Genomic DNA, 57,671 nt, shown 5'->3' with positions numbered 1-57,671 from the left:
AAAACATGTAAAACCTTAAACAGTAATATATTCTAATGGTGATTTACCCATTATTTTACGAAAGGCGGCGATAAAAGCACTCGGTGTGCTATATCCTAATTCGAGTGCGATATATGTTACCGATTTTCCAGCATGTAATTGCTCAATGGCATAAAATAGTCTTATTCGCATTCGCCATTCAGTGAATGTCATCCCCAGCTCTTTTTGAAACATTCTGGCCAATGTTCTTGGACTAACATGTATCGATTCGGCCCACTGGTCAATCGTGTCAATATTACAGGGTTCTTTAACCAACAGACATAGAATAGCATTCAGCTTATCTCTGTTTGACCATGGTAATGCCAATAACGATTTGTCTAGTACTGAGATTTCATCAAGAAGAACAAGCATCAAACGATACTCTTTTCCATTAGGCTTATAATCACAACCCATTTGCATTGATCGCTTAACAAGATAATTAACTAAAGCGGAAACATTAAAAATCTGTGGATGCAGTGGTAAGGAATAAACCCATGCAGGGTCAATAAATAAATTAGCAATGTCCACTGCACCTGAAAACACCAATTCATGAGTCACATTCGGTGGACACCAAAATGCTTGTGAGGGCGGGATCAAAAAGATGCCGTCATCAGTAACAACACGTGTAATTCCCCTGACCGAAAAAATAAACTGCCCGCGAGGATGGCAATGTGGCGTTGAACACATGGCATTCGTCACTTGTTTCCAATACGGCAGTACAGGCTTATCAGAATCAATAATGTAACCTAAATCAATCGGTTCTATCTTTGTCAGTAAATCACTATATGTTGTCATAATATCGAAAGTAAGTCAGTTTCATCCGATTATAATAACAGTTCATTATTTATTCAAGGCGTTATAGAAATGGAACAAAGTACGAAACACAATAACGAGGTCATATCACAATTTACCCAACAAGCTGTCCCCTTCACTAAATTATCAGGTCATTTAGATTCAGTAGATTTACTGATTAAAATGTCAGCCGTAAATGAAAAAGATACGGTGCTTGATGTCGCGTCGGGACCAGGTCTTGTCGCTACTGCTTTTGCCAAAGTGGCTAATCATGTTGAATGTTTAGATTTGACACCCGCAATGCTTGATCAAGCCAAACAACAAGCCCTAGCCCATAACGTAGCTAATATGTCGTTTCGTGAAGGGGACGCAATGACGTTACCCTACGAGGATGATAGTTTTGATACAGTGATCACCCGTTATAGCTTTCATCATTTCCTGAAACCAGAGCAAGTTTTGTCAGAGATGATCCGAGTGTGTAAACCCAAAGGATGTGTGTTGGTTGCCGATGTAGCTATTCAATCAAAATACTCAGTAACATTTAATCATATTGAACGATTAAGAGACTCTTCCCACGTTCACGCACTATCAATAGATGAGTTCAATCGATTATTTACACAAAGTAACCTTAAGGATTGTCGTAAATCAGAATACACAGTTAATGTCGAACTTGAGCAACAATTACAAGCGTCATTCCCTACCCCTGATGGCAAAATTAGCATCAGGAAACTGATTACCGATGATGTGGATATTAATAACACAGGCTTTAACCCCGAACTGATTAAAGGCAATGTCCATTACAACTACCCCATTTCAATTTACGTCGGCATCAAATAGAGAATAAATTTGCAACTAGCATCAAAACAGGCCTAAGTAATGTTAATTCTGCGTATTAAAGGCTTACACCCCCGACATGAATGACGGGGTTTTACGTCAAAGATGATAAAAAATAGCGCCTAATCACCTTTGGGCATATCAAAATTAATGCCCTGTGCTAAAGGTAATTCACTGCCGTAGTTAATCGTATTAGTCATACGACGCATATAACTTTTCCATGCATCGGAGCCACTTTCGCGGCCACCACCAGTGTCTTTTTCGCCGCCAAACGCACCACCTATTTCCGCACCCGACGTACCCATATTGACATTGACTAACCCACAGTCAGAGCCTTTGGCACTGACAAATATCTCGGCTTCGGCCATATCTTTAGTAAAGATAGCGGAAGACAATCCCTGACAGACACTATTTTGGATGGCGATAGCTTGATCAAGTGAATCGTAACTGTGTACATACAGTAACGGCGCAAACGTTTCTTGCTGGACGATATCAGCTTGAGGGTCAATATCCACAATGGCTGGCGTAATATAGAATCCGTGCTCTTCTTTGCCTTTATTGCTTAAGTTCGAGACTCGTTCACCACCCGTGATCAACTTGCCCCCCTGAGAAATAGCCGTATTGATACTCACTTTCATGCTATCAATGGCCTGCTGATTAATAAGTGGTCCCATTAAATTCAGGCCATCAAAGGGATCACCAATACTCACAGTGTTATAAATTGCTTCTAGTTTGGTGAGCACTTGATATTTTAAGCTACTATGCACAATCAATCTACGCAGCGTCGTACAGCGTTGTCCGCTTGTCCCCAATGCTGAGAAGGTAATAGCACGAATTGCTAATTCAAGATCGGCACTCGGGCAAACAATCATGGCATTGTTACCACCAAGCTCTAGCAGTGTACGCCCCAATCTCGCTGCGACACGGCAATTCACCGCTCGGCCCATGGCACATGAGCCCGTCGCTGATACCAATGCAATATCCTTATGATCGACCAATTGTTCAACCTGCGTTTTCTCACCAAACACGATACTACTGAGTTCCGCATTACCCCCAAATTTTTTAATCGCTGACAATAATAATCGATGGCAAGCCAATGCGCTGAGTGGCGTTTGACTTGATGGTTTCCAAATGATGCTGTTACCGCAAATCAAACTCAGTGTGGCATTCCAAGCCCATACCGCCATGGGAAAATTAAATGCTGTAATGATCACAACAGGGCCAATAGGATGCCACTGCTCCATCATTCTGTGATTTGGTCTTTCGGTGGCAATAGTTAACCCGTAAAGTTGTCGCGATAAGCCAACTGCAAAATCACATACGTCAATTAGTTCTTGCACTTCACCTAAGCTTTCTTGAAATGGCTTACCCGACTCAAGGCTAATAATGGTCGCTAATTGATGTTTCGCTGCACGGGCTTTTTCGGCAAACAGTCTGACTAACTCACCACGTTGCGGCGCAGGCACACTACGCCAATGATAAAACTCAGTTTTTGCACTGTTGATCACGTTTTCAATCACATCGGGTTGTGCATGACTGATGGAAACAAATTTTTGACCTGTGTTCGGGCTTATCACATCTACTTTAGTCTCACTATCAAAGCACTGGTCCCCCAGATACGCACTACCATAGTGTTTATCTTGAGCATAAAAATCGCCAAGAACGGTTTTCAAAATTGCTTCATGCATGTGATTATCCTCGTCATTACCGTTAAATACTTAATTCCGCGTCTCGATAAGATTTCGCAAACTCATTTGCCAAAAAATCTTCAATGTCTAACGTCTCTTGCTCAACAAAACCCTGCCTTTGCTCAGTACTATTTAAAATTAAATCAACCGTAGTTACTACCGCACTCGCAGTAGAGATTTGGATCGCACTTTGCTCTGCAGTATGCCGCAGTAAAAAAGTACGACTACATTGTCTTAACTTTTCGTCGACATAACCCGTTGCCACCACAGAGATCAACACCAGATCCTGCATTGTGGTCGCCACTGAACTTTCAAATATTTCCATCAACATGTCGCGACGTTTACCCTCTTCCCCTAGTCGTAAGTCATGAAACAAGAACTTCATTAGTTTGCAATGGCCTGGATAACGGATAGTTTTATAAGTCAGCTCTCGTAGTTTCCCGTCCAAGGAATAACACAGATTCGCCAGACCACCCGAGGTATTAAACGCCTCGTATTCAACGCCAGAAATAGAAAACACTTCACAACCTTCTAGTGGTTCCGTTAAGGTCTGGATATGATTTTTGATGGACTCACAAGGATTGGCATATTCATTAATTAACCCTTCGGTTGACCATGTCAGGTTGTACATCATTTGATTAGATGGATATTCTGGTAAGGCACCAACACGTAATTTAAGACTATCAAGACGGTCGAAATAAGACCGAAAGCTGTAACCTAAAATCCCGATAAAGCCAGGGGCTAAACCGCACTGCGGCATAAATACCTGCCCTGGCGCTGCAGCGAGTGCGATTTCTTTAATCGCTTGGGTACAACGTACATCTTCGGTTAAATCAAAATAACTGCAGCCATTAGCTAAGGCTGCCTGTGCAACGTAAGGATTATCATTGAATGTTAACGCCGAAATGACCGCATCCTGCCCTGCGAGTAAATCATTATAATCTCGTATATCAGGTGACGAATTAGCTAATAACTTAGTTGTAAATTGGTCACTAAAATGAGCGACTGCATTGGGGTCGATATCAGCACCCGTAACATCATAATCAGGATGACTATTGAGGATTTTGGCAATTGCGCCACCAATTCGACCAAGCCCTAAAACAACAATTCGTTTTGCCATTCATAACTCCCTAAGACTAAACTCTTATTAATGCATGAGTACAGTCTATCCCTTTCCATTGTTACGGTTGAAGTTCCCCTAGCTGAAGTAAGGGGATTCTTGTCGTCTACGGTTTAGGCATTGCAATATTAAATTGCGTTAGTCTTCTAAAACCTCTTACAAGCATTTAACGTGTCGGTACTACCTACCGCCACAAATTATTTAAGCTGCTAGTCTTAATCCCTCTTTATGGATATTGATAGCAGCATTATGATCTCTATCGTGAACAGCGCCGCATGCGCAAGTCCACGTCCTGATCGCTAATGACCACTGCCCAGCGTATAACGCTCCACACTCGCTGCACATTTTAGACGAAGGAAACCACTGGCTAATAGCTGATAATTTACGCCCGTACCAATCAGCCTTATATTCTAACTGCCTTGCTATTTCACCGAAATTAGCATCATGGAGATGCTTTGCCAACTTGCGATTTTTCACCATATTTTTGACTTTCAATGACTCGATCCCTATCACTTGGTTTTCGTTTATAAGTGTCGACGTCATTTTATGCGTAAAGTCTCTACGGGAATTCGCTAATTTTCGTGAAGCCTTAGCGAGTTTTTTAGCATATCGATTTGTTAAGCGCGGGTTGTTAAATTTAACGCCATCCGAGCAGATCGCTAAATCTTTAATGCCAACATCGACACCGACCGTTTTATTAACAATCGGCAGCTGTTTTATCGCTTCTTTCACTAATATTGAAACAAAATACTTACCTGATTTAGTCTTGGATACGGTAAGTGAACTTGGTTTTCCAGTGAAGTAGCGCGACCACTTTATTTTAAGCGGTTGCTTCATTTTAGCGAGTAATAATGATTGTTTATCTGCATCCCATTTGAACCCGTTACTCATGTAACTGGCTGGCTGATTGATAATGATGCTTTGATTTAAATTTAGGGTAACCAAACCCTGACTTAAAAAAGGACTGAAAACCTTTGTTAAGGTGTTTTAACGCCTGTTGTAAAGGCACGCTTGATACGTCTTTCAGCCACAAAAGGTCGGGGTTTTACGTCAACGATGATAAAAAGCGACTAACACCTAATTTTCGTTATCGGAGGTAGTACTCCCAAGTATGGATTTCATATTAGTCGATTCAAATATTTTATCTGCACTCATCGGTACAAAACCTTGGTATAACGCGCCATTTTCTTGGTTAAACCGCTGTGCAAATTCGTAATAACAACTGCTAATGGCTTGTTCGCCGGCATCGTTAAAATTGACAATGCAAGTATCTGCCATGGTTGATGCTTGAATTAATAAATCCGAGGGTGCGCCTTTGATCACTCCACCGGCTTCATTCAGTGGATAACCTTGTTGCTGTAATAACGCCACGACGTCTGTCAATTCAGGGGTGCTTTTTAAGTGATTTACAAAGATGGTGAAATGGTTAGCACGTAATCCCCAGACAGATAACCAAGCGGCGTATTCGGACTCTGACGCTAAGGTTTGATAGTCTGCATAGCTGGGTAATTGCCATAACCGACCGGCACTTAATAAGGGCATAAGTTCTCTGCTTGATTGCTCAAATAAGGGCGACTTTAATGTCGCTTTTGCCTGTTCGATAATATCTTGAATAATGGCCTGAGAAGCATCGGATAAAGACTGCCAGCGCAGTTCACTAATGAATATTTTGGTCGGAGAGTTGGCATGAACATAACAACGCGCATCTAACTTTTTAACATCAAACTGGTAAGAGTCAAGATGCCGATAACCGAGCGCTAATACCTCATCTTCTAATATATCAATACCGATATGTGAGTCGGCGAAGGTACGAAAAGCCACGTGATCATTGACTAACTCTTCACCACGACGTTCAAACAGCTGATGTATATCGACTGCTTGTGGGCTAATGACACTGTACTGCTGCCAAAGTTTGGTAAAAAATGCATCTAAAACAGACATAGGTTATCTCCTTAATTGCATTGCCGTTTTCAGAGATGATTAATACTAAGATAGATGATGAAGTCAGGTTTTGCTAGCAGGCGAGATCAAGTGTGAGACGTCAGAGGGTTAAGAACGGATAACTAAGTCATACTCCGGCTTAAATCGTTGATGCGGATGACTCGAATAATAAACAGGCTACAACGGAAAGTAGCCTGTTTTAACTATCAATATTTTCGGCTATCGCAACAGGTCAAGAAACTCAACTGGTGCTGGTGCCTCAAAAGTGAGTCGTTTGCCAGTATTTGGTCGCGTAATACTTAAGCTCAATGCATGCAGTCCCATGCGGGGGCCGTCAGTGCCATAACGAGGATCGCCAATCACCGAATGTCCTAACCAGGCCATATGAGCACGGATTTGATGTTGTCGACCCGTCTCGAGGTTAACTTCAAGCAATGTCCGATCCTTTACAGTGCGCAGCGTTTTAAAATGGGTGATGGCATTTTTGGCTTCCGAATGTGGACCGACAATCATCTGATACTTCTCTGGGTCCATTCTCAAGGGCTGGTCAATACGCCCTTTACTTGGTTTAGGGCTGCCTTCCACTACCGCAAGGTAGGTTTTTTCGGCCCCTGACCATCCCTCATTAACAGCGTCACGCATTTCACGAGACGTTGCAAACATCAACACACCGGATGTATCACGATCGAGGCGATGAACAGGCCATAAAGCAACAGCGTTTTTTGCATGTGAGAGTTGCTTGCGAAGAATAGCCAGCGCATGCTGCTTGTTTTCATTGGCTGATGCCACTGACAACAAGCCTGCAGGTTTGTTAATGACAACAAGATCATTGTCCGAATACAAAATTTCGAGGTGGCGAACACCCAGTTGCGTGTTCTTTCCCGCTGCTCTAACCTCTACATTGTCGCCAACGTTGAGCTCATGGTCATGCTTCATGATCTGCTGATCGTTGACCAGTACGCATCCTGTTTTCAGTCGTTGTTTTATGTTTTTTCGACTCCAGCCTTTTAGCTGAGTATTAAGGAAAATCAGTAGACCAGAGGCCTCTTTCACTCGTAATCTATCAGACATAGTAAGTTATTCTCCAACCTGCTTGTTCCAGCAATGCTTTAAACATAATGATCATCACTTAACATTTATATAGTAGACGTCTCTATTTGATAAAACGAACCGTCCTGTACATTATTTTTAATCTTGTAGTTATATATCCAAACTACTTCAAAATGCCCAATCAGCAAACCGAAAGGAGAGGATATGCAAGACTAATTATGAGCCTGAGTATATTGATATTAATTTTCAGCACAAGATAAACCTGACCGTTTGACCAGAATACTAATAACACTGTATAAAACCGACCCATTTAAATTATCGCCATCACTATAACCCAAGGAGACCTATGTTAGAGCCAGTGTTTTATCAATTATCAACAAGTACTACCCTTAACTCTTAATCGGTTTTTATGGGCTTACCTTTCTGTTCTCAACCTTAGCTTAAAAAAATAGAGCAGTGTCGATGGCTATATGGTTGCCAATGGCGCAGTAGGATTTGGCATAGCCGCCTCATGAAAGTAACCTGAACCCACAAGTTGCTTCAGCCTACCTACCACCATTTGCTATAGGTATACTGTTTATCTTAGTGATTGACTCTTTGTCATCAACAACCGATTCAGATCTATCTGCACTTTCTGCTATTGTCATGGTTGATATCTACGCTAAGAACTTAGCTAAAGATAAAATCGACAATGAAAAGCTGCTACTGGGTCGTATAACCATGATTGTCGCGACAGTCCGTGACTTAATTAGATGCTTAACTCACCCAATTTGACCATAGAGCCAACCACAATTAATCATTGTCACCGCCCCTTTATTCTATTTTTTCTGCGCACTGACTCCCATCAGATGCTCGACCTTTACTATGTTCTTAAAGCCCGCTGCTTTTAGCCGGCGGATGACGCCGTCAACAAAGCTGCTGCCCTTCTTTATTACGTGTGGATTGCCGGTGTAATGAAACAGCCGTCCGTCCCGACGCAATACACGAAAGATCTGTCGGTAGAACTCTTCGCTATAGAGCTCCCCTGCAAGGGAAAAACGCGGTGGATCGTGAATGACCGAATCGAAAGAAGCCGCATCCATGGTGCGGATCAGCTCATAGCTACTGCCCTGACGTTGCACTATCCCCTCTTTCCCCAAATCGTTTGACCAAGGGTTTTGCGCACGCAGCCCCATGACCTCTGGGCTCAACTCGATAGTGAGTACCTCGCTTGCGCCTAGTCGGTGGGCAGCAATAGCCGCATAACCTAGTCCGCTACAGCAATCCAGTACCTTATCACCCTTACGTACCGCCTGCTTAGCCATCTCGGAAGCACTAACAAAAGGGTCGGTTCCCTTGGATATGTGCATCTTGACGCCACTAATTTCTAGCAGAGGTGATCCTGCCGTGGGTGCAAGTTTATAGTAGCCACGGCTGCGGTCTTCAAGCGGAACCATATCGCCATCGCTACAGAGGTAGATCCTTTGCGTCTTCTTGACGATTTTTTTGAGCTCGTCAATGGAAAGGCGATTATCTTCGTCGAGCACAAGGCTCTGGTCACTTAAGGAGAAGTCCTGCTCAGAAATATTCAGATCAACAGAGATCCGCACGCAAGACTGTCCTTTGGCGATAGCCTCCAGCGCCTGTTTGGCATTTGTTGTATGAAGGTAGTAATTGGGCATATAGTTCGTCTATCTAGTTAAAAATACTGGCCCTACTATACACCGTCAACGTTAGAGGGCTTACTTAAATAATGATATTCCTCCGAAAAAATCAACATCATCGACTATTAATTAACTGATGATTGCTCACAGCCGAGAATAGCGAGGCTGAGATGCCTTTGGCTTATCTTGCAGCATGTGTTGACGACAGGATTACAACGATCCGCACTGATGCGCGGCAAGGCTAGGATCAACTTGTCATCCATTAATTTCACTAAACTCAGCTCGCTTTATTATTGAAGGAACTATCAATTTATGTATTGGCTCTACAACCAGCATATATGTCTTTCCAAGCGCGTTATGAACATGGACAACTGTAGATATTGTAATAAACTCACTATCATTAATATCTTTAAAAACCGATACTTTCACATCCAAGTGTTTATCTGAATCACCTAAAACAATTTCATTATCGCTCAGTGATAATATAGTAAATATCCCTACTCGATCACCAACTCGGTAATTATTAATTGGCTTTCCTTCATCCACAGCACCTAGATGCCCAAGGTTTTTTAGACCCAGTGCTGATACTAATTTGTTTCGCGCTGCCATTAAAAAGTTTACCCAAGCAGGCACAGTTGAAACATGCGCTAACCAAATTTGAAGTGATGTTCTTTCCCTATATCTTGTAGGAAAACAATAAGCATCAAAATAGTAAGCGCCACTCAAACTTTTCGATATTTGGCTACTGTTTGGAACATTACATTTCTCGATTTTAGCTTTCATAGTTGCACATTCGTCCCTTGATACCAACGCACAGCACACTGACAGTTTTCGGAGTCTGGTGCTGCTGATTGTTAGGCTGATAATACAAAGATACTTACCCAACTACTAATACCAATAAACCAAACAATAGACCTAAGTGTTGCCTTATCTGTGATATAAAAAATACCATGCAAAAGCCTACATGTAACAAAAAGTAACGCTAATGCATCCAATGTATTTTGTTCGACATTTGAAACTACACTACCAATAATTATTGCCGCTGCAAATGCAGGAAAGGCTTCAAAACTATTAGCCTGAGCCCAATTTGCTCTTTGACCCCACCCTTCTAGGTCATTAAGAAAAATCCTAGGTTTATTATTATTAAAACCTGGCTTAGAAGCTTTAGCTGTAATTGCCCAAATATATGGGATTATTGCAGCAGCTAATACACACCAATATGCAATTGTCATTAACCCTATCCTTTCAATGAAACTTATGAGGCCTAGATCGGAAAAATGCAGTTAAGCTAAACAGCACCAGCCAACTGCAACGATTTAATTTTCTTTATGAACAACACCTTATCAATTTAAGGCTGCAAGGTAAACGTTCCGAGACCATTGATGACTATTCTCGTGCGGTTCGACGCATTTCGACTTACTTTGATCGTAATAGCTCATTATGACATTTTATTGTTTCTTCAGTAGTCGTATATTGTTTGTTGACGATATAAGCTGGATATTCACTTGATGTCATTAATCAAAGTTTAATCATGATTAATCCTTTAAAAAATGAATTACAAAAAACACAATGTTTGTCGTAAAACCACATGTTGAAAATAATTTAAATCCTTGTTATACATACTAAAAACAAACCATCACACGATTTTATTTTTGAAAATTCAAGCCGCTCACCAACGGTGTCGCAAAAAGATAAGTGAATAGGCATAAAAAGCTATTCCGCCATAGCTCCTCGCTCATTAAGATAAAATATAAGCAGCCCCCCCTCAATACACCACTAGGAGTGTTAATATGAACTTATTGTCTAGCGCCCGTATTATGAAGCATATTTTTCAATACCGATTACACTGGAATGAAAGAGACACCCACTACCAGTATAAGATTCCAGGTTCACCAAAATTTATGGGCCCACGGGATGCCGTTAAATTAATTAAAGACAAAGATACCGTGATTGTTTGTGGGATCGGCGGTAATCAACGTATCTCTATTCTTTCTTGGGCGCTAAGAGAAGTTTTTGAAGAAACACAACACCCACAAAATCTGACGCTAATTACGGCAGCAGGACTTGGCGGTCGAGGTAAAGTGCCAGGCACACTTGAAGAGTGGGCTGTCGAAGGTTTAGTCAGTGAGATTATATGTTCTCATTTTGAAACCTATCGAGCGATAATGGAGATGGCTGAAGAAGGCAAGCTTGCAGTGCATTGTCTCCCGTTGGGCATTATGGCCGCGTTGGTAAAAGCAGCCGTAAACGGCAAACAAAGTGTGACCTCAACAACAGGAGTCGGCACCTTTTGCGATCCGCGTGTTGACTGCGGTTCTGAAGTATTTATTCCTAAGCGTTATTCTCCCGACATCAATAACAGATTCTCGAAAGGGCTGATCACTGTTGCAGGCGACAAATTGCGTTATCAAATGCCAAAAATTGATGTAGCCATGATTAACGCACCCGCGGCGGATGCCGAAGGCAATATCTACATTGAAAACTGTTCAACAATTTGTGAGTCGAGAGAGGCCGCGTTAGCGGCTAAGAAAAACGGCGGAATAGTGATTGTTAATATAGGTAAACTCATCGAGAAAAAACCTGATCAGATATTTCTAACTGCCGACCAAGTAGATGCCATCGTTTACTACCCTGAAACAGAGCAAACTTGCTCAAGACGTCATGACGATCCGATGTTGTGTTTGACTGATCATTATGAAGGGGACGTAGAAAGTGGTTTGGAAACGGTCCGGTTGATGAACAAGTTAGGTGGTATTACTCCTAAGCGTAGTAAAGCACAAATGTGTATTGCAGAGGAATGCGCGGACTTAATGCAGCAATATGTAGCCCCAAAAAGTTATGTCAATATTGGTATTGGCTTACCTGAGCTGATTTGCGATACCCTTCAGAAAAAAGGTCTATTATCTAACTATACATTGTTTACCGAAGGCGGCGTGATCGGGGGAGTACCCGCTCCAGGTATGTTCTTTGGTGCTGCGGTTAAACCTGATAAGATCATATCTTCACCTGAAGTATTTGAATTAGCAAATGAACGTTTGGAAGCCACTGTGTTAGGATTTTTACAAATCGATAGCGAAGGTAATGTTAACGCGTCCAAGCGTGGAGAAGGCGCCCTCAATTACATAGGACCGGGAGGATTTATTGATCTTAGCTGCGCAGCCAAAACAGTGTTCTTTGTCGGCGCGTGGATGGCAAAAGGTGAAGTGCATACCAGCCATGGCGTAACTAAAATTAAAAAACACGGGATACCAAAGTTTGTCGATAAGGTAGAGCAAATCACGTTTAGTGGTCAACAGGCATTAAAAGCAGGCCAGAATGTGTTCTACATTACAGATGTGGGTACGTTCAAACTAACCAGCGAGGGTATGACTCTAATCAAAATACGTGAAGGTATTGATTTGCAGAAAGATATTCTGGACTATTCACCGATGAAAATTATAGTGCCACATTAACCGAGTAGCGCGTCATAAATCGAGTAACACTGCATAAACCCTTTCCACTGCATAAGTAGAGTGAAAGGGTTAGCTTGATTGATTTCGATAATGTAGCGGACAACATCCAAACCAGTGCTTAAATGCGCGTGTAAAATTAGGTGGATCACTATAGCCCAGCTCTAGGGCAATCTCCACTATGGTCATCTTCGTTTGCAATAAAAGATGCTGTGATCTTTCCTTTCTAATATCTTCGATCAACTGCCGAAAACTGTAACCTTCAACTTTTAGCGCCCGCTGAAGGCTTCGAGTTGATTGATGGTAAGATGCAGCGACATCTTCCAAGCTTGGCATTTGACCCGATGCTTGCCGTAATGAATCTTTAATTCTTTCGACGGTATTAATCAACCGTTCTGCCCGAACCAGGTTTTTATTACAAATATCGATTAAGGATTCATCACAGTCGATTTCATATTCTGTAACTACGGGTCGATCTAACCAAGCCTTCGGAAAGTGTACTTCATGGTGTTCGGCGTTAAATTTGACACTGTTAGTTAGTTGGGTGAAGTAATCTTCAAAGTAGTCCGGCTTTGGTTTTGCGAGAAACAATTTCAACATTGAAGTTGGAAAGTTAAACTTAGTCAATTCAGCAATGAATCCACTAATAACCAGATCAATGATGAAACTCTCGGCTTCACCTAGATATACCAAAGGCTTAATTCGAAATACAGCAAAACCATCCTGCTCTATCAGTAAGACCTCGGTTAAATAAGCGGTCGTTTTGTAATAAAGAATAATCAGTCGTAAGCTATCGCGCAAATTAGCCTGAGAGATAGCCGCATGCCCCATGCTTTGAAATGAATTAGGTCCAAGACTTTGACCAAGTAATATACCTAAGCCATTATTTTGGGTAATGCGCAATGCATATTTAATGAGTTTAATAAACTTACTCGCAGGTATGCGTGTTGATGTGTCCATGACTTCTTGCGCGGTAAGACCGCTTTCGCAGAGAAGAATAGACAGCGGTATGGTATGTTCCTCCGTAAGGTACTCAATAAGTAATGCGGGACCGAGGACCGGAATTAATCGTACATTAAGCACTTCATCCACTTTTAACATCTTCTTATTGAGTCCTATGGTAGGTGTTCAGATCATTCGACCAAAAAAGTACAATTAAAATGAGCTAGCTTTCAATAAATTAGAGTATTTATTCAGTAGTGTCGATGATGCCGGTATAGAACTTATAGCTGAGTAACAAAAATATATTATTCATCTCATTTATCACCACCTCCCCCTTTACATTTTGGACGTTTTTCCGTTACACACTATTTTATAAATCATAGTATCTATTCTTATCTCATTAAGTGAGTACTTCAGCTATCGAGTTGAAACATCATGGGTAGAGTGTCGTAAAAAGATAAGTTTATAGGCATATAAAGCTATTCCTTCATCCCCCTCTGCTCGTTAAAGTAAAGTCATGCGTTATGGTCTTAACTCGACGTAACGTTAACATTTATAACACGGAAAATACTTTTAAAATGCTATCAGGGAGAACTCAGAATGAAATTACCAAATCTACCCAAAGACATTGTTTTCAAGAAAAAAGTCACTCCAACTCCGTCCGCAATACGACGGAATATTTTAGTAAATCCAAAGCTAGATAGCTACGATCATCTCGATGAGAAATCGAGGGAACTAGTTTTAAAAACCATCGATTTTTTTGAATCGCGCGGCAAAGCAAAAATGAAAGCAGATGAACGCGAATACAAGTGGTACGCTGATTATTTGGACTTTGTAAAAAAAGAAAAACTGTTTTCGACGTTTTTAACACCAGCCGGTTATGGCGATAAAGATTGCCGTTGGGATACTTATAGAAACTGCGCACTTAACGAAATTTTTAGTTTTTATGGACTATCGCACTGGTACTCTTGGCAGGTAACTATATTAGGTTTATTACCAATCTGGATCAGTAAAAACGAAGTCGCGAAAAAACGCGCAGCCAAGCTGCTCAAAGAAGGCGGTATCTTCGCATTTGGTCTTTCTGAAAAAGAACATGGCGCCGATATCTACTCGAGTGACATGCACTTAACCCGTCAAAAAGACGGTACTTACCTCGCCAATGGCAGTAAATACTATATTGGTAACGCCAACAAGGCAGCATTAGTATCGACCTTTGGCAAGTTAACCGACACGGATGAATACGTCTTCTTCGTCGTTGAGTCGCAGCACAAAAACTATGAACTCGTCAAAAATGTCATTAACTCGCAAAATTATGTAGCGGAATACAAACTAAACGATTATCCAATTCGTGAAGAAGATATTCTAGCTAAAGGCCGTGACGCGTGGGATATGGCGCTTAACACAATTAACGTCGGCAAGTTTAATTTAGGCTGGGGTTCAATCGGCACCAGTACACATGCCTTTTACGAAGCTATTAACCACGCGTCACATCGTCGCCTGTTTGATCACTATGTCACTGACTTTGTACATATAAAACAGCTTTTTAATGAATCGTATGCACGTTTAACTGCGATGAAATTATTTACCCAACGTGGTGTTGACTACGTACGCTGCGCGAGCGCCGATGATCGTCGTTACTTGCTGTTTACACCAATGGTTAAAATGAAAGTGACAACTCAAGGCGAAGAGGTCGTGGACTTGCTATGGAATGTGATCGCAGCCAAAGGGGTTGAGAAAGACATGTTCTTCGAAACCGCGCTGAAAGAAATTCGAACGCTGCCTAAGCTTGAAGGAACCGTGCATATCAACATGGCTCTGATTCTCAAGTTTATGGGTAATTATTTCTTCAAACCGGCGAAGTACCCTACAATACCGACGATGAGCGCGCAATCTAATGATAGCTTCTTGTTTAATCAAGGTGTGACGAAAGGGTTAGGTAAAACACGCTTCCATGATTATCGCGAGGTATATAACAAGGTAGACCTCCCGAACGTCAACATCTTTAAGAGACAGATCCGTCTATTGAAGATACTGCTCCTCGTCGCGAAACCAAACAAAGAGCAAGCCAAAGATTTTGACTTCCTATTGAGTCTCGGTGAACTGTTTACTTTGGTCGTATACGGACATCTGATCTTGGAAAATGCCGAAATCAAAGGTATCGAGAATGATCTTATTGAGCAGATATTCGATTTCATGGTCCGTGATTTTTCCAAGTTCGCACTACAGCTAAGCCATAAAAGTTGTACAACGTTGGTTCAACAAACGATTTGTGGTCGCATGATCAAACGTCCAACTGTTGACGAAGAACGCTATAATCGCGTCTGGGAAAATTATACTTATAAGATGAAAGATCAGTACGAAATGAATCCATAACACCGGGTTTATAATCCCCTGCGAATAGGCTCATGACTGAGTCTATTCGCCATCTCGCTACATAATATCAATGACATGTAGTGCTTGTTCCAATGTGTCTATGGGTTCGCTGGTCTGTAATATCCAGCGTAATGCGTCACTCTTTTCAGTGGCATTGGTTTCTTCGGCGTAAACGACAAAGCGTTCATTATGCAGTTGTTTATCTTGAAGATAACTCAGGATATCGGCTTCACGATGTTGTATCTTCGAGAGCCAGAATTTCAGGGATATCCTTAACTAAGGAAGCCGTATGTTCGAATCCTGCGACCCTAATCATCTCTGGAGAAACATTTTCATTACGTATCCATCTATAGGAACCTTCTAGTTTAGCTTCATTTCCAAGACATGATATTGATACCTGTTATTGACGTTAACAGATCATGGTTTTCCAAAAAAGTTCAATATTTGTGACTAAGAGACAGCGTCATGACCATCGTCTTTATCTATGTGGTTACACAATGAATAATTAGGCAAGAAATTGTCATCTACGAGTGAGAAACGTTATCATTAAATCAATAAACTATTGGAATATATATACTAAATAATAAAACTGCATTTACACTTCTTAGTATATAATTACCCGTGTTCCACGACACTAACGTTTTTGTTTCCTCATAACTTTAACTATCCAAATGTTGAATTTTAGTCATTAATAATTAATAGCTAAAGTACTCACCGCTTATTTATAAACACAATGACGGCAATCATTACCACAACAGCGAGCTCGTTTTAAGTGATACCACTCACTAAACACATAACGGCCATCTTCAATGGTAAAATCGATGTTTTCAACTAATTCTGTTTGATGACGATATGGTTCTGCCAGTGCAAGACGCGCTTTGGGTGAACCAGCCGCATCAAGCTGTTTATTGATTTCGACACCGATGACCTTGGCTAAACATGCTTTACACAAACAATCACTCAACGTACCTAATGGCATAATGGCGGGTAAATCTTGACACCAACAACCACCCTGCTCTATTGCCGAGGCAACGCCACAACCAAATTCCGCTTGGCATTCTGAACATTGCTTAGCCACAGGAACTAGCTCTCTAACTAAAATTGGCTCTACATTCTCTTCAATTTTCACACTTGTTTCATCAACAATTGATTTCGTCATACTTTCAATTTTCAAGTTATACATTCTCACTTTTGTTTGCGTACTGCTGTTGCCATGCTTCGATAATAGCAACTAGTTGATCTAAACCGAGCGCTGATTAAAAATATACACAGCAATATCAGCTTGAATATCAGAAAATCCCAATACTAAATCAGGTTTTAAATCGAGGAGCTTATCTATCTTTGCCGAAGTAAATGCTGATACTTTCAGATGCGCTTGTCGCGCGTGCGGAGGACGAACAGTATAGCCTGAAATACCGGCATCCGTTTCAGGTAATAGTCCTTCATTTTATTTAATCCGCAATTTGATTCTATTTGCGAAAGTATATCTTGTTTAGTCGAAACTGAATACCCAGCAATTATAAGGTTATAGCACCTTTAAAGGCCCATCACATAACCAAATGCAATAAAGCCAGCTACCACAGCCATAATCGGTAATTTCAGTGTGCGCAGTGCAAAGAAACCAACGATAACCGCGGCCATATCAACCGGACCAACAATCGCAGAGATAAATACCGGTTGGTATAACGCTGACATCAGTAGACCAACGACCGCCGCATTAATACCCCATACCGCACCCGCTACTTTCGGTTTAGCCGCGAGCGACTCCCACGCACTATGGAAACCCAGTACTAATAAGAAACCCGGTAAGAAGATAGCAACCGTGGCAATTAACGCGCCCATCAATGGTGAATTAACCAACAAATCAGCACCTAAGAATGCAGATAACGAGAACATAGGACCCGGTACAGCTTGCGCTGCGGCATAACCTAATAGGAAACGGTCCGTATCAATCGCATCACCTAACGCTTGTTGCAGCATAGGTAATACTACATGACCGCCACCAAATACTAAGCTACCCGATTGGTAGAAATCAGCAAACAGTGTTAACCATGTAGGTGAATTGGTTAATAACGGTAAACCCGCAAACAATACGGCGAAAATCACTAATGGTAAGTAATTAACCCCGCCTTTCACTGTAGACATAAGTGTGACTTCGCTTGGTTTTTTCAGCTGCATGCCAATCACTGCTGCAGCGATAAGCACCAGCATTTGCGTTAACAAACTTGGCACCATCAACAATACCGCAGCCGTTGCCACACAGATAGTGATCGTACTGCGCTCTTTACAGAAACCTTTGTACATATTTAGCGTCGCATCAGCAACAACCACAACCGCTAATAATTTTAATCCGTGGGTAATATTCACTAACCATGCCGCATCTTGTATCGCGTTGGTTGTTGCCAGGATATAAAGCAATAACACCGAAGGGAATGTAAATGCGATAAACGCGGTAAAACCACCGACAACACCGGCGCGACGTAAACCGATGGCAAAACCAATCTGGCTCGAACCCGGACCTGGTAAAAACTGACTTAATGAGATTAATCTTGCATAGCTTTCGGTATCTATCCACTTTAGTTTTTGAACGAATGTTTTCTCGAAATAACCGATATGTGCAGCGGGGCCACCAAAGCTGATCCACCCCAATGTAAAAAACTGCCAAAATACCTCTAAAACTAGCTTCATTACTTTGCCTTCTCTAGTTGTTATGCGCTGTAAATTTACGCCCTGTTATTATATTTCAGTTTTATTGCAGTTATATGACAAAAACGAAGGTTTGTAGCAGGTCTCATCAGGATGCGCTTCATAACTCAGCGCCATTCTGGCGACGATATCAGCAGGCACATTATGCATACTGGTGAACTGACCACGACAATGAATGATGTGCGGCGTTATATCATAGCTTGCAGCAATGTCTAACAATGCAGTTAACTCCCATAGACGAATACTGGTATTACTGACAATCACAGATTTGCCTTGGCTTAGTGCGTTACGCATGTTTTGCTGGCAAAACTCATGAGCACGTTTTATTTTACGTCCGTCATAGCAATACTGACCTTGCTTGTTGATGAAATAATGGTCGGCTTCACAGTGCACGGCATCCGGAATCGATTGCATATAATGCTGGGCGAGTGTCGATTTACCCGAACCCGGGATCCCGCGGATAATAAGCAAACAAGGAAAATCGGATTGTAATGAGAGTATTGGCAGAGATACTGGCATAAAGGCGGTGATAACAACGTGTAAAGTATGAAGCGTGTAAGTATAAGGCTTCATTTTCTGCATGCAATATTAATTTTCACTAGCCTATGCGGCTATTTGACGAACAACAGTGACGCTCATAACCCGTTACCTGATTAAGTCTTTAATCGAACAATAGAATTAGTATTTATGTAAAAAAACCAGAGCTTAGTGATAACCTTGGTTTTTTTGTTTAATTTTTGTTTAACTTTTTATTTAAATTGCTCGGAACTATTCCAATTATTTAATAACCAATACATAATCTATTCAGTAATGTGTATTTTTCATTACCTCTAATAAAATCAATCCAACCAATAAGTGACATCATGAATATTAAATTAATATCAGGCGTGGTAATCGCCGGACTAGCAGTAAGCTATGTTGGCGGTAAGCTTTACATGACCGACAAAGTAGAAAAACAACTTGATGCCAAGATCATCGAAATGCAGCCAATGCTTGATGTTAAATATGGCGATCTCAGTGTTGAACCTATCACCCAAAGAATCCAACTGCATAACGTAGTACTGACCCCGGCTGATGGCAGTGGTCACCCGATCACCATCAATGAAATTACAGTGAATGAACTAGATACGTCATCGGAATTCCCAACTGCATTAGATTTTGTACTAAGCGGGATCTCACTGAATATTGATGATATTGAACCACAAACAGCAGATAAGCTTAAAGCACTCGGCTACAACGATGATCTGCTTATCAGCTTATCAACAAAATATACTTACGTTGATAACGTGATGGATTGGCAGTTTGGTTTAAGCGCACAAGATATGGGTAAAATGGAATACTCGCTTAATATCGCTAACTTCGAATTTGATCCTAAACAGCCCTTAACGCTATTATTTTCTTACCCGAACTATCAACTTAATTCGGCTGAATTTACTTATACTGATCAATCACTTGTTAAGCGTATGATGAAACAAGAAGCGGAAAATTCGGCGATAAGTGTTGAAGAATTAAAACAGCGTTTATCAGATAAAATAAACGCAATGTTAGCGGCTGATCTTGAAACAAGTCATGAATTGAGTGATGCAGAAGTGAACGTTGCAAAAAATGCAGCTGCAGCGTTTATTAAATTTATTAACGATCCGCAAAGTATCACTATTTCGATTAATCCAGAACAAGCAGTGACATTAGGTGAGATCACCCAAGCTCAACATGATCCAGCTAAGTTAATCGCCTTACTTAACATGGCATTTAAAGCCTAATATTTAAAATATTAGATTGGTATATACCCAAGTTACTTCAAGATGCTATATCAGAGACGAGCAGGGATATCAGAATAAGGCGCAATATGTAGATAATGGTTATTCCATTTTCAAATATTGCAACGCAGTGCTGTTATTTCTGCTCGCCTCCCGTGGGGCAAGCCGAACGAAGGCATCTTGAAGTAGCTTGGGTATAATAATACAACTTATGTCAGCTAGTTTACATCATGCTAATCACATAGTTGTGGTAAAATAGCATCAGCTTCAAAATCAAAATCTTCTTTTACCAAGTCATTCGCACATAATTGTTCTCGAACTTGACTCAAACCATTACGAATAATTTGTCGGACTCGTTCGCGGGAAATATCCATCAATTCTGCAATTGCTTGTAAACTCATCGGATCTTGGCCTTTAAAACCAAAGCGTAAACGAATGATATTCTGGCTGCGCACCGGTAAATATTCTAATAAAGCATCCATATACTCGTAATAATCGCATTTTTCATAACGAATATCCGGCTGGCAATCAACCGCTGCAGCAACCAAGTCTTTTAACGTCGCTAATAAATTATCACCACTGCGTATCTCTTTATCCAGCGACCCTTCATTGAAATAGTGACCCAATATATTCAAAACTTTACGGGGCGAAATCTTTAACTCTTGTGCGATCTTAGTAATACCTTCGTTGGTATCAACATCGAGACCGAGCTCAGAAGACGCTTTCAGTATCTGTTTATAAACACGGGTAACATGAATGGGGATCCGGATCGTGCGAGAGTGATTCATAATATACTGTTCGATGTTATTCCTTATCCACCAAACTGCATAGGTTGAAAATCGACAGCCACGTGCGGGGTCGAATTTATCGACGGCATGCATTAAACCCGTATTACCTTCTTGAATGATCTCGTCCCAACCAAGTGAGTAATTTTGGTATTTCTTTGCCACCATCAGCACCAACCTAAGATTAGATTGGATCATCGTATCTCGTGCAGCTTTATCTCCATTGGCTGCAGCAACCGCTGTATCGTATTCTTCCTGTTTAGACAATAACTTGCTAAACCGCTGTAATTCATCGAAATACACATCAAGTGCGCTGCTATTAATATTATTCATTAATCATCCCTGTTTATGAGCTATTGCTATACTAGCACAGTAATATGACAGGTAGTCCGGTTTATTATGGTTACTATCATTAAATAAAAAATCAAAACAGAAAGTTAGCCTAGCAGGGGTACACTTAAAGAAATAATCTAAAATAAAAGCATCAAGGCGTTCTATTTAACGACATTAATTACATGAGATGGCGCGAGGGGGACGACATGGCATTTCCATCAAACGTTGCAGCTCCTCTTGAATGCACTGAAGGTTATTAGCTAACGTGAGTGACAATATTTTTTGCACCCAATCAGGGATGTCAGGATTAATGTGATAATACACCCACTGCCCCTGTCGTTGATCAATAACAAGTTTTTTTTGACGTAACAGAGCGAGATGGCGCGATATCTTTGGTTGGCTTTGTGCTAATGCGTGTGTTAACTCACACACGCATAATTCCGTTTCATGCAGGATCAACAATAGGCTTTTCAATCTAGTGTCATCCGCTAAGCACTTGTAAAATTGGAGTAAATCCATAATTAACTTCATTTAGAGGTATATTAAGCCACTCTATATAAACCTCGTTTAACTGTCAAACAGTTCTAACCTGGGCGGCCATCCACTCGTGCTTTAAACAACATTGGCGCATAATGATATGCAAACAATCCAAACGCAATTAACCAGAATACGATGCTCAAATTGATGAAAGTAATATAATACTGCATCCAAAATATCGGGCCTATCACGCGTATAATTGCCGCGATAAAAATACTCAAGAAGCCCCAAAACATCGCTTTCGGTTGTTGCAGCTTACGACCTGTATGACCCAGTGAAACTCGAGATATCATCGCTAAAATTAATCCACCCATGCCACCAACAGTAATTAAATGCCACAAATGACTAACAAATGGGACCTCAATAAAGTAACTCATGCCCACAGTGAATAGTCCCACCCAGATGAAAAATATAGCACCATGAATAGACCATAATAGGGGTACACCCAAGGTAATCCAAGGTTTCCAGCGGAACCAACGTATTGCTTGGCAACCACCAGAGAGCAGAAATAAAGACCCAAATACAAATGCTGGCACAGTAAATAAGGGCTGAAGCAATAACAATGCGGTAATGAGGGCAAGACTACCTGTCGCCAATTTTTCTAACCAAGGCAAGGGTAATACTTTTGCAGTTTTAGTGCCGTTGGCGGTAAACATAGGAACCACACGACCGGCCATCACCGACATTAAAACGGCCATCAAGGTTACCGAAGCATAAGCCGCTTGGCTAACTGTAATATTCACTAATCCTAATTTAGCCAAATGCATTTCGATGTTGGCAACCGTAAATAAAACTAATAACGGGACAAAAAATAAATTTCGATACTGTTTAATTTTAAACAAAGGTTTGCCTAAAATATAAGCAACAGCAGGAAGAAAACTTAAATCAATCAATATGATAACGTAATCATTGAGTAGTGTTGGCAACAGTAAGACAACACGTCCTGCCAGCCAAAGTAGAAATAAACCAAGTAAAGACGCCCCAGAAACACCCCGTATCCCGGTCCAATTTTGAATCGCCGTTAACAAGAAACCGGCAACGATAGCGCAACCAAAACCAAATAACATTTCATGAATATGCCACCATAGTCCACCGCCATAAGGTTGGAATGTGATATAACCCGATAACATCGCCCCCCACAATACTAACGCGACCATGCTAAACAAAGCACCAGCTAAGAAGAATGGGCGGAAGCCAAGACGTAACACAGGGAGGATTTGTTGTTCCTCAGCTAAGTCTGTAATTTGCATTGATTTAACCTTTTGAATAATGATTAGTATTCAGTATATAAGGTAAAAGATGGTCTGTAATTGACAAAAGGCAAATGGACGACCAAATTCACGTACATAAGCGCCCATAGCAGCACAAGGTGCCAATCACCGCTTCTTTGGCAAAAATACCAGTGATAATACCGACTGTTGCCTGCCAGTTATCGGCCTAGATATGAAGATACATCTTGAAGTAACTTGGATATATATATACAGCTCAGTATATTGAATAATATGCGAGCTGCATCTATTTATTGTGATGGGTATAATGACTGCTGACTAAGCATTCTCACCAATGAAACCACCGGTTTGATGGGCCCAAAGTTGGGCATAGATGCCGTTTTTCGCAAGCAGCTCTTGGTGTGAACCCTGCTCTACTACACGACCTTCATCGAGAATAATTAAACGATCCATTGCCGCTATCGTTGATAGTCGATGCGCAATCGCAATCACGGTTTTACCATCCATTAGTTCATTTAAATTCTCTTGAATGGCCGATTCAACTTCAGAATCTAACGCTGAAGTCGCTTCATCTAATACCAGAATTGGTGCATCTTTTAATAATACCCGCGAAATGGCAATACGTTGACGTTGACCACCCGACAATTTAACCCCACGTTCACCCACTTGCGCATCATAACCCTTGTTACCAAAGGTGTCCGTCAAGGTACTAATGAACTCATGGGCACAGGCTTGCTTAGTCGCTTGCAGTAACTGTGCTTCGCTAGCATCAGGATTGCCATACATAATATTTTCGCGAATGGTACGATGTAATAATGAGGTATCTTGTGTCACCATCCCAATTTGACCGCGTAAACTGTCTTGCTGGACATCACTGATATTTTGACCATCAATTTTAATTGATCCCGATTCCACATCATGAAAGCGCATCAACAAGTTAACCAAGGTCGATTTACCCGCCCCAGAGCGACCAACTAGACCGACTTTTTCACCCGGTTTAATCTTCAGATTTAACTTCTCTATCACCCCAGATGATTCGCCATAATGGAAACTGATGTTATCAAATTCGATTTCACCTGCTGATACAATCAGCCGTTTAGCATTAGGTTTATCTTCAATTTCGATCGGTTTGGCTAAGGTATTCATACCATCGATCACTGTGCCCATATTTTCAAACAGACCACCAATTTCCCACATGATCCACTTCGACATACTGTTTAGACGTAACGCCAAGCTGATCGCAACCGCAATAATACCGACACTTAAACTTGCGTCTAACCACAGCATGATCGACATCGCTGCAACACCAAATAATAATAAGTAATTTAATAACTCGACACAGAAAGTGAACCCCGTAACCAAACGCATCTGTTTATGTACCGTCACCAGGAATTCATCCATGCCTTCTTCGGCATACACCATTTCGCGAGCGTTATGCGAGAACAACTTAACCGTAGTGATGTTGGTATAACTATCCACTAACCGGCCTGTCATCATTGAACGGGCATTGGCTTGTTCTGTCGAGATCTTCTTAAGCTTCGGCACAAAGTATAACTGGATAGCAATAAAACCAATTAACCACGCTAGCATCGGCAGCATCAAGCGCATGTCTGCTTGCCCGATCATGACTAACATCGCCATAAAATACACTGCGATATAGACCAATACATCCAGTAACTTCATCACTGTTTCACGTACCGACAAGGCAGTTTGCATTACTTTGGTGGCAATACGTCCGGCAAAGTCACTTTGGAAAAAAGACACACTTTGGCGTAATAAATAGCGGTGTGCTAACCACCGAATAGACATAGGGTAATTACCCAACAATGTCTGATGCATGATCAGCGAATGCAATAGTACCAGTAATGGCATAAACACTAATACCAGTATACTAAGCCCAATCAAGTTAGTACGTTCTTCTGCCATGAAGTTTGCTGGCTCATGCGTTGATAACCAATCCACCAATTGACCCATAAAGCCAAATAACGATACTTCTAAAATGGCGATCATCGCGCTTAATATTGCCATCGCTAATAAAGGTGATTCAAAACCTCGGGTATAATAACGACAGAAAGCGACGAGATCTTGCGGCGGCTGTTCTGGCTGATGCTTGGGGAACGCCAAAGACCATTTTTCAAAAAACTTAAACATAAATAATAATTATCTGAGCAAATTAAAGACCCCGCTATGGTACTACGTAATTGATAAAGTTCGTAGTCTGCACAAGCAGATCAACCAAATTACATCGGAATTTAAATTGGTCACAACGAAAAAACACAGGTGTAAATATTTGTTTACATTATTTATCTAATATTTTACGCCAAGTCTATTGCGCGAGACCATATAAAATAAGTAAACTCGCCACATCTTAAAGATTTATGCATATTTAAGGTGAATATTGTAAACATAAGTTTACACATTTTCAATCGTGATCCGTAATGGAATGTTTTATGACTGTGAATAAAATAGTAGGTAGTACCCTTATTATTGCTGGCACCGCTCTTGGTGGTGGTATGTTAGCTTTACCCCTTGCATCCGCAGGTTTAGGTTTCTATCCCTCCGCATTTTTGATCATCACTAACTGGGCGTTAATGACGTATACCGCGTTACTTATGTTAGAGATACACCAACATGCAGAGCATGATGCAACGCTTAACTCACTGGCTAAAAATTTATTGGGTAAACCCGGTCAATATCTCGCAACGTTTGCTTCTTTTTTCTTATTCTATGCGCTTTGTGCTGCATATATCGCTGGTGGTGGTTCGCAATTAACTAACAAGATTAATGATTTCATGAGTTTAGAATTAACGCCTCAGGTCGGTGCGATATTACTGACAATCATAGTGGCGACAGTTGTATCTATTGGTACGCACTCTGTGGATATCGTAAATCGGGTATTGTTTAGCGTGAAAATTGTGGTCTTAGCACTGACACTAAGCCTGTTATTTCCACACGTTAAATCGATTAATTTATTAGAAATGCCAGTACAGCAAGGTTTACTACTCTCTGCGTTACCGGTTATTTTTACATCATTTGGTTTTCACGGCAGTATCCCCTCAATCGTCCGCTATGTGGGTATTGATATTAAAACACTGAAAAAAGTGATGGTCTGCGGTGCATCTGCGCCACTGGTTATCTACTTGTTATGGCAAGTCGCTACGCAAGGTGTATTAAGCCAGGCGGAGTTAATGGCAAATAACTCGCTCACTAGCTTTATTGCATCACTCAGCGATGTATTACAACAGCCGCACGTGAGCCAGTCTGTCTCTGTGTTTGCCGATCTTGCTTTAGCAACGTCATTCTTAGGTGTGAGCTTAGGTTTGTTTGATTTGTTATCAGGCATGATGAAACGCACTAACACTGGTCTTAATAACAGCAATGCCAGCGTCGCTAATGATAGCTCTCGCACAGACGGTAAAGCACACCGTTTAAAAACAGCGCTTGTCACATTTTTACCTCCACTGGCTTTTGCGCTGTTTTATCCGCAAGGATTTATTACGGCGTTGGGTTATGCCGCTATTGCACTGGTTATTTTAGCAATATTCTTGCCTGTTGCTATGGTTTCTAAGCAACGTAAAGCACAAGCCAGTGGTTATATAGTTAGCGGTGGTAATGTGAGTTTAGTACTTGCCAGCTTAATGGGTTGCGTGATCATCGCATCGCAGTTTTTACAAATGGCGAACGTGATCCCTGCAGTTGGTTAAAACCATTCTGAATAAGTAATATCAAACCGCCCAGCAAGATGTTTTTGTTGTGCGGTTTACGTTTAAAACTTGAAATGTAACCGTAGGCCGGTGTTATCCATGCCACTATTACGGTCGCTACAAAAGTCCCCATGTGATACGTGATCCCAAAACAGGGCAATTGCAATCTGTTTTTCCACTTTATAACCGAGCTCAAGAGACTCTCTGAATAACCACCAGCACCCTAATGTTGTCAGTCCATCACCGTCCTCTACCACGCCACTATTACCATTATGCACTGTCATGCCAAGACCCAAACTAGCAAAGATAGATGCTGTAATATCAAAGTCCCACATAAAACCAGCATAAATAAAACTGGTATCGCCAATCGTATTAATGGTGGTACCTATAAAAGGTTTAGGTTCACCGAGTGCACTCAGCAATTTTGGAGGTTGAAAATGTATTTCCATATTTACATCAGTGCCGTTTTCTTCTCTAGACGCGATTGGGCCAATATTATGCGCTAATATACCGACACGAAATTCAGCGATAAACGGTAAACGTGTTTCAGGATCATCCATTTCTGATGCCGCATTCACCGAATTAACAGTGATCAATAATATTAAACACAGTAAGCCGAACCGACAAGTCATCATCGATATATTCACCACATTGTTTAAAACAAACCATTATCACAATATTAATCATAGCTCGTTGCGTAAATTTTACTTATTTATGCCCCAGTGATATCAATGGTCACTTTATTCACACTCACCTCGAGAAAAATTTAAATTAAGGATATCTACAGACACATAAAAGCCCCACGGTCATGTCATTAATACATCACCGCAGGGCTTATGCTTTTTAAAAGTTATTGTTTTTATACACGTAATAGTATAGCTATTTCTGCTTCCACCGTCCTGGTGAAGATTCAATAAACTGACCTTTTACTGTCATCGACATGGCTTTTTTAGCCGCGCGTGCAGCAACAGATTTAACCGTAATATTATGCTTTGTAGCAAGTCCTTGATATTTAGCTTTACGCTTATTATTAACCGTTTTAACTAACGTATTCACTTCGTTACTTGGCTTTACAGCGCCAAGATAACCGTTAACTTGCTCACCGACTAATCCTGCTTGTTTCGCGTCTTGTAGGTTCATCGCCTGTACCGAAAATGACATCGCGATTAAAATAATCAAGGCTGAAAAAATTCTTCTCATTGTAATCTCCATTTCACTAGAATAACTCATCATCGCTAAATACATCATCTAGCTCTTTATCTATTTTCACTTTAATCTCGTGATCAATCTTTACATTTAAATTAATCACAATCGGTTTATCGGGAACAGCAAGCTGTATTGTTGGCGTACAACCTGCGATAAGTACAAGTAAACTTGCACTAAATAACAGTGCTTTCATCTTTATATCCTTATGGGTGATTCATTTTATCAAGCGCATCATACAGCGCATCATTAATTCTTAAACTACGAAATAGCTGCAATACATTTTCTTCATGGGAATAATTAAATTCAATTGGCCGCGCCACACTCGGGTTATGCCCTTTGATATTAATTGTTAATTTGGTGTCTCCGCTGGGCTTATAATCAATATCACTGTGTAACGAATCATAATGTAAGTTTTCTAACAGTTCCAAAGCATAGCGTAATTGTGGCTGAGTTAATTTTAACTGATCTATCGTGACATTGTTCTTTATTTGGATCACCCCACCTGCACCTTGCTGCTCTATTGACCCATCGGTTATTGATATCGCAGCACCCTGCACAATAAAAGGTAAATCAGCTTTTAATAAGCCAGTCACTTTCACACCCGGAACGTTATATAATTCAAGTACCTCAGGTAAAGATAGATTGCGAACCTGTAACTGACCAACAATATGATCAAAATCAGTAATTAACAACGGCGATACCGAAATAGTGCCAGAGAAAGCCTTTGCAGATGCATTATCAACCATCACTTGTAGCTTTTCATCCGCAAATGATACCAAACCAGAGAAATTAATGTCAGTGGCGACAGGTCCCATGTCAACGGATGAAATGTCACTATTAATATTACATTTCGCATTTAACGACGTGGCTAAATCAGGTTTATTCGCAACAATGCTACACGTCCATGCAGCAGTTATATCTGTGGCCGTGATCTTATTAAAAGTACTGTACTCGGCAGTGAGTCCACCCGACATACTTGCCGATAGATACCTTTGTGGCTCATTTAACATTACTTGGTAATCAAGTCTGTTTGTCACTCGTGCAGGCAAATTTAGTCCGACTGGTAAAGGGTATTTATCCATGATTAAAGACGGGATGCTTTGTTCTGGAAAGAGTACATAACCAAACAGCTTATTTACAGTCACTTTATTTGACGTCTTTTGATTTGACGACATTTTATGTGAAGACAAGTCGCTCGAATTTAGGTTGGCTAGCGCCATGGTATTTTCAGTTTTTAATACCACATCATCTAACTGCCAATCAGAACTTATATTTATAGCTTTAGCGCTAAAACGCCCCTGATGCTGCGCCGTTAATCTTTCTATCTTATAGTCACGTTGATAGCGGTTGTTGAACAACGCTGTTGAGAAAGTAAAGTCAAACGGTTGTACCTCGCCCTTGTCGATATTCACGGTCATCGGTGCGAGTAAAGCCATCTGAATATTCTCGCTGGATATATCCATGTAATTAAATTTCTGCGCCGTGAATGCGGCTTCATTAATAGTGACTGTAATATTCATTGCTGACTCGGTCGGATTGACGTCGATATGCCCTTGCGAGTTTAGTTGTACTGGTACATAAATATCACTGACATAATGACTGTTGGTGATCACCGCGAACGACCAATCACCCTGCCAAGATTGCGGGGTTAACTGTAATGTATGCACCTTTACAACCACACTATTTTTAGCTGTTTCATCCAGCATTTGCACTTTCATACCGAGCTGCTTTGCTTGTACTTGCCAGCGTTGAATATCACGTTCCTGTATTGAAAGCTGTAAAGATAAAGGTAACTCAGGTGTAATAACGATAGGTGCTAATGTTGGTGACGCTTCTTTGTTAAACGATTGACAAGCCGTGTTGTCTATATTGAATAGCTGAGTATAAGATGCACATGTATCTGCGGTAAGATTGATTGGGTCTATATGCGCGATGTTTAAATTAACATGCTCAGGTAACCAATCGATACCCTCAAGCACGAGTACGGTATCGACAGTAACATCTGCATTGGCAATCATGACTTGCTGGTTATGACTCATTCCAAGGTTACTGAATGACAATTTGACGGCCACATTATCTATCAACTGTGGATTGAACCTTGTTTCAAGCGTTGCAGAACCTACTATAGCGGTGCTCAGATCGGGCAACAGCTTATTCACAATGGTGCTGATGTTGGTTAAATCTGTGGTTAATTGCACTTTAATGAACGCTTGGTTATCCGCACTATCAACATTAATATCGACATTGTTGCTATCAACATTCTGATTCTCGACAATATAGTTTAACTTAGCTTCTAACAGGTTTCGTCCGGCCAGCCACACTGAAAACCCAAACTCAGGAACACCCGCCATATATTTAAAGTCGATGTCTTTGATGGCAATCGACTTCAAGTCCAAAGCCTTGAAGTCTATTACTTGAAAAACGTGGGTCTTGAAGTGAAGTTGCTCTAAATTAAACTTAGGTAAACTACTGCCCTGCACTGTTATGTTGGCAATATGAAGATCGGGTATCCAATTCGGTAATTCTGGCAAGGTAAGCGGCGTGAGGTCAGATTGCGTTGCCGCTTGATCGGTTTGGCCTTGCGTAGTTTTTTCAAACTGTAAGTAATCGACATGCAACACAAGCTGTTCAAGAGTGACATTCTTGATAAACAAAGGTTGCTGTAAGTCAAATTGAACCGCGAGTCCATTTAACGTCGCGACTTTTACACCGTAAGGGGCTGCGAAATGGTTAGTGACGCTAACGATAATACGTTCACGATATACCAAGGTGACAGCGACACTTAATAGCATCAGAATTAGCAGGCTTAAGCTCCAGGTTCTGAATTTATTCGATGATATTGTTGTTGTTTTATTGGTGTTGTTCGACGCCGACATTGAAGTGCTGACCTTTACGAGTGTAATTTCCTATCCTGAACTACAAACATTGTGAAATCAAGGGATAGAAGCGTGTAAACTGTAACACTATTTTTGATACTACTTATTATAAGAAAAGTTAATGGCAAAACCGAATAAAAAAGGTCCCACTCAAACAGTTGAGATCTCATGCAGTAAATGTAAAACACAGCTGTTTAAGTACCGTAAGGGCGGTAAAGGCAGTCTGGTTAAATGTTTTAAAGAGCGTATCGTCACAGACTACTGTGAAACGCCTTGCACTTGCCCTAAATGTGGACAAATCTTTGCAAGAGACATGCTAATCAGAGGCACGCCAGCTTACAAAATGATCGGTGGTAAAGTGACAATGAAGTAATGTGTTTATACCTGTGTTCAATGAAAATACAGGGTTATTCTATATCCATGGTTTAGTCAGTTTTCATCATGACATTCAATTTATCCAATCTGTTTTAGTCATGCCATTATCCTTATTGCGATCGTCTTTCGGCAAAACTTTGGTGAGTAAAATCGTCAAAGGAACCGTGTATATTTGTGTGCACAGTCACCCGATAAATTTGCTGGTGTGGTATCATACTATATTTGAAGCTACTGATATCTGTGGTTAATTTAGCGCTTAAAACTATTTAATAACAAATTGCTGAACCGAGTCACAGAAAAGTGAAATGGATAATCTTTCCCATCGACAGCAACTCAATACGAGTTAGCCGCAGAACCAAAAATCAAGGATTGAACAGTGAAAAAGCTTAAAAAACAGACTGTACATATTGTATCGGAAAATACTGCATGGGCAGAATTGGTCGTAGCCAGTCTTGCCACCACCTTTGAATGCTACTCATTTATTATAGAAACGTCAGTTGAAAGCCTATGGGGATTTAATCCGGACACCATTATTGTGTTCGATAAATCGACGCTTGGAAACCCGTCATCATTGTGTATTTCTCCCATTGAGCGAGGCGGAAAGTGGCTGCTCGTCAATGGAGGTCCAATTGATGAACAAAGTATTACAGGCACTATTGCGCTTGGTTTTTCTGGCTTAATCACCACCTATTACACCTTAGAAATGCTGCCAAGAGCGCTACGAGCAATTGCATCTGGGCAGTTATGGTTCAGCCGAGAAGCCATGTCAAAAACGCTACAACATTTACTAAGTTCGGCGGAGTCATCGCACCATTCTATCGATGTATTAGGGGCAAAGTACACCCTTTCTAACCGAGAACAACAAGTTTTTTTACATCTTTTGCATGGTAAAAGTAATAAAGATATTGCGATACAACTGCACCTCAGCCCCAGCACAGTCAAGTGCCATGTTTCTAGCATTTTATTAAAAACAGGTAAGCATAGCCGATGTCAAATAGGTATGCTCCTTATCGATAATGATGTTGACGAGCCCCTTACCACACCATGCATCAACTGAGGCTCACTGCGCAAGTCGCTTAACTAGGCCGAAATTAGTTATATATTAGCCGGATAATTGGCCAAGTGGGCGATACTAAACTACGCGATTAAACGTTATATTTAGCTCAGTTGTTAATAACAAGGAGCATAATATGAAACTTTTAATAAGTAGTATCGCGATCGCATTACTTTTTTCTGCAGGCGCAAGTGCAGGCAATGTATCAACCGAACCACGATTTGATGGTGAAACTCAGTTTAATATAAACCTTACCGGCGAAGTTCCCCAACGTTGCCGTATGATTACCAAACAAGATCTCTCCATTGTTCTAGATGTAAACGACGAGAAAGCAAAAGCGAGTAAATTTAAATTCAAAGCCTGGTGTAACGGTGATAACTCAACCGCAAAATTGGTTGTTGGTGCTAATTCATTTAAAAACGAAAATGGTAGCGTAATTCCACTTAAAATCTCGTTTAATGGCACAAGTAGTATCATTAATGAAATAAATAATGCATCAAGTTCATCAAACTATCATGCAATCGAAATGGACATGAAAGTTAGCAATGACACTAACGGTGACATGGGGGGCAACAACATACTGAAAATAAAACCCGTTGTGAACGGCTATGAACAAGCCGGCGATTATAGCACCAATATGTATGTGGCACTTTATCCTAGATAAGCGTAAATACGCAGTAAATACGCAGTAAATACGCAGTAAATATAGTTATATAAGCAGGGGTGTTGCGCCCCTTATGAGGGATATATGCGATTATTTGCAATCTTGTTAACAGCGCTTTTGCTGCACTCTCCCGCTAGCTATGCTTTTGAACTTTTCCCCATGGTGACGTTTTTTTCAGACCAAGGCAGCAAAAGTGAGCGTTTCTACCAAGTCAGCAATACCTCGGGTCAACCTTTACCCTTAGAAATTTTCGTTAAACAACGCTATATATCGGGCCAAGAATCAGAACAACTGATTGACTCTGATGATTTTTTTGTGTTTCCGCCTCAGGCGCTGATCCAGCCGGGAAAAACGCAAATGGTAAAAGTGAAATATATTGGTGAACCTGCCAAGATTTCAAAATCTTACCGTATCATTTTTAGCCAGTTGCCAATCAAAGATAATGCCACCAAAAACAGCATAAAAATGTTATTCCAGATTGGCGCTTTGGTGTTTGTATCACCTAATCATGTGCAAAATAGCGTCACCGCCAAAATAACCTACCAAGACGGTATACCTTCTCAAATGCAGGTAACAAATCAAGGCACAGGGGTGATCGTTATTCCTAAGCTCTCTTTTTCCGTGACAAGCGACCACGCAAGCCACACATGGAAATGGCAAGACATTAAACACTTATTCAATCGACAATTTCTTGTGCCTGGGGAAATTGCCAGTATTGCCGTGGATAGCTTATTATCTTCACAAGATAACTCAGCCTCGGTGACTATAACGGCGGAATAGATGATAACCGGTGCTTCGCGGCAGTTTACCCTTAAATTTTTATGGGTATTGAGATTGTTACTGGCGTCCTATTATGCGAGTGCCACGACCTTTTCACTGCCCCTCGATATTGACGGATTAGAAGTCGGCACCGTTCCCGTCTCCCTTGATGGATCAGACGTCAATGCAGTTTCACTGCCCGCTCTTAAAGCGCTACTCGGAACCCGGGTAGCTGATTCGGTTTGGCAAGCCTTGTTAGTGACGAATGTAGAGAATAATGTCACCGATGCCATGGTGCCACTTACGACGCTTGCCGAACAAGGGGTCAACCTAATTTTTAGCCCTGCGACGCTGACAATGACAGCAGATATATCAAGCGAGGCATTTGGACAATCTGACGTCGATTTTGGAGAAGGATTTGACCCATTTATACCCTCTGAAAGTGGCACCTTTAGCTGGTTAAACAGTATTAACGTCACTCATAGCCAGAGTTGGCAATCCAACAGCAAAGATAGTTTCTCTTCAGCCGATTGGCTTGCGCAAATGAACTTCGGCGGCGCCAGCGGGATAAACATCACGACAGCCAATTATCTCGAAGTTCCCGACAATGATGCAAATGTGTTGCGTGGTGAGTGGACCGCTTTTTACGATAACCCCAAAGCACCATTTAGATTGTCGATGGGTGATGTTGAATCCGGTTTGGGTTCTGGCTTAGCAGGCCATCTATCAAGTGTGAGCTTAGGTGGTTTGTCAATTAAAAGTGATTATGCCGAGCTACAACCCGAGCGCATAATTGGCCCTAATAACAACCAAGAACTGATCCTTAATGAAAGTGCAGAGATCGAGATCAGTGTCAATGGCCAGGTCATTTTCAGCGGCCACCAAGAGGCGGGACGCTTTAACCTAACCAATTTACCCATGACAAATGGAGCAAATGACATCATAGTGAACGTCTCTTACCTTTCCGGAAAAACAGAGCGGCTTGTTTTTAGCCAATTCTACAACAGTAACTTACTAAACGAAGATATGCTCAATTATGGCCTTACCGTCGGTGTGCCCTCTATTTTTTCCGACCAGGGTATCGAATATCTAGACACTTGGACAGTAGCAGGGTTTGCTGAGTATGGCATGTCATCCTGGTTAACGTTGGGCTGCAACAGCGCAGTAGCCAAATATGGACAGGTACTGGGTACCACAGCAACAATTGGTACGGATTGGGGTAATCTCTCCGGTCGGTTCTCTTTAAGCAACCTTGAAAATACTGACGTAGGTAATATTTTGTCCTTCACCTTTGAAAGTAGCGTATTGGGTGCTGCTGACAATCAAATGCCCAACCTCAGATTAAGCGCTGATTTCTCAAATTCATTTACTTCAACACCCTGGGATGCAGAGGCGTTAGCGACATCATACGATCGCTACTTAGCCAACTATGTCTGGATATTCAATGATCAGTGGGATGCCACGTTATCAGGATCCTATTATAAAGACAGGCAATACGCCGAACAGACTAACGCCACATTGATGTTGAACTGGAAAACGGGCAATTGGAACTTAGGTTCCGGAGTTACCTACCAAGACACCGAGGCCCATAGCGATGCGGAGATCGCATATTTTCTCACCTTTGACTGGCGCAGGACCAATATCGATAATGGGATAAACCTTAGTGCCAATTACAACAGTAATAATAACTACTCCCGCCTTGAGCTCAATCGGACCGGCAACGACAGTGTCGGCAGTGTCGGCTACCGCGCCCAAGCAGAGTATGAAGATGATCGAGAAGGCCAAAATGTCCAGCTCAACTATACCGCCAACAGAATGCGATTACAGGCGGAAGTAGAGCGTAACCAAATGCGAAATAATGACAGTGATGCTTCCTATTCCGCATCAATTCGAGGTCATACTGCCATCGGTCTTGTTGATGGCAAGTTAGGTTGGGGCCGCGCGATAGAAGGCCCTTTTATAGTAACGCATCTTCATCCATCACTGTCCGAACAGGAAGCGCAGTTAGGGACGGGTCAACAAGGTGACTACAAAGCCGCAGCCAACGCGATGATTGGGGGCCTATTGTCGCTCGAAGTGGCTTACGCCAGCAATACCATCGACCTGAACGTGCCCAATGCACCCGTTGGATATGATTGGGGAGAAAGCCGAATAACGATTTCCCCCGGCGCAGCCACAGGTCATTTCATTATGATTGGTTCAGACCGTTCATATACCGCAAAAGGGGTCTTAAAGGATGCGCTTGGTAAGCCGATCGCCTACCTGCAAGGTAAATTTATCGATGACACGTCGAAATTGTCGTTCTTCACTAATAAATCCGGGCGTTTCTACGTGCAAGGCGTAGGACCAGGGAAATACACAGTAACGGTAGCAGATGACAGATACAAGCCGCTATCCGTCGTGATTAAGCAAGTCGATGGCCATTTAATTGAACTTGGCACACTTAACATGAAATGTATCAAGGAGAATTGTGATGAAAACCTTTAACCCAATGCAAGCAAGCTTCGCATTTGTACTGCTAACCGTCGCGTTCTCAAGCGCTGCCTATACACAAGACGAAGAGAACAAGGCCACTTGCAATGGTAATTGGCATATTGAACTTAAAACTAGCTCATCCACCGAAGAACAGAAAGGACGACGAGGCGTCTGGATCCCTGGCACAATTTACCTGGACAGAGCGCTGGCGAAATGTGCCCAAAAAATCGTACTTAAACAACCTCAAGGAGGTACACCGATGCTGCATGGCGTTAGCTCACAACATAGTTACGAATTAAAAAATGGCTCTCGTCAAACACTGCTTATTATAGACAGAAGCGACTATGTGCTGCCGGTGTTCGGTAAACAACAACTGGATTTATGGCTGTATATCCCAGGCGGCAGAGACTTATCCGCAGGAACGTATCAAGGCATACTCAATGCCGAGCTAAGCAGTAATACGGCTAGCAAGGTGCTGCATAAAACTTACACCTTTGACTACCAAGTTAATCCCTATGTTCGGGCCAAGATCATAAACGTAAGCGACAGCTGGATCCAGTCCACAGGTACCTCAGTGCGACTTCACTTAGGGGATTTAACCAAAAAAAATCGCCGCGACTTACCTGTTTATATCGAGAGCAATGGTTTTGTCAGCATGACCGTGGCGTCCTTGAATCATGGAAACCTCGTTAATGTGACAAATAAGCAAAATAAGGTACCTTACCAGCTCCGCTTTCGCGGCCAGCAAGTCGACTTAGCCGATGAAGCAGTATTTGATATAAATAATCGTTCATTTAGAGGACAAAAAATGACCATGTCATTTCAAAACACGGCCAAGCCTTTTGCCCGAGCAGGCCATTATGAGGATGTAGTGACCATAACGTTGTACGCAAAGTAGCACCCTAAATCGGATAGTAGTGTGACATTTGATCGCGACCTTGATTATATTTTTCAATTTATGACTAGTAGATCTCACCGCGAAATTCGACTTGGGTTAAATACAAACGCATATCAAATTCTAGCTGATGGTAATCTGGCAACATATGCTCGCAAAGCTTATAGAAGGCTTTGTCATGGTTTTTCTCTTTTACATGTGTTAACTCGTGTACCGTTATCATTTGTAAAAATGCTTCTGGGCAACGTCTAAACATCTCGCTGATGCGGATCTCGTTTTTACTCTTTAATTTATTGCCCTGCACTCGTGATACAAAGGTATGTAAACCCAGTGCGTTATTCACCACATGAATTTTAGGATCATAAATAATCTTGCTGATCGGCGATGATTTCTTTAGATAATTGTTCTTTAAATCCATCACAAATTCACGCAATTTCTTATCATTGGTAATTGCATGCGTTGTCGGGTATTTAGTTAATAAGAATTGACTAAGCTTATCCTGCTCTAACATCAATTTGACCTGGCTTTTAACTTGATCTGAATAGGCTGACAGGTATTTAAGGGCGGTTGAATCTATTTTTGAGACTGACATAGGTAGCGAGAATACTGATAAATTGAATAGCGCGTATTTTACCTCATCCACTTTTGTTCTGATACCCATAACTGGCTTAAATAAGCTATTGATCAGTATTCGATATACTTTTACAATACCCTTTTTATTATTATGGATGAACCATCATGTCATCAGATACTTTAGGTTCCAGCGTAACGTATAAGCGTATGGAGCAAGGTTATCGCGAGAAAGCGCTTAAGTTATTCCCATGGATATGTGGCCGTTGCACACGCGAATTTGTTTATTCTAACTTAAGAGAGTTAACGGTTCACCACATGGACCATGATCACAGTAACAACCCGAATGACGGTAGTAACTGGGAATTACTCTGCTTGTATTGTCATGACAACGAGCATTCAAAATACACTGAGCACGATCAGTACGCGACAGAAATTGAAGCGGGTGATAACAATCAAGACTCGGCGACTTACAATCCTTTCGCTGATTTAAAATCAATGTTCAAGAAGTAACAATTGATTTTCACCGTAGTTCAACTTTAATTTCAAATACCAAAAAGCCGTAATTGCAACCCTTTAAAGGGATCACAATTACGGCTTGTCTGTTTCTTATCGATGTCTTTTCTATCGTTTCTTTGCCGCTAGAATGGCTGATTAATCATAAACCACATTTGTGCATCATGTTCACTTTTCGCATAATCGATACGCACCAGCACACCTTCAACATTAAAACGTAAGCCTAACCCCGCAGTCCATTTCAAGTCATCATGCAGAGCCGATAAATCAAAACTATCAGCAACCTGTCCAGTTTCTACAAAGGCTGACCATTGCCACCACGGGACATCGTAAAACGGTAAATTATGTAATGGTTGCCAATGTGGCTTCACGCGGTATTCGGCACTATAAGCGACTGCACTTCGGCTGTAAAACTGCCCTGATGAATAACCTCGTAAACGATTAAAACCACCTAATTTAATACCAGCAAAAGAGGGCGGACGATGTTTATCAGCAACGCCTGTACCACTATCCCATGTTGGCGTATCAGCAAGGTAATAGTTAAATGCTAAGACTTGTTCTTTAAACAAGCTATTTGCATCCAAAGGCACAAACGCACTTTGCTCAAGTTCCCAAGTCGTCCAGCTATTACGTTCATCGTTACCAAAATCGCGACGCACCGTAAATCGAGTTTGACTGCCCGCTTCTGTATCACCAATACTGTCTCGATTATCCCAATTCAGTTGTAGTTCTAACCCCTGTGCAACATCGGGTAAATTAACATAACCAGTCACATCACGCTTTTGCTGAAACGGGGTAACACTCACACTGGTAACGCCAGATTCGAGTGGATTAAACGCTATCTCACCACGTTGTTGCATTAGACTACGAGCAGCGCCATTGGCACCTAAGCCCCAGGGTAATACATATTTCGCCTTAATACGTAGCGACGAGTCAGTACCCTCAGCAATGATTTCGTTGGTAGACCGAGGTTCTCTTGGCGCGGGTACATAATAGGTACCATTACTAAAATAACCACGATAATATTCAGTCGAAAATAACCATTGTGTTACGCCAGGCAGCATATAATTATTGAATGAGATAAAGCCAATGTTACTGTCATTATCACTATATAGGCCAAGTCCGAATATCGATGCTTGTGGTTGTCCTGCATGCTTTATAATACCAGATACACCCACCGCAGCACCCAGTGTTTCTGTTGAAATAATAAACGGCACACCTGTAACTTCGGTATCAAATGTAGGCCTGTTAGTCGCACTATCTTTTGTAATTTCTGTTGCCATCTCTTCGGCAACCTCTTCAGCACTAAGCGGACTTGTCATCAGCAATGCAGAACATAACAGCGATACACAAACATTCTTATAAGACACTCATACTCCAAACAGTAATAAAATCGATATGAATAAAAATCCGAGCTCAGAAAGATATCCTATAACTCTTAATATGTATACGATAATACAGAAATGAGCAGGTCTGACAGCTATTTATACTAGATTACTCGACTTAAGCAGCCAAACCACTAAGTATCTTATAAACCATAATAAGTGTTCTCCATGAGCTATGATTAATACTATAAACGATGGCCAATGTTGTATAATAAGTTCAACAACTTAGTACAAGGCAGATAGACGTGAACGACAATCAAAAATCATTAATAAGTAACTCAACGATTACTCTATGGTTATTACTCATCGGATTGTTTAGTGGGCTTTATTCAAATAGTGCGATTGCCGCAACAACGTCATATTGGAACAAGAGCAATGAGTCAATGGTTGCAGATATCGACCACAGCCAGTGGCAATATATTTTAAATCGTTATTTAATAAAGGGAGAAAATAATGTTGCCATCAACTTGTTTAATTACAGCGGTGTCACCAATGCCGATAAAGCAATCCTCAAACAATACCTAACCAAAATTCAACAGATTAATCCATTACAGCATACTAAATCACAACAGCAAGCTTATTGGATTAATTTGTATAACGCGCTGACAATACAGCTGATATTGGACAACTACCCGGTAAAATCTATTACCAAATTAGGTAAGCGCTTCTTTTCATTCGGTCCTTGGGATGATGATGCTGCCACGGTCAACGACAAAACGCTGAGCTTAAACGACATTGAACATGAAATACTGCGCCCTATTTGGCTAGACCCACGTATCCATTATGCAGTGAACTGCGCTAGTTATGGTTGTCCGAATTTAGCTGCAACGGCATTTACCGGGAATAACATGGAACAGCTATTAACGGCGGGTGCTTATGCCTATATAAATCATCCACGTGGTGTTACAGTTAAAGGCGATAACTTGGAAGTATCGAGTATCTACAAATGGTATTCAGAGGATTTTGGTGATAATGATCAAGCATTAATTGAACATTTAAAGCGTTATGCAAAGCCTCAACTAAAGCAGGCTCTACAGTCATTTCAACAAAACCCTGGCGATATCGATTTTGAATATGATTGGCGATTAAATCAGTCAGAATAATCAGTTAAAAAATGCCAGAATAACGATACCCTGTCGCAGGGAATCGTTATTATTCTTTAAAATGTGTCGTCACGCTACCGTTATTACTATCATAACGAATATACAAATCTAAATTACTTGTTCTTTTGTACAAGCAAACCCCATCAGGTTCAGCTGGGTCATTAAAGTAGCCATAAACAACTGTAAAATCATCATTGTAACCGATTTCTTTATCAATTTTATTGCTACCTGTATTCAGAATCGTATTCCAGAGAGAAATACAATCGTCCCTGTTATCGGTGGTAATTATTTTATCATTACCAGCAAAACTCTGTGCTGGCCAGCCAGCGGAATTAAAGTCGATTAACCCTTCAGACCCAGAACCATATAGTTGAACATCATTATTTAAATCTAAGTCGGTGCTCGAACCCATGATCACCCATTTACTGTGCGCTAAATTAACCGCACTTTGCAAAGCGCCTCCAGTACCTTCGACAACTGCAATATCAGCATCACCCGCTAAGTTCAAAAAACGTGGTAATGCTGTAGCGGATAATACCCCGAGTACAATGATCACAATAACCAACTCGATAAGCGTAAAACCACGCTGTAATGTATTCAAAATAATAAACCTTTGATATTAAGTAAGTACCAATTATAGAGTAAACAGTCTAATTGTATATATCATAATTGACCATTGCTCTTTGTTCTTTCAAAATAATAACTAATTCGGCTTCTCGGGTTTAGATATTCTTGAAGTTCCCCTAGCTGAAGCAAGGGGATTCTTGTCGTCTACGGTTTAGGCATTGCAATATTAAATTGCGTTAGTCTTCTAAAACCTCTTACAAGCATTTAACGTGTCGGTACTACCTACCGCCACAAATTATTTAAGCTGCTAGTCCTGATCGCTAATGACCACTGCCCAGCGTATAACGCACCACATTCGCTGCACATTTTAGACGAAGGAAACCACTGGCTAATAGCTGATAATTTACGCCCGTACCAATCAGCCTTATATTCTAACTGCCTTGCTATTTCACCGAAATTAGCATCATGGAGATGCTTTGCCAACTTGCGATTTTTCACCATATTTTTGACTTTCAATGACTCGATCCCTATCACTTGGTTTTCGTTTATAAGTGTCGACGTCATTTTATGCGTAAAGTCTCTACGGGAATTCGCTAATTTTCGTGAAGCCTTAGCGAGTTTTTTAGCATATCGATTTGTTAAGCGCGACCACTTTATTTTAAGCGGTTGCTTCATTTTAGCGAGTAATAATGATTGTTTATCTGCATCCCATTTGAATCCGTTACTCATGTAACTGGCTGGCTGATTGATAATGATGCTTTGATTTAAATTTAGGGTAACCAAACCCTGACTTAAAAAAGGACTGAAAACCTTTGTTAAGGTGTTTTAACGCCTGTTGTAAAGGCACGCTTGATACGTCTTTCAGCCACAAAGTGGCATAGTGCCCGTTAGATTAATAAGTATTAATGTTGCTGATTCCAATCAATGCATTGCTGTAACGTTATACCGGAGCCACCAAATATATCCAGCGCACTGCCAATCGTTAAATCAACGTTACCATTAGATAAGCGCTCTACTAAAGCCAAATCCTCGATGCTACGAGCACCACCAGCATAAGTGACAGGAATGTTGGTATGTTGGCCCAATAGGCTAACAAGTTCTTGATCAATCCCATTTTGTAAACCTTCTACATCCGCAGCATGAATCAGAAATTCGGCACAATGTTCAGACAGTTGTTGTAATGTCTCAGCATTAATCACCGTACTTGTTACTGTTTGCCAACGATTTGTCGCAATGTTCCAACCTTGTGCTGTTTTCCTGCAACTCAGATCCAAAATTAAATGTTCTTTACCAACAGATGCTTTCAATTGCGCTAATTTATCCCAACTAAATTCATTACCATCAAACAAATATGACGTCACAATGACATGCGATGCACCTGCTTTTATATACTTAGCGGCATTGGTTAAATTTACACCACCACCAAACTGCAAACCATGCGGCCATGCTTGTAAAGCTTTTAATACTTCGGCTTCGTTATCTGGGCCTAATGCAATCACATGACCACCACGTAGATCGTGTTGACGATAAATATTGGCATAGTATGCAGCATCATATTGGCTAATAAAATTCGTCGCGGCGCCTTGGTCATTCAAACTACCGCCAACAATTTGCTTTACTTTACCCTGGTGTAAATCAATACAAGGACGAAACTGAGTCAAAACCACACTCCTCTGTTTGAAGACTAAACGATCAATTCCTGATCTTTACCCATTTTTAGATTTCCTAGTATACTCAAACTGCATGAAGATGCTATATCAGAGGCTTGTAGATTCTGGATTGTAGGCTGTTTTCTATATGCCAGAAACTAAAATGCCATCTATAAATAGATGGCATTTAATTCTGAATTCCTAGAAATTAGTAATCTAGTAACCTAAATGTCTTGGGTAAGTGAATTTTGTATTATATAAATCACCAAAAACAGGTGTTGCAGGTACTGAATTTTTCATAGAGGTCACCTTCTAAATCATTAATCAAAAATTGAACCACGTGGCTCAGTTGATCTCGGTTCCTTGGAGGCGGTTTAACGGACTCATCCTTTGAGCATTTTTCTATCTTCTTGTTCAGAAGATGTGACCAATGTAACATAAAAAATTCATTACGCAAGCTTTCATTTGAAACCGATCACATAATCAATCAAATTAACTAGACAATATATTAACCGTAAAACCATGCTAGGTTCAATTAATCAACGTAACCTACATATTACGGCGATATTTACCACCAACTACATACAACACATCCGTCAATTGGGATAGACTTGCAAATGGCGCTGCAGACATAAGCGCAGCAAAGCTATTACTTTCAACATCATGATTAGATAATAATGCCACTTTCATTGCGACTAATGCCAACTCACCCTGTTGTTTATGTTGCTGTCTAAATTGTAAAACACCGTCTATCTGCTGCTGCTTTTTATTATCACAGCAGCGTACCAACTGTTTATTGCTCAATGGTATCGAATCATTGACGCCCTCGTCCCTAGACATACAATTAACCCCGACCATATCGAGTTTTGCGCTGCCTTTTAATTTCTCGTAATACATGCTTTGCAGCTGGATCTGCGTACGTTGATAGCCGCTTTCAATCGCACCAAGTACCCCACCACGACGGGCTAAACGATTAAACTCGCCATATACGGCTTCTTCAACCCGGTCGGTCAATAGTCCAATCACATAACTCCCTTGCAACGGGTTTTGATTTTTATTCAGCCCAAACTCACGATTAATAATGGATTGAATCGAGAGTGCACGGTAGACCGAGTTTTCCGTTGGCGTAGTAATGGTTTCATCATACGCATTGGTATGCAAACTGTTACAGTTATCGCAAAGCGCATAGAAGGCCTGTAAACTGGTTCTAATATCGTTTAAATCAATCTCTTGTGATTGCAGGCTACGTCCTGATGTTTGGATGTGATATTTTAATTTTTGGCTACGCTCATTAGCGTTATATACCGACTTTAAGGTTCGCGCCCATATTCGTCGTGCAACCCGCCCAATCACGGCATACTCGGGGTCCATCCCATTGCTAAAAAAGAAACTCAGCCGTGGTGCCACATCGTTTATATCCAGACCCTGCGCCAAATAATATTCTAATAAGGTAAAACCATTAGCGAGTGTAAAGGCTAATTGAGTGACCGGATTCGCCCCTGCCTCCCCAATGTGATAACCACTCACTGATACAGGATAAAATTTCGCTATCCCGTTGCGACTAAAATAGCCTTGCATGTCGGCCATTAATTTAAGGGCAAAACCTAACGAGAAGATACATTCATTCTGAGCAATTTCTTCTTTTAAAATATCAGCCTGTAACGTCCCTCTGACCTTGTTGTAAGTCGCGGTTTTCAACGCAATGTATTCATCCTCTAACCCCAGTAAATCAATCATTAGCATCTGCCCTGAGATACCGAGTAACTTAAGCCCTAAACCATTATGGCCTTGCGGTAAATCGCCACGATAAACTGGCCGTTCGTTAGCTCTTTTACTATTGCTACTGCTACTGCCACAAGACGACAAATACACCTTAATGAGTTTGTTGGCTTTTCGCCATAGATTCGCTTGCGTTAAATACAACTCAACTTGCTGGTCAATAGCGGTATGTAAAAACCATGCCATGAGGATTGGTGCAGGTCCGTTAATCGTCATCGAAACCGACGTGCCTGAATCACACAGGTCAATGCCGGAATACAACACTTTCATATTATCCAATGTGGCGATCGATACGCCTGACATACCAATGCAGGCAAATACATCTGGACTGATCGCGGGATCGTGTCCATACAAGGTATTTGGGTCAAATGCCGTAGACAATCGAATCGATTTTTGGCCTTTAATTAAATAATGAAAGCGTTTATTGGTGTCTTCTGGCAAACCTTCTCCGGCAAACATCCGTGTCGGGTCTTCATCATTGTGTCTGGTTGGAAAAACGCCCGCGGTATAAGGATATTGCCCAGGGCAATTTTCATTCAGTAGAAAAGCGGTAATGTTATCCCAATGCCTCTCGTTTGGTTTTGCCACGTGGGGGATCACGGTACCACTTAAACTGACAAAATGATCGCGATGCTCACCATATGATTGATGGCAAGCAATGGTATCAACGCCCTCTTCAATTCGTTTAAGTGCTAATTCTTCATCGTCTCTAAACCAAGCCAGTAAGGCATGCCTAAGTGGGACAGAGATCTGAGCCAAAAGCTTGTTATAACGTGATCTTAACGGGGGGAATAACACTTTCAGTGAGGCATTTGTGACTAAGAAACTATCCGTATCTGACTCATTATCGACATCCGCTTGAGGGTAACGAGCGAGTTTAACAGGTAAACAGGGATCACCTAAGTCGCTTAACATTTGATAGCAAGTATGTAGCGTTCTAACTTGCTCTATTTGCTGGCTGTTCTGCGCTGTTATATCGACATAATGATTGTAAATTGCGGTTAAATAGTCAGCGTTTTGTAACTGCAACTGACTCGTCGTTAGGGTCCAATCATAACGAGGGTATGTCGTTAATGTTTGTTGGTAAGCATTTTTTACATCGGCCTGTGCCGTAAAAGGTAACTTGGTTATCAAAAATGCAATGAAACGACCAAAACCATGATCGTTATAATGGCTCGCTACCATAGCAAAGATGGGAAGTTCATCACTCGCAATATTGCTTTCGTGCTGATTAAAACGCCATTGCTGCTGCACATCATTAAAGGCATCTTCACTACCTTGCTGATCCGCTTTATTGAGCACCACAGCATCGGCATATTGTAACATCTCTATTTTTTCTAATTGGCTACTGGCACCATAATCCTTGGTCATTAAATAAAGGCTGAAATCAACCATATCAACAATGGCACTATCACTTTGACCGATACCCGCGGTTTCAATTAATACCAGGTCAAAGCCGTGGTTAATTAACATAGGCACACAGGTTTGTAATGATTGGCTGACTGACACATTGGCCTGTCGTGTGGCAATAGAGCGCATGAATAATCGTTCGTGCGGCAAGGTATTAATACGAATACGATCACCGAGCAAGGCGCCGCCAGTTTTTTGCCCACTGGGATCGACGGCTAAATACGCAACCTTGATATCCGGATAAAGCTGTAATAACGCCCGTAATAATTCATCACTAAATGTACTTTTACCCGCGCCTCCCGTCCCTGTTATACCCATCACCAACGATTTTTTGGCTGGCGAGCCAGAAGACAATACCGATGACACTTTATCTTTACTGGTACTAGTACTGCTATTAGGTAATCGGTTTTGCTCAATCGCCGTGATTAATTGTCCAAAATACAAATCAGTTACAGGGATTAATCCCGGTTTTGTAACCTTAAACTTCGCTTTACCTTTTGGCTTAATCGCCATTAGACGCCCGAGTAAATCACTGATCATCTCATCTAAACTCAGTACATCGGCACTGGTATATACACGGGAAACCCCTTGCTCTTCCAGCGACCTAGCTTCGTCAGATGTGATGGTTGCACCACCACCAACAAACACAGCAGGTTTAGCGCCAACATCCGCGAGACTAGATAATAAATAACCAAAATAGGCATTATGCCCGCCCTGATAAGAGCTCATCGCAATCGCGTCAACGTCTTCTTGCAATGCAGCCGTCACCACATCATGAACTGAACGATTAATACCTAAATGGATGACTTCAACTCCCCGCGCTTGTAATAACCGCCGTACAATATTAATTGCAGCATCGTGACCATCAAACAGACAGGTCGCTGTTAATATTCGCAAAGGATACTTAGTTGAAGTCGTTTTCATCACTCTTCACTCCATACTTGTTATAAAATCTTGTTGTAAAAAATTGTTATAAAAGCTCGCAATCACGAGGTGCTGGTATTAACTATCCAGCGCTAGGTCGGCCATTAACACAGCTAAGAATCGAGCGGCTTCACCACCGGTGATAGACCGATGATCAAAGGTTAATGACAAGGGTAACAAGGTGTGTTCGACAATAGTCCCTTTACCATCATCCGACGCAGTCTTGTTTAAATTAGTGTAGGCAAGTTGCTGAAATAAGCGACCGGCACCAAGGATTGCAACCGTAGGAGGCATGACTATTGGATTCGTATATTTACCCACTATACTGCCAAAGTTAGACAGGGTGATGGTATTACCGCGTAAATCGTCCGCCGCTATTTTCCGCTGTGAGACTAATTCTTTTATGGTATTAATTTTGTCACGCATCGCGCGTGCACTGTAACGTTGCGCATCGCGGATCACAGGCACAAATAAGCCATCTTGGGTATCTACCGCTAAACCTAAATGCATGGGTTTAATGATACGACGACCAATTGCATGACTGTCATACCAAGCATTCAATGTAGGTTCGGCTTCACACGCGAGTGCCATCGCTCTGATTAAGCGTACAGTGATATCACCCAGAGCAAACCACGCTGTAATATCAGCATCATCATGGAGCGTCACAGGAACAACTTCAGCATGCGCTTGGGCCATCGCTTTGGCCATACTGCGGCGAACACCTTTAAATGGTACAAGTTCACCCACATCGGCAAATATTTTAACCACACGCTCTACGTCTGCAGTTGTAATGGTACTGTGTGGACCAGAAGGGGTGACAATACTTAAATCAATATTATATCTATGTGCTAATGCCCGTACTGCTGGTGTTGCTTTTACGCCAATGCTGTTACCCGATACCGATTGCGGCGTTTCTTTTAACTTAGTTTCGGATGTATGCAACTCTCCGACAACAGATGTCGAGGTTTTTACTGGTTCGGGGGTTGCTGCGCCATTCGTTGTAGCCGCACCATTTTTGCTCGATATTGCGGCGCCCTCGTCCACGAACTCAACAAGCGGATCACCGGTATGAATAATGTCACCGCTTTCGCCATACAGTTTCACCACAATAGCGTTTTCAGGACACGGGATCTCGACAATTGCTTTTGCCGTTTCCATCGACACCATTAACTGGTCTGCCGTCACTACATCTCCAGGTTTAATAAACCATTCAACAATTTCAGCTTCGGGCAAACCTTCCCCTAAATCAGGTAATTTGAAAATATGCATCAGAACTCCATGACTTTGTTAACGGCGGTAATAATTTGCGCAACGCTTGGCATATAATATTTTTCCATTTTAGCTAAAGGCATGATGGTGTCATAACCGCTCACGCGTATTATCGGTGCCAACAACGTCATCAAGCCTTCTTCAGCAATAATGGCTGCAATTTCGGAGGCGACCCCACCACTTCTAACCGCTTCGGAGACGATCACACAGCGACCCGTTTTTGCTATCGAGCTTAATATCGTGGTTTTATCGATGGGTTTAATCGAAGCAAGATCGATAACTTCCGCCGATATATTACGTTCCGCCAACTGATCTGCTGCTTGTAAGGTTTCATATAACATTGCTCCCCAACTAATTAAGGTCACATCAGACCCTTCTCGCAGGATAAAACACACATCTAACGGTAATGCTTGGCCGTTATTATCAACAGATTCAGTTTGTAACCGGTAAATACGCTTTGGTTCTAAAAACACCACAGGATCAGGATCTCGAATAGCCGCTAGCAACAAACCGTAAGCACGTCCAGGAGAAGACGGAATAACCACACGAATACCGGGAAGATGCGCAAAAATAGCTTCGGTACTTTCACTGTGATGTTCAGGTGCATGAATACCACCACCATACGGCGCACGTAAGACCATAGGACAGGTTAAACGGCCTCGCGTACGATTACGCATGCGTCCGGCATGACATAAGAATTGATCGAATGCAGCATAGATGAACCCCATAAATTGAATTTCGACGACGGGTTTCATCCCCTGCGCTGCAAGACCAATTGCCATACCGCAAATAAGTGATTCGGCTAATGGGGTATCAATGACGCGTTCACGACCAAACTCTGCCTGTAATCCTTCTGTCGCACGGAACACACCACCATTAACACCAATGTCCTCACCCAGTAAGACGACATTTTTATCTTCTGCCATTGCATCAAACAAGGCATTATTAACTGCATCAATGAGTGTCATGTCCTTCATGTTTCACCTTCCTGTGAGACCGCGTTTCGAACTTGCTCTAACTGGTCTAAATACAGATCGGGCAAGGTTTCATACAGATATTCAAACATGGTGGTTGGTGACGCTGGTGGAATAGCAAGATAGCGCGCTACCGCGGCATCAATTTCATCACTGCACTCTTTTTCTAGCCGCGCTATAGTGGCATTATCAATGATCAATTCATCCATGAGTAAATTTCGCAGTCGAGTAATGGGCTCTTTCTGCCAAGCTTCTCCGACATCATCCTCATCACGATAACGAGAAGCATCATCGGCAGTGGTATGATCGGATAACCGATAAGAAATGGTTTCAATTAGATGCGGTCCCTGCCCTTCTCTGGCTCTGTCGATAGCCGCTTTAATTTTGATATAACAAGCAATCACATCATTGCCATCAATTTGTTCGCAACTAACCCCGCCAGCAATGGCTTTTTGCGCTAACGTTTCACAACTCGATTGCTCATCGCGCGGTAAAGAAATAGCCCATTGATTATTATTGATAATAAATACCAGTGGTAATTGCCATACCCCTGCGGCATTGACCGATTCATAAAAATCACCCTTGGATGTCGCGCCATCGCCGCAAACAACAACGGCAACACGAGGCTCTTTACGTAACTTAATGGCATAACTGATACCAACGGCATGGCAACACTGGCTAGCAATAGGGATGGTACAAGGCATATCTTCTCGCGGCCCCTTAAAATCCATCCCCCGTTCATCCCCACCCCAGTACATTAAGATCTCTTCGGGTGTTACCCCACGAATCAGTACCGCAGCGGTTTCTCGGTAAGCTTGAATAAAAACATCTTCCGCGCGCATCGCTTTACCTATCGCCGCCCCTACCGCTTCTTGACCTAGGCAAGAGGCATAAGTACCAAGACGACCGGTACGTTGCAACGCAATGGCTTTACAATCAAAAGTGCGAGTAAATAACATCCATCGATAAAACTCGACCAGTAATTCGTTACTCACACCTGCGGCAGATAAATATTTAAAAGGTTCTGACAGTCTGCCTTTTTCATCAAGATATTGGGTATAACCAACGCGGAATGTACTCTCAGTATTTTTCTTCATAATCAGCTCCGGAAAATGGTTCCGTCAATATTTTTTCAGCTAAGCTATTAGCGACATCAACTGTCGAACTGTTCTGCTGCTCTGCTTGGATAAATATAGCCAATAGCGTGTCATATAAGGCCGCCAATTTATGCTGCACAACATCCGGTTTATTTAGATAGGCGATCTGTAATACCCCCCCAGAATTAATGACATAGTCAGGCGCATATAAAATGTCTTTAGCTGCCAACGCATCCGCCATATTCGGATGTTGTAATTGATTATTAGCAGAACCAGCAATGATGGCAGTGTTTAATTGGGCAATAGTATGTGCATTAATCACTTGGCCTAATGCACACGGTGCAAAGACATCACAATGAACAGCATAAAGGTCATCACCAGTGACAATATCAGCGCCTAATTCATCAACCAGTCGTTGTGTTGCTTGCTGATTGGGGTCGGCAATCGTTAATTTGGCGCCGTCATTATGCAGTAACTTCGCCAAAGCATAACCTACATTTCCAACACCTTGAATTGCCACATGAAGCCCGGCAAGAGACTCCTGCTGCAACTTAAATTTAACCGCCGCTTTTATCCCATAATAAACGCCTTTTGCTGTATGTGGAGACGGGTCTCCCGACGCTAGCCCTGCCGTTGTCGTGCACATAACATGGTTTGTTTGACTGGCGATTACATCCATATCAGCAATCGTGGTACCGCTGTCCATCGCAGTAATGTAACGGCCACCTAAACTTTCAACAAACCGCCCAAACGAGGCAAATAGCGCCTTGCGATCCGTTAAGTTTTTGGGTTTTAAGATAACCGCTTTACCGCCACCAAAAGGGAGCCTGTTAATTGCTGTTTTATAACTCATGCCAGCCGCTAAACAGCAAGCGTCTTTAACAGCAGCATGGGCTGAAGGGTAATTAATCATTCGGCAGCCACCAATAGCAGGGCCTAACTTGGTACTGTGAATAGCGATAATGGCTTGTAACTGCGTTTCTGGATCACGCCAGAAGTGCACATCGCTGAATGGATATTGTTCAGCCATGTCAAATAGATCTGTCGATGCTCTCGATGTGCCCGGCCTTTTCGACTCTCTCGAGTCTATGAAGCTTGCCATAAACGGTTCTCCAACCTTGGGTTGTGAATACCCTGAAGACGCACAGTTAATTACATTTTAAGTCATTGGGTATAAAGGAGGTTACTCTATAGATAACTATAGACACGATACGTAACAGTGCCCATTACCAAACACGTTATCGTGAGCCACAAAGCATTCGGTTGTGAGCACCTAGAACATGATCAAACAACAGAGCCGCGAGCGTGAGTAATGAAAGTGGTCGATGATTAGTGCCAAAAGGCAACTGCGAGGTAAAAACAAAGCATAAACAGCGGCAAATGAATGCCAGAGTGTAGTGTTATGCATTAGAAGAATAGATTTAAAGTGATCAAGTAAACTGCACACCACCAGATAGCTCAAATTATACACTACTAACGTGGTGTTAATCGAAACATATGCCATCCGGCTTTTAATAATACGATAAAACTGTTCTACTTGTCACCAATCTAATTAAATCTAATTTTAACTAGGTGTACAGGTAAGTTTACAGCAGTTATAACGCTTCCATAAACTAAACAAAATCACTCACTAACTCGACCAGAAATACGTTGGAATAAATAATGGCAACAGGTTCAAGAGCACAATTTTCATCTCGATTCGGCTTCCTCATGGCCGCAGCAGGTTCTGCTGTCGGTGTCGGTAATATTTGGGGGTTCCCTACACAAGCAGCGAGTAATGGCGGCGCAGTCTTTTTACTTGTTTACTTATTCATGGTGTTTATTCTTGCCTACCCTTTATTAGTGGCTGAGCTAACCATTGGTCGTTACGGTCAAGCTAATCCAATCAAGTCAATTCAATCAATTTGGCCAAAACAAAAAATGGCGGCGGCGGGTTTAGGTATTGCAGGTATGGTTGCGGTATCAATGATCTTAAGCTTTTACGCGATTGTTGCCGGTTGGTTATTAGGTTCATTACTGTCATCATTGTTTGCACTTATCGGTCTTGATGCTGCAGCCGAATGGGTTAATACCTTTGGCACTGAGCGTAACTTAGTGATGATGGTTATCTTCATGATAATGACAGTTCGCGTTGTAAAAAGTGGCGTTACAGACGGTATCGAACGTTGGTCGTCGCGTTTAATGCCAGTGCTGTTCATCTTATTTGCTTTGCTGACCGTCTATATCCTGACCTTAGACGGTGCCAGTGAAGGGCTTGAGATGTACCTAGTACCAGACTTTTCCCATCTAAGTTCAGACTTAGTGATCAGTGCGATGGGTCAAGCATTCTTCTCACTATCATTAGGCGTATGTGCAATGATGGTATACGGTTCATACTTAAGCAAAGACACCAATATTCCTAAAACTGCCGCACAAGTAGCACTACTTGACACAGGTGTTGCATTTGGCGCTGGACTACTGATTTTACCCGCGATGTTCGTGGCACAGAAAAACGGTGTTGAAATTTACGACGCAGCTGGTGCACTACTGAGTTCAGATACGTTAGTGTTCACGGTACTACCTGCGATGTTTGATACGATGGGCACCATGGGTATTGTTATCAGCATCTTGTTCTTTGTGTTAATGCTTATTGCTGCACTTACCTCATCAATCTCGATGTTAGAAGTACCTGTATCTTGTGCCACGGAAGAATTGAATAAAGACCGTAGTACAGTGGTATGGTGGATTGGCGGTATTATTACACTAGTATCCGCCGTGATCATCTTCAACTACGCTGATTTATTCGGCTTGGTGATCACAGCAACGACGGTGTATGCACAACCAATTCTTGCACTGATATTTGCATTATTAGTGGGTTGGGTATGGCGTCGTGACCAACTTCTTACAGAGATCAAACAAGGTAACCCAGAGATTGAAGATAGTTTATTCTGGAAGATTTGGCCTTGGTATGTACGTGTTGTATGCCCTGCGTTGATCATCCTAGTTCTGATCTCTTAAGAGGTCGTAGAATAAGTACAGATAGCATAGTATCGTATCGGTATATATAATGTAGAACGGTTTTAAGATAACAACATGGCGGCTATGTCACTATTATTACAATAGAACATAACCGCCATTTCTGTATCTGTCACAAATATTAAAATAGCTTCTCTATTTATCTAACTCGTGTAAAACCAGCTCGCTATAACCAATCAAACCTAAAATATCTTCATTTTCGATCACTGGCGCATAGGACAAACCAAAGCGCTCAAATAAACGTGCACAGTAACGAATATCCATTTCTGGTGGTACCGATACGATTGGTTTTGCCATGACTTCATAGATGTTAACACGGTCAGGTGAACGATCTTTGGCTAATACTTGCTTAGCGATGTCTGATAATACCAAAATACCGTAAGCATCATGTTGGTCACGCTTATTCACAATGATCACTTTCGAAGCACTCTGTTTCATAGCATCAATCGCTTCACGAATGGTCTGCATACCGTCCATACAAATATAATTTTGCGTCATAACAGCATTAGCTTTAATTAGATTTTTGGTCACAGTTCATTCTCCACAGTTTTCGTTAATTGACTAATTTGGTGATTCACACCGACCGCATCTTCCACGTCAATTTGAACCGCAATACCAGACCCCGGCTTTTCATCAAATTGACCGACTTTATTGATTTCTTCTAAAATATGTCGGCTTAAATGTTCTTCAACAATAAATAATAAAACATCACGCTGCGTTTCTAGGGTTAAACCAAAAAAGGTTTTCGATTGCTTAAGGCCTTCACCTCTCGCATTATTAATAATAGTGGCACCAGTAGCACCCGCACTGCGAGCAGCATCCATGATACTGTCTGTAATACCAGCATCGACAAAGGCGACGATTAATTTAAAATGCATTTTATTCTCCAACAATTCATAATTTTAACTGTACTTTTTCTTGAAATAGAGACGGTTCTTGTAATAGAAACGGTAATGACTCGTGACCATTCGCTAATTAGTTTGAAGCGACATTTTTGTCACGAGCACTGATCCACTGCGATATTTGTGCATAAGCCATTACCGACATGATCGGAAACAAACTCGCAAACGCAATCAGACCAAAACCATCAATTATCGGGTTACGCCCCGGCACTGTTTCTGCTAATCCGAGTCCGAGTGCAGCAACTAACGGTACGGTTACCGTCGACGTCGTTACGCCACCTGAATCATAAGCCAATGGGATAATCAGTTTTGGTGCTACCAGTGTTTGTAACACCACAACCACATAACCCGTCATGATGTACCAATGAATCGGGTCGCCGACAACAATGCGATAGCAACCGAGCGAGATACCAATCGCCACACCCAATGCAACAGATAAACGTAAACCCCAAACACCAATGGCACCGCCGGAAACTTCATTCGCTTTGAGCGCAACCGCAATCAATGATGGTTCCGCAATCGTAGTAGCAAAACCGATTAAGAATGCAAATAGATATACCCAGTAATAATCAGTCCAAACCAGCTCACGTACGCTGCCAGTAACGGTTTCGACATTGTTGACACTCGCAAGAAAAGCCGGGTCGGTAAGTTGTTGTGCCATTAAGCGCCCAAGCGGAAATAACGCCCACTCCAATCCAATCAAAAACAGTGACAAGCCAAGTAATACCCACAAGAAACCCATTAATACTCGGCCTAAATTAGGTAACGGTTTGCGAATCACAGCAAACTGGAAACCAAATAAAATCGCGGCAATCGGCAATACATCACGAAACGTCGTCACGATTGTCGCGCCAATTTGATTTAACATATCGACAACGGTCATAGCATCACCATTCCATAAGCCATTACAAAGATAATCGGGTTAAGCGATGCTAACGCGATAAGACCAAAACCATCAATCATCGGATTTCGACCTTTAATCGAAGATGCAAGTCCCACACCTAGCGCGGTGACAAGTGGCACTGTGATTGTTGATGTCGTGACACCGCCCGAATCATAAGCAATACCAATAATCTCAGCGGGTGCAAACATCGTCATGATCACCACCAATATATAACCACCAATAATGAACCACTGCAGTGGCCAGCCTTTGATAATACGTAGCACACCAATGGCAATCGCAATCCCAACACTCAATGCCACACTCATTCTTAAGCCTTGGGCATATTCATCAATTGCCGTTTGTGTCGAGCCGATAAGATCACCACTGGCTGCAACCCTCGCAGCCTCTGCTGCAACGGCAATTAATGCCGGTTCCGCCACCGTGGTACCAAAACCAAGACAAAATGCAAAAGTTAACAGCCAACCAACACTGCCCTTACGCGCAAACGCATGAGCCATAGATTCGCCAATGGGAAATAAGCCTTGTTCAAGGCCATGAATAAAGAAGGTGAGTCCTAATAATACAAACAGTACGCCAATAAGAAGTTGGCCGACATTCGGTAGCGGTTGCTGAATAACCACTAACTGAAAGAATAAAATCACCAGAATGATAGGAGCAAGATCCCTGATACTTCCCAGCATAGATTTAAGTAGGGTTTTAAACGTGTTAACCAACATAGCCTCCTTGATTAGATTAATCACTCGGATACTAGCGCAGTGTAAATCTAAACAATTGATCTAAATCAATGGGAGCAGATATAACCCCATAGGGGTGCATTTAACGAGAGTTAAACCTTACCTTAACCTTAGATCAACCTTTCGGCAACAATAATGATGGCTAGAAGGGAATGAATATCTATGTAAGTAAGCGTAAACTTTCTATTTATGTAACCTAACCAGTCTATCCATTAAACCGTATGCTTGCATAAATTTGGTCTAATTCTGCAACACTGCATTGCTGCCAATGCTTGGGCAATTCGTTTCTTAAGCAGTGCTCTAGTTCTACTGATAAATAAACAAAAGACAATGAATCAGCATTTAAACTGTGGAAATTTTCATCGGGGGATAACTCGGCTAAATCTAACGCATCAATGAATAGGTGGCTAATACTCTCCCACTCTTTCTCATCTAATTCTAAAATACTTGAAATAGAGCATAACGTACGCTTAAAAAATCCAACCGACGGTTTTTTATAGGCATGATTTATAATCGCCTTAAAGTCATATTTTCCATTAGATAGTAAGGGTATAGCATTAACTATGTTGATGATAAATTTATCACGCGGTAATGAATAGTTGTCGCTTAATAGTGTCAATAAGTGCGTTGTATCCACATCATCATGGCTTAATTCCAAGGCGATAATAATAGCATTATCATTACCTGCTACTGCACTTTGTGGATAATGACTTTTAACAAAACTTTGCACATCATCAAGATTTATCCGCAATCCAAATAATTTAACAAACCGTTTGGTTCGGCCGACTAAGTAAAAAAGATCATGATGTGTACGACAAGCAATATCACCCGTAAGTAACATCTCAGGGGTTTCATCGTTAGCCAAACCAGTCACTGACTTGGCATAACCCATCATCACATTGTCACCGCGATAAACCAGTTCACCAGACTTATCTAACGTTTTAATCTCGTTTCCTTCGTCATCAACAATATATAATTCCCCCTGCGGAATAGCACGGCCGATGGTATTAGGGAAGTCGACAGTCAGGTGCGGCGGCAGGTAAGAGATCCTCGGCGAGGCTTCGGTCTGGCCATACATGACAAAAAAATCGACCCCGTTCGCTTGCGCTTGCAACGCATATTTTTTGACTAAAAAACCTTCGAGCTTTCCACCTGCTTGCGTGACATAACGTAAACTCGGGTATGTTTTAAAATCAAAATTGGTCTTTAACAAAGCCTCAAAAGTATACGGGACACCGGCAAAACTGGTCGCAGAATACGTCTCTAAGTCATGCCAAAATCCACTATCTAATACGCTATAAGCGGTAAATACGGTACATGCACCCGCCTGTAAGTGGGAGTGTAAAATAGATAAACCATACGCATAATGTAATTTTAGATGTGCTAAAGCAATATCATGTTCAGTCAAATTCAGGTATTCAACAATCGACTCCGTGTTTGACTGGATATTACTGGCACTGAGCTTGACAAATTTGGGGGTACCCGTAGTGCCTGATGTCGACAGCAACAAGGTTAAGTTTGGATGTAACGGGTAATTGCATTGTGCATACTGGGACACCTGACCAAGACCATCAATAAGCAAATTGGGTTGGTAATTTTTAATCAGCTGGATTGATTTATCACTGTGAAAATCATCCGCAAGATAAATGACTTTATTACTGTTTAGAC

General features: G+C 41.6%; 52 protein-coding genes (1 of these 52 cut by a window edge). 15 read left to right on the top strand and 37 right to left on the bottom strand.

What is annotated here, in order from left to right; translation table 11 throughout:
• Positions 1–15 precede the first annotated feature (15 nt).
• Positions 16–813: an AraC family transcriptional regulator gene (locus tag MORIYA_RS02610; RefSeq protein ID WP_112712463.1), complete on the bottom strand. Its 798-nt coding sequence runs from the start codon at positions 811–813 to the stop codon at positions 16–18.
• A gap of 69 nt (positions 814–882) precedes the next feature.
• Here MORIYA_RS02610 and MORIYA_RS02605 point away from each other — a divergent pair, with 69 nt between their 5' ends.
• A complete protein-coding gene (locus tag MORIYA_RS02605) occupies positions 883–1,647 on the top strand; it encodes a class I SAM-dependent methyltransferase (protein WP_112712461.1) in 765 nt (254 codons plus the stop codon).
• Between the two features lie 119 nt (positions 1,648–1,766).
• Here MORIYA_RS02605 and amaB read toward each other — a convergent pair whose 3' ends face one another.
• The 5 genes from amaB to MORIYA_RS02580 form a co-directional block, all read right to left on the bottom strand.
• Positions 1,767–3,332: an L-piperidine-6-carboxylate dehydrogenase gene (gene amaB / locus MORIYA_RS02600; protein ID WP_112712459.1), complete on the bottom strand. Its 1,566-nt coding sequence runs from the start codon at positions 3,330–3,332 to the stop codon at positions 1,767–1,769.
• Between the two features lie 22 nt (positions 3,333–3,354).
• Entirely contained in the window at positions 3,355–4,452 is a 1,098-nt protein-coding gene (locus MORIYA_RS02595) for a saccharopine dehydrogenase family protein (RefSeq protein WP_112712457.1), read from the bottom strand.
• Between the two features lie 201 nt (positions 4,453–4,653).
• Complete coding sequence (locus MORIYA_RS02590; RefSeq protein ID WP_197713346.1) at positions 4,654–5,343, bottom strand: RNA-guided endonuclease TnpB family protein; 690 nt, start codon at positions 5,341–5,343, stop codon at positions 4,654–4,656.
• Positions 5,344–5,529: 186 nt separating this feature from the next.
• Positions 5,530–6,393 (bottom strand): DUF1338 domain-containing protein, encoded by an 864-nt coding sequence (locus MORIYA_RS02585; RefSeq protein ID WP_112712455.1) that lies wholly within the window; start codon positions 6,391–6,393, stop codon positions 5,530–5,532.
• A 219-nt stretch (positions 6,394–6,612) separates the two neighbouring features.
• Positions 6,613–7,464, bottom strand: a complete 852-nt coding sequence (locus MORIYA_RS02580; RefSeq protein ID WP_112712453.1) for an RluA family pseudouridine synthase — start codon at positions 7,462–7,464, stop codon at positions 6,613–6,615.
• 501 nt (positions 7,465–7,965) lie between these two features.
• On the opposite strand from MORIYA_RS02580, the gene MORIYA_RS02575 reads away from it, so the two are divergent.
• Positions 7,966–8,217 carry a sodium:solute symporter family transporter gene (locus MORIYA_RS02575; protein ID WP_269461254.1) on the top strand — a complete coding sequence of 84 codons (252 nt, stop codon included), beginning with the start codon at positions 7,966–7,968 and terminating at the stop codon, positions 8,215–8,217.
• Positions 8,218–8,261: 44 nt separating this feature from the next.
• On the opposite strand, the gene MORIYA_RS02570 is transcribed toward MORIYA_RS02575, so the two are convergent.
• From MORIYA_RS02570 to MORIYA_RS02560, 3 genes are all read right to left on the bottom strand, one after another.
• Positions 8,262–9,104: a class I SAM-dependent methyltransferase gene (locus MORIYA_RS02570; RefSeq protein ID WP_112712451.1), complete on the bottom strand. Its 843-nt coding sequence runs from the start codon at positions 9,102–9,104 to the stop codon at positions 8,262–8,264.
• A gap of 237 nt (positions 9,105–9,341) precedes the next feature.
• Positions 9,342–9,869, bottom strand: a complete 528-nt coding sequence (locus MORIYA_RS02565) for a DUF2867 domain-containing protein (RefSeq protein ID WP_112712449.1) — start codon at positions 9,867–9,869, stop codon at positions 9,342–9,344.
• A gap of 71 nt (positions 9,870–9,940) precedes the next feature.
• Complete coding sequence (locus MORIYA_RS02560) at positions 9,941–10,318, bottom strand: MAPEG family protein (protein ID WP_112712447.1); 378 nt, start codon at positions 10,316–10,318, stop codon at positions 9,941–9,943.
• A gap of 558 nt (positions 10,319–10,876) precedes the next feature.
• On the opposite strand from MORIYA_RS02560, the gene MORIYA_RS02550 reads away from it, so the two are divergent.
• Positions 10,877–12,538, top strand: a complete 1,662-nt coding sequence (locus tag MORIYA_RS02550) for a CoA-transferase (RefSeq protein WP_112712445.1) — start codon at positions 10,877–10,879, stop codon at positions 12,536–12,538.
• Between the two features lie 69 nt (positions 12,539–12,607).
• Here MORIYA_RS02550 and MORIYA_RS02545 read toward each other — a convergent pair whose 3' ends face one another.
• Positions 12,608–13,636, bottom strand: a complete 1,029-nt coding sequence (locus tag MORIYA_RS02545) for a helix-turn-helix domain-containing protein (RefSeq protein ID WP_112712443.1) — start codon at positions 13,634–13,636, stop codon at positions 12,608–12,610.
• A 441-nt stretch (positions 13,637–14,077) separates the two neighbouring features.
• Here MORIYA_RS02545 and MORIYA_RS02540 point away from each other — a divergent pair, with 441 nt between their 5' ends.
• Positions 14,078–15,850 carry an acyl-CoA dehydrogenase family protein gene (locus MORIYA_RS02540; protein ID WP_112712441.1) on the top strand — a complete coding sequence of 591 codons (1,773 nt, stop codon included), beginning with the start codon at positions 14,078–14,080 and terminating at the stop codon, positions 15,848–15,850.
• Between the two features lie 718 nt (positions 15,851–16,568).
• Here the strand turns inward: MORIYA_RS02540 and MORIYA_RS02535 are convergent.
• The 4 genes from MORIYA_RS02535 to MORIYA_RS02520 form a co-directional block, all read right to left on the bottom strand.
• The gene (locus MORIYA_RS02535) at positions 16,569–17,009 is read right to left on the bottom strand and encodes a DUF5522 domain-containing protein (protein WP_232011481.1); all 441 of its coding nucleotides are present in this window, start codon (positions 17,007–17,009) and stop codon (positions 16,569–16,571) included.
• Between the two features lie 81 nt (positions 17,010–17,090).
• Entirely contained in the window at positions 17,091–17,219 is a 129-nt protein-coding gene (locus MORIYA_RS21675) for a hypothetical protein (RefSeq protein WP_331838547.1), read from the bottom strand.
• 167 nt (positions 17,220–17,386) lie between these two features.
• Entirely contained in the window at positions 17,387–18,538 is a 1,152-nt protein-coding gene (gene chrA / locus MORIYA_RS02525; RefSeq protein WP_112712437.1) for a chromate efflux transporter, read from the bottom strand.
• Positions 18,539–18,586: 48 nt separating this feature from the next.
• Positions 18,587–19,138 carry an AAA family ATPase gene (locus MORIYA_RS02520; protein WP_232011480.1) on the bottom strand — a complete coding sequence of 184 codons (552 nt, stop codon included), beginning with the start codon at positions 19,136–19,138 and terminating at the stop codon, positions 18,587–18,589.
• Positions 19,139–19,419: 281 nt separating this feature from the next.
• On the opposite strand from MORIYA_RS02520, the gene MORIYA_RS02515 reads away from it, so the two are divergent.
• Positions 19,420–20,316, top strand: coding sequence for a hypothetical protein (locus MORIYA_RS02515; protein WP_112712435.1), 897 nt, complete (start codon positions 19,420–19,422; stop codon positions 20,314–20,316).
• Positions 20,317–20,546: 230 nt separating this feature from the next.
• Here the strand turns inward: MORIYA_RS02515 and MORIYA_RS02510 are convergent, their stop codons facing one another.
• From MORIYA_RS02510 to MORIYA_RS02490, 4 genes are all read right to left on the bottom strand, one after another.
• The gene (locus tag MORIYA_RS02510; RefSeq protein WP_112712433.1) at positions 20,547–21,431 is read right to left on the bottom strand and encodes a sigma-70 family RNA polymerase sigma factor; all 885 of its coding nucleotides are present in this window, start codon (positions 21,429–21,431) and stop codon (positions 20,547–20,549) included.
• A 174-nt stretch (positions 21,432–21,605) separates the two neighbouring features.
• Positions 21,606–21,950, bottom strand: coding sequence for a metalloregulator ArsR/SmtB family transcription factor (locus MORIYA_RS02505; RefSeq protein WP_112712431.1), 345 nt, complete (start codon positions 21,948–21,950; stop codon positions 21,606–21,608).
• 65 nt (positions 21,951–22,015) lie between these two features.
• On the bottom strand, positions 22,016–23,218 hold the full coding sequence (locus tag MORIYA_RS02500; RefSeq protein ID WP_112712429.1) for an NnrS family protein: 1,203 nt from the start codon (positions 23,216–23,218) through the stop codon (positions 22,016–22,018).
• Positions 23,219–23,515: 297 nt separating this feature from the next.
• A complete protein-coding gene (locus MORIYA_RS02490) occupies positions 23,516–25,348 on the bottom strand; it encodes an ABC transporter ATP-binding protein (RefSeq protein WP_112712427.1) in 1,833 nt (610 codons plus the stop codon).
• 299 nt (positions 25,349–25,647) lie between these two features.
• Between MORIYA_RS02490 and MORIYA_RS02485 the strand changes: the two genes are divergently transcribed.
• Entirely contained in the window at positions 25,648–26,901 is a 1,254-nt protein-coding gene (locus MORIYA_RS02485; protein ID WP_112712425.1) for an aromatic amino acid transport family protein, read from the top strand.
• Between the two features lie 62 nt (positions 26,902–26,963).
• Here MORIYA_RS02485 and MORIYA_RS02480 read toward each other — a convergent pair whose 3' ends face one another.
• The 4 genes from MORIYA_RS02480 to MORIYA_RS02465 all read right to left on the bottom strand — a co-directional run bounded on the left by MORIYA_RS02480 (position 26,964) and on the right by MORIYA_RS02465 (position 30,983).
• Positions 26,964–27,536 (bottom strand): acyloxyacyl hydrolase, encoded by a 573-nt coding sequence (locus tag MORIYA_RS02480; RefSeq protein WP_112712423.1) that lies wholly within the window; start codon positions 27,534–27,536, stop codon positions 26,964–26,966.
• Between the two features lie 244 nt (positions 27,537–27,780).
• A complete protein-coding gene (locus MORIYA_RS02475) occupies positions 27,781–28,101 on the bottom strand; it encodes a YdbL family protein (protein ID WP_112712421.1) in 321 nt (106 codons plus the stop codon).
• A gap of 16 nt (positions 28,102–28,117) precedes the next feature.
• The gene (locus MORIYA_RS02470) at positions 28,118–28,300 is read right to left on the bottom strand and encodes a YnbE family lipoprotein (protein WP_112712419.1); all 183 of its coding nucleotides are present in this window, start codon (positions 28,298–28,300) and stop codon (positions 28,118–28,120) included.
• Positions 28,301–28,310: 10 nt separating this feature from the next.
• Complete coding sequence (locus tag MORIYA_RS02465; protein WP_112712417.1) at positions 28,311–30,983, bottom strand: intermembrane phospholipid transport protein YdbH family protein; 2,673 nt, start codon at positions 30,981–30,983, stop codon at positions 28,311–28,313.
• Positions 30,984–31,104: 121 nt separating this feature from the next.
• Between MORIYA_RS02465 and MORIYA_RS02460 the strand changes: the two genes are divergently transcribed.
• From MORIYA_RS02460 to MORIYA_RS02435, 6 genes are all read left to right on the top strand, one after another.
• A complete protein-coding gene (locus MORIYA_RS02460) occupies positions 31,105–31,356 on the top strand; it encodes a hypothetical protein (protein ID WP_112712415.1) in 252 nt (83 codons plus the stop codon).
• Positions 31,357–31,734: 378 nt separating this feature from the next.
• Entirely contained in the window at positions 31,735–32,415 is a 681-nt protein-coding gene (locus tag MORIYA_RS02455; protein ID WP_112712413.1) for a helix-turn-helix transcriptional regulator, read from the top strand.
• 133 nt (positions 32,416–32,548) lie between these two features.
• On the top strand, positions 32,549–33,076 hold the full coding sequence (locus tag MORIYA_RS02450; RefSeq protein ID WP_112712411.1) for a hypothetical protein: 528 nt from the start codon (positions 32,549–32,551) through the stop codon (positions 33,074–33,076).
• An 84-nt stretch (positions 33,077–33,160) separates the two neighbouring features.
• The gene (locus MORIYA_RS02445) at positions 33,161–33,856 is read left to right on the top strand and encodes a fimbria/pilus periplasmic chaperone (protein WP_112712409.1); all 696 of its coding nucleotides are present in this window, start codon (positions 33,161–33,163) and stop codon (positions 33,854–33,856) included.
• On the top strand, positions 33,857–36,322 hold the full coding sequence (locus tag MORIYA_RS02440; protein WP_112712407.1) for a fimbria/pilus outer membrane usher protein: 2,466 nt from the start codon (positions 33,857–33,859) through the stop codon (positions 36,320–36,322).
• On the top strand, positions 36,309–37,208 hold the full coding sequence (locus tag MORIYA_RS02435) for a hypothetical protein (protein ID WP_112712405.1): 900 nt from the start codon (positions 36,309–36,311) through the stop codon (positions 37,206–37,208). Before MORIYA_RS02440 ends, MORIYA_RS02435 begins: the two co-directional genes overlap by 14 nt.
• 64 nt (positions 37,209–37,272) lie before the next feature.
• Here the strand turns inward: MORIYA_RS02435 and MORIYA_RS02430 are convergent, their stop codons facing one another.
• Positions 37,273–37,797, bottom strand: coding sequence for a M48 metallopeptidase family protein (locus tag MORIYA_RS02430; RefSeq protein WP_112718384.1), 525 nt, complete (start codon positions 37,795–37,797; stop codon positions 37,273–37,275).
• 146 nt (positions 37,798–37,943) lie between these two features.
• Between MORIYA_RS02430 and MORIYA_RS02425 the strand changes: the two genes are divergently transcribed.
• Positions 37,944–38,288 (top strand): YajD family HNH nuclease, encoded by a 345-nt coding sequence (locus MORIYA_RS02425; protein WP_006034459.1) that lies wholly within the window; start codon positions 37,944–37,946, stop codon positions 38,286–38,288.
• A 128-nt stretch (positions 38,289–38,416) separates the two neighbouring features.
• Here the strand turns inward: MORIYA_RS02425 and MORIYA_RS02420 are convergent, their stop codons facing one another.
• Positions 38,417–39,661, bottom strand: a complete 1,245-nt coding sequence (locus tag MORIYA_RS02420; RefSeq protein ID WP_112712403.1) for a BamA/TamA family outer membrane protein — start codon at positions 39,659–39,661, stop codon at positions 38,417–38,419.
• A gap of 260 nt (positions 39,662–39,921) precedes the next feature.
• On the opposite strand from MORIYA_RS02420, the gene MORIYA_RS02415 reads away from it, so the two are divergent.
• A complete protein-coding gene (locus MORIYA_RS02415) occupies positions 39,922–40,779 on the top strand; it encodes a DUF547 domain-containing protein (RefSeq protein WP_232011479.1) in 858 nt (285 codons plus the stop codon).
• 49 nt (positions 40,780–40,828) lie between these two features.
• Here the strand turns inward: MORIYA_RS02415 and MORIYA_RS02410 are convergent, their stop codons facing one another.
• The 8 genes from MORIYA_RS02410 to MORIYA_RS02375 form a co-directional block, all read right to left on the bottom strand.
• Positions 40,829–41,380 carry a type II secretion system protein gene (locus MORIYA_RS02410; RefSeq protein WP_112712401.1) on the bottom strand — a complete coding sequence of 184 codons (552 nt, stop codon included), beginning with the start codon at positions 41,378–41,380 and terminating at the stop codon, positions 40,829–40,831.
• A 248-nt stretch (positions 41,381–41,628) separates the two neighbouring features.
• Entirely contained in the window at positions 41,629–42,075 is a 447-nt protein-coding gene (locus tag MORIYA_RS02405) for an RNA-guided endonuclease TnpB family protein (RefSeq protein ID WP_197713345.1), read from the bottom strand.
• Between the two features lie 173 nt (positions 42,076–42,248).
• The gene (gene hisA, locus MORIYA_RS02400) at positions 42,249–43,013 is read right to left on the bottom strand and encodes a phosphoribosylformimino-5-aminoimidazole carboxamide ribotide isomerase (RefSeq protein ID WP_232011478.1); all 765 of its coding nucleotides are present in this window, start codon (positions 43,011–43,013) and stop codon (positions 42,249–42,251) included.
• A gap of 531 nt (positions 43,014–43,544) precedes the next feature.
• Positions 43,545–47,108 (bottom strand): methylmalonyl-CoA mutase family protein, encoded by a 3,564-nt coding sequence (locus MORIYA_RS02395; protein WP_112712397.1) that lies wholly within the window; start codon positions 47,106–47,108, stop codon positions 43,545–43,547.
• A 78-nt stretch (positions 47,109–47,186) separates the two neighbouring features.
• A complete protein-coding gene (locus MORIYA_RS02390) occupies positions 47,187–48,377 on the bottom strand; it encodes a dihydrolipoamide acetyltransferase family protein (RefSeq protein WP_112712395.1) in 1,191 nt (396 codons plus the stop codon).
• A complete protein-coding gene (locus MORIYA_RS02385) occupies positions 48,377–49,354 on the bottom strand; it encodes an alpha-ketoacid dehydrogenase subunit beta (RefSeq protein ID WP_112712393.1) in 978 nt (325 codons plus the stop codon). The genes MORIYA_RS02390 and MORIYA_RS02385 overlap by 1 nt, the downstream gene beginning before the upstream one ends.
• The gene (gene pdhA / locus MORIYA_RS02380) at positions 49,351–50,448 is read right to left on the bottom strand and encodes a pyruvate dehydrogenase (acetyl-transferring) E1 component subunit alpha (protein ID WP_112712391.1); all 1,098 of its coding nucleotides are present in this window, start codon (positions 50,446–50,448) and stop codon (positions 49,351–49,353) included. Before pdhA ends, MORIYA_RS02385 begins: the two co-directional genes overlap by 4 nt.
• On the bottom strand, positions 50,432–51,550 hold the full coding sequence (locus MORIYA_RS02375; RefSeq protein WP_112712389.1) for a Leu/Phe/Val dehydrogenase: 1,119 nt from the start codon (positions 51,548–51,550) through the stop codon (positions 50,432–50,434). Before MORIYA_RS02375 ends, pdhA begins: the two co-directional genes overlap by 17 nt.
• A 560-nt stretch (positions 51,551–52,110) precedes the next feature.
• Between MORIYA_RS02375 and MORIYA_RS02370 the strand changes: the two genes are divergently transcribed.
• A complete protein-coding gene (locus tag MORIYA_RS02370; protein ID WP_112712387.1) occupies positions 52,111–53,445 on the top strand; it encodes a sodium-dependent transporter in 1,335 nt (444 codons plus the stop codon).
• Between the two features lie 153 nt (positions 53,446–53,598).
• Here MORIYA_RS02370 and MORIYA_RS02365 read toward each other — a convergent pair whose 3' ends face one another.
• From MORIYA_RS02365 to MORIYA_RS02345, 5 genes are all read right to left on the bottom strand, one after another.
• Positions 53,599–53,994 (bottom strand): CBS domain-containing protein, encoded by a 396-nt coding sequence (locus MORIYA_RS02365; protein ID WP_112712385.1) that lies wholly within the window; start codon positions 53,992–53,994, stop codon positions 53,599–53,601.
• Positions 53,991–54,341, bottom strand: coding sequence for a P-II family nitrogen regulator (locus MORIYA_RS02360; RefSeq protein WP_112712383.1), 351 nt, complete (start codon positions 54,339–54,341; stop codon positions 53,991–53,993). Before MORIYA_RS02360 ends, MORIYA_RS02365 begins: the two co-directional genes overlap by 4 nt.
• Positions 54,342–54,438: 97 nt before the next feature.
• On the bottom strand, positions 54,439–55,248 hold the full coding sequence (locus MORIYA_RS02355) for a DUF1538 domain-containing protein (RefSeq protein ID WP_112712381.1): 810 nt from the start codon (positions 55,246–55,248) through the stop codon (positions 54,439–54,441).
• The gene (locus MORIYA_RS02350) at positions 55,245–55,985 is read right to left on the bottom strand and encodes a DUF1538 domain-containing protein (protein WP_112712379.1); all 741 of its coding nucleotides are present in this window, start codon (positions 55,983–55,985) and stop codon (positions 55,245–55,247) included. The genes MORIYA_RS02355 and MORIYA_RS02350 overlap by 4 nt, the downstream gene beginning before the upstream one ends.
• A gap of 223 nt (positions 55,986–56,208) precedes the next feature.
• A protein-coding gene (locus MORIYA_RS02345; protein ID WP_112712377.1) for an AMP-binding protein crosses the window boundary here: on the bottom strand, positions 56,209–57,671 show its 3' portion. It continues 190 nt past the right edge of the window; 1,463 of the gene's 1,653 nt are visible here — the last part of the coding sequence; the start codon falls outside the window, past its right edge — the gene reads right to left on this strand; its stop codon occupies positions 56,209–56,211.

It is taken from the genome of Moritella yayanosii (assembly GCF_900465055.1).
Taxonomy (GTDB): domain Bacteria; phylum Pseudomonadota; class Gammaproteobacteria; order Enterobacterales; family Moritellaceae; genus Moritella; species Moritella yayanosii.
The sequence above is the reverse complement of the archived record's forward strand: the minus strand, read 5'-3'. Positions and strand labels throughout refer to the sequence as shown.

Excerpts from the sequence above, each read along its gene's own strand:
- MORIYA_RS02535 (WP_232011481.1), bottom strand. The coding sequence starts at position 17,009 with ATGACGAAATCAATTGTTGATGAAACAAGTGTGAAAATTGAAGAGAAT.
- MORIYA_RS02470 (WP_112712419.1), bottom strand. The coding sequence starts at position 28,300 with ATGAAAGCACTGTTATTTAGTGCAAGTTTACTTGTACTTATCGCAGGT.
- MORIYA_RS02595 (WP_112712457.1), bottom strand. The coding sequence starts at position 4,452 with ATGGCAAAACGAATTGTTGTTTTAGGGCTTGGTCGAATTGGTGGCGCA.
- MORIYA_RS02570 (WP_112712451.1), bottom strand. The coding sequence starts at position 9,104 with ATGCCCAATTACTACCTTCATACAACAAATGCCAAACAGGCGCTGGAG.
- chrA (WP_112712437.1), bottom strand. The coding sequence starts at position 18,538 with ATGAAGCTAGTTTTAGAGGTATTTTGGCAGTTTTTTACATTGGGGTGG.
- MORIYA_RS02565 (WP_112712449.1), bottom strand. The coding sequence starts at position 9,869 with ATGAAAGCTAAAATCGAGAAATGTAATGTTCCAAACAGTAGCCAAATA.
- MORIYA_RS02375 (WP_112712389.1), bottom strand. The coding sequence starts at position 51,550 with ATGGCAAGCTTCATAGACTCGAGAGAGTCGAAAAGGCCGGGCACATCG.
- MORIYA_RS02500 (WP_112712429.1), bottom strand. The coding sequence starts at position 23,218 with ATGCAAATTACAGACTTAGCTGAGGAACAACAAATCCTCCCTGTGTTA.
- MORIYA_RS02545 (WP_112712443.1), bottom strand. The coding sequence starts at position 13,636 with ATGTTAAAAGTGGATGAAGTGCTTAATGTACGATTAATTCCGGTCCTC.
- MORIYA_RS02440 (WP_112712407.1), top strand. The coding sequence starts at position 33,857 with ATGATAACCGGTGCTTCGCGGCAGTTTACCCTTAAATTTTTATGGGTA.
- MORIYA_RS02550 (WP_112712445.1), top strand. The coding sequence starts at position 10,877 with ATGAACTTATTGTCTAGCGCCCGTATTATGAAGCATATTTTTCAATAC.
- MORIYA_RS02445 (WP_112712409.1), top strand. The coding sequence starts at position 33,161 with ATGCGATTATTTGCAATCTTGTTAACAGCGCTTTTGCTGCACTCTCCC.
- MORIYA_RS02425 (WP_006034459.1), top strand. The coding sequence starts at position 37,944 with ATGTCATCAGATACTTTAGGTTCCAGCGTAACGTATAAGCGTATGGAG.
- MORIYA_RS02585 (WP_112712455.1), bottom strand. The coding sequence starts at position 6,393 with ATGTCTGTTTTAGATGCATTTTTTACCAAACTTTGGCAGCAGTACAGT.
- MORIYA_RS02475 (WP_112712421.1), bottom strand. The coding sequence starts at position 28,101 with ATGAGAAGAATTTTTTCAGCCTTGATTATTTTAATCGCGATGTCATTT.
- MORIYA_RS02395 (WP_112712397.1), bottom strand. The coding sequence starts at position 47,108 with ATGAAAACGACTTCAACTAAGTATCCTTTGCGAATATTAACAGCGACC.
- MORIYA_RS02510 (WP_112712433.1), bottom strand. The coding sequence starts at position 21,431 with ATGAATAATATTAATAGCAGCGCACTTGATGTGTATTTCGATGAATTA.
- MORIYA_RS02505 (WP_112712431.1), bottom strand. The coding sequence starts at position 21,950 with ATGGATTTACTCCAATTTTACAAGTGCTTAGCGGATGACACTAGATTG.
- MORIYA_RS02610 (WP_112712463.1), bottom strand. The coding sequence starts at position 813 with ATGACAACATATAGTGATTTACTGACAAAGATAGAACCGATTGATTTA.
- MORIYA_RS02360 (WP_112712383.1), bottom strand. The coding sequence starts at position 54,341 with ATGCATTTTAAATTAATCGTCGCCTTTGTCGATGCTGGTATTACAGAC.
- MORIYA_RS02520 (WP_232011480.1), bottom strand. The coding sequence starts at position 19,138 with ATGCAGAAAATGAAGCCTTATACTTACACGCTTCATACTTTACACGTT.
- MORIYA_RS02350 (WP_112712379.1), bottom strand. The coding sequence starts at position 55,985 with ATGTTGGTTAACACGTTTAAAACCCTACTTAAATCTATGCTGGGAAGT.
- MORIYA_RS02355 (WP_112712381.1), bottom strand. The coding sequence starts at position 55,248 with ATGACCGTTGTCGATATGTTAAATCAAATTGGCGCGACAATCGTGACG.
- pdhA (WP_112712391.1), bottom strand. The coding sequence starts at position 50,448 with ATGAAGAAAAATACTGAGAGTACATTCCGCGTTGGTTATACCCAATAT.
- MORIYA_RS02465 (WP_112712417.1), bottom strand. The coding sequence starts at position 30,983 with ATGTCGGCGTCGAACAACACCAATAAAACAACAACAATATCATCGAAT.
- MORIYA_RS02580 (WP_112712453.1), bottom strand. The coding sequence starts at position 7,464 with ATGTCTGATAGATTACGAGTGAAAGAGGCCTCTGGTCTACTGATTTTC.
- MORIYA_RS02460 (WP_112712415.1), top strand. The coding sequence starts at position 31,105 with ATGGCAAAACCGAATAAAAAAGGTCCCACTCAAACAGTTGAGATCTCA.
- MORIYA_RS02385 (WP_112712393.1), bottom strand. The coding sequence starts at position 49,354 with ATGAAGGACATGACACTCATTGATGCAGTTAATAATGCCTTGTTTGAT.
- MORIYA_RS02430 (WP_112718384.1), bottom strand. The coding sequence starts at position 37,797 with ATGTCAGTCTCAAAAATAGATTCAACCGCCCTTAAATACCTGTCAGCC.
- MORIYA_RS02605 (WP_112712461.1), top strand. The coding sequence starts at position 883 with ATGGAACAAAGTACGAAACACAATAACGAGGTCATATCACAATTTACC.
- amaB (WP_112712459.1), bottom strand. The coding sequence starts at position 3,332 with ATGCATGAAGCAATTTTGAAAACCGTTCTTGGCGATTTTTATGCTCAA.
- MORIYA_RS02435 (WP_112712405.1), top strand. The coding sequence starts at position 36,309 with ATGAAAACCTTTAACCCAATGCAAGCAAGCTTCGCATTTGTACTGCTA.
- MORIYA_RS02590 (WP_197713346.1), bottom strand. The coding sequence starts at position 5,343 with ATGAGTAACGGGTTCAAATGGGATGCAGATAAACAATCATTATTACTC.
- MORIYA_RS02370 (WP_112712387.1), top strand. The coding sequence starts at position 52,111 with ATGGCAACAGGTTCAAGAGCACAATTTTCATCTCGATTCGGCTTCCTC.
- MORIYA_RS02490 (WP_112712427.1), bottom strand. The coding sequence starts at position 25,348 with ATGTTTAAGTTTTTTGAAAAATGGTCTTTGGCGTTCCCCAAGCATCAG.
- MORIYA_RS02390 (WP_112712395.1), bottom strand. The coding sequence starts at position 48,377 with ATGCATATTTTCAAATTACCTGATTTAGGGGAAGGTTTGCCCGAAGCT.
- MORIYA_RS02405 (WP_197713345.1), bottom strand. The coding sequence starts at position 42,075 with ATGAGTAACGGATTCAAATGGGATGCAGATAAACAATCATTATTACTC.
- MORIYA_RS02450 (WP_112712411.1), top strand. The coding sequence starts at position 32,549 with ATGAAACTTTTAATAAGTAGTATCGCGATCGCATTACTTTTTTCTGCA.
- MORIYA_RS02515 (WP_112712435.1), top strand. The coding sequence starts at position 19,420 with ATGAATATTAAATTAATATCAGGCGTGGTAATCGCCGGACTAGCAGTA.
- MORIYA_RS02480 (WP_112712423.1), bottom strand. The coding sequence starts at position 27,536 with ATGATGACTTGTCGGTTCGGCTTACTGTGTTTAATATTATTGATCACT.
- MORIYA_RS02560 (WP_112712447.1), bottom strand. The coding sequence starts at position 10,318 with ATGACAATTGCATATTGGTGTGTATTAGCTGCTGCAATAATCCCATAT.
- MORIYA_RS02540 (WP_112712441.1), top strand. The coding sequence starts at position 14,078 with ATGAAATTACCAAATCTACCCAAAGACATTGTTTTCAAGAAAAAAGTC.
- MORIYA_RS02485 (WP_112712425.1), top strand. The coding sequence starts at position 25,648 with ATGACTGTGAATAAAATAGTAGGTAGTACCCTTATTATTGCTGGCACC.